The organism is Variovorax glacialis, assembly GCF_051216375.1.
In the GTDB taxonomy this organism is placed as follows: Bacteria; Pseudomonadota; Gammaproteobacteria; order Burkholderiales; family Burkholderiaceae_C; genus Variovorax.
On sequence record NZ_JBPJZT010000001.1, the window covers coordinates 831,672 to 888,705 of the forward strand.

The 57,034-nt window shown below is 63.7% G+C and carries 41 protein-coding genes (1 of these 41 running past the window's edge); 11 read left to right on the forward strand and 30 right to left on the reverse strand.

Features of this window, described 5'->3' with window-relative positions:
• Positions 1 to 1,291, forward strand: partial view of a serine/threonine-protein kinase gene (locus ACSFBL_RS04100; protein WP_435514464.1) — the 3' portion only. The gene continues 5 nt to the left of window position 1, outside the view; only the last 1,291 of its 1,296 coding nucleotides appear in the window; the start codon falls outside the window, past its left edge; the stop codon is at positions 1,289 to 1,291.
• Here ACSFBL_RS04100 and ACSFBL_RS04105 read toward each other — a convergent pair.
• From ACSFBL_RS04105 to ACSFBL_RS04130, 6 genes are all read right to left on the reverse strand, one after another.
• Positions 1,288 to 2,694 carry a serine/threonine protein kinase gene (locus ACSFBL_RS04105; RefSeq protein ID WP_435514465.1) on the reverse strand — a complete coding sequence of 469 codons (1,407 nt, stop codon included), beginning with the start codon at positions 2,692 to 2,694 and terminating at the stop codon, positions 1,288 to 1,290. The genes ACSFBL_RS04100 and ACSFBL_RS04105 overlap by 4 nt on opposite strands.
• Before the next feature lie 20 nt (positions 2,695 to 2,714).
• Positions 2,715 to 3,161, reverse strand: a complete 447-nt coding sequence (locus ACSFBL_RS04110) for a hypothetical protein (protein WP_435514466.1) — start codon at positions 3,159 to 3,161, stop codon at positions 2,715 to 2,717.
• A gap of 2 nt (positions 3,162 to 3,163) precedes the next feature.
• Positions 3,164 to 3,799, reverse strand: coding sequence for a hypothetical protein (locus ACSFBL_RS04115; RefSeq protein WP_435514467.1), 636 nt, complete (start codon positions 3,797 to 3,799; stop codon positions 3,164 to 3,166).
• Between the two features lie 81 nt (positions 3,800 to 3,880).
• Positions 3,881 to 4,666: an FHA domain-containing protein gene (locus ACSFBL_RS04120; RefSeq protein ID WP_435514468.1), complete on the reverse strand. Its 786-nt coding sequence runs from the start codon at positions 4,664 to 4,666 to the stop codon at positions 3,881 to 3,883.
• A 282-nt stretch (positions 4,667 to 4,948) separates the two neighbouring features.
• A complete protein-coding gene (locus ACSFBL_RS04125) occupies positions 4,949 to 6,307 on the reverse strand; it encodes a PP2C family protein-serine/threonine phosphatase (protein WP_435514469.1) in 1,359 nt (452 codons plus the stop codon).
• A gap of 141 nt (positions 6,308 to 6,448) precedes the next feature.
• Positions 6,449 to 8,005, reverse strand: a complete 1,557-nt coding sequence (locus ACSFBL_RS04130) for an FHA domain-containing protein (protein WP_435514470.1) — start codon at positions 8,003 to 8,005, stop codon at positions 6,449 to 6,451.
• 260 nt (positions 8,006 to 8,265) lie between these two features.
• Between ACSFBL_RS04130 and ACSFBL_RS04135 the strand changes: the two genes are divergently transcribed.
• From ACSFBL_RS04135 to ACSFBL_RS04150, 4 genes are all read left to right on the forward strand, one after another.
• Positions 8,266 to 9,318, forward strand: a complete 1,053-nt coding sequence (locus ACSFBL_RS04135; protein WP_435514471.1) for a hypothetical protein — start codon at positions 8,266 to 8,268, stop codon at positions 9,316 to 9,318.
• 144 nt (positions 9,319 to 9,462) lie between these two features.
• Positions 9,463 to 10,080 carry a glycoside hydrolase family 108 protein gene (locus ACSFBL_RS04140; protein ID WP_435514472.1) on the forward strand — a complete coding sequence of 206 codons (618 nt, stop codon included), beginning with the start codon at positions 9,463 to 9,465 and terminating at the stop codon, positions 10,078 to 10,080.
• Between the two features lie 11 nt (positions 10,081 to 10,091).
• The gene (locus tag ACSFBL_RS04145) at positions 10,092 to 11,711 is read left to right on the forward strand and encodes a trypsin-like peptidase domain-containing protein (RefSeq protein ID WP_435514473.1); all 1,620 of its coding nucleotides are present in this window, start codon (positions 10,092 to 10,094) and stop codon (positions 11,709 to 11,711) included.
• Between the two features lie 135 nt (positions 11,712 to 11,846).
• Positions 11,847 to 16,067, forward strand: coding sequence for a hypothetical protein (locus ACSFBL_RS04150; protein ID WP_435514474.1), 4,221 nt, complete (start codon positions 11,847 to 11,849; stop codon positions 16,065 to 16,067).
• A gap of 109 nt (positions 16,068 to 16,176) precedes the next feature.
• Here the strand turns inward: ACSFBL_RS04150 and ACSFBL_RS04155 are convergent, their stop codons facing one another.
• From ACSFBL_RS04155 to ACSFBL_RS04170, 4 genes are all read right to left on the reverse strand, one after another.
• Positions 16,177 to 19,785 (reverse strand): AHH domain-containing protein, encoded by a 3,609-nt coding sequence (locus ACSFBL_RS04155; protein WP_435514475.1) that lies wholly within the window; start codon positions 19,783 to 19,785, stop codon positions 16,177 to 16,179.
• A 54-nt stretch (positions 19,786 to 19,839) separates the two neighbouring features.
• Positions 19,840 to 20,382 (reverse strand): T6SS phospholipase effector Tle1-like catalytic domain-containing protein, encoded by a 543-nt coding sequence (locus tag ACSFBL_RS04160; protein ID WP_435514476.1) that lies wholly within the window; start codon positions 20,380 to 20,382, stop codon positions 19,840 to 19,842.
• 128 nt (positions 20,383 to 20,510) lie between these two features.
• Positions 20,511 to 20,966 (reverse strand): hypothetical protein, encoded by a 456-nt coding sequence (locus ACSFBL_RS04165; protein ID WP_435514477.1) that lies wholly within the window; start codon positions 20,964 to 20,966, stop codon positions 20,511 to 20,513.
• A 143-nt stretch (positions 20,967 to 21,109) separates the two neighbouring features.
• Complete coding sequence (locus ACSFBL_RS04170) at positions 21,110 to 22,264, reverse strand: epoxide hydrolase family protein (RefSeq protein ID WP_435514478.1); 1,155 nt, start codon at positions 22,262 to 22,264, stop codon at positions 21,110 to 21,112.
• A 155-nt stretch (positions 22,265 to 22,419) separates the two neighbouring features.
• On the opposite strand from ACSFBL_RS04170, the gene ACSFBL_RS04175 reads away from it, so the two are divergent.
• A complete protein-coding gene (locus tag ACSFBL_RS04175) occupies positions 22,420 to 25,935 on the forward strand; it encodes an AAA family ATPase (protein WP_435514479.1) in 3,516 nt (1,171 codons plus the stop codon).
• On the opposite strand, the gene ACSFBL_RS04180 is transcribed toward ACSFBL_RS04175, so the two are convergent.
• From ACSFBL_RS04180 to ACSFBL_RS04230, 11 genes are all read right to left on the reverse strand, one after another.
• Complete coding sequence (locus ACSFBL_RS04180) at positions 25,919 to 27,865, reverse strand: COG1470 family protein (RefSeq protein WP_435514480.1); 1,947 nt, start codon at positions 27,863 to 27,865, stop codon at positions 25,919 to 25,921. The genes ACSFBL_RS04175 and ACSFBL_RS04180 overlap by 17 nt on opposite strands.
• 70 nt (positions 27,866 to 27,935) lie before the next feature.
• The gene (locus ACSFBL_RS04185; protein WP_435514481.1) at positions 27,936 to 28,964 is read right to left on the reverse strand and encodes a polyprenyl synthetase family protein; all 1,029 of its coding nucleotides are present in this window, start codon (positions 28,962 to 28,964) and stop codon (positions 27,936 to 27,938) included.
• A gap of 12 nt (positions 28,965 to 28,976) precedes the next feature.
• On the reverse strand, positions 28,977 to 30,926 hold the full coding sequence (locus ACSFBL_RS04190; protein WP_435514482.1) for a hydroxysqualene dehydroxylase: 1,950 nt from the start codon (positions 30,924 to 30,926) through the stop codon (positions 28,977 to 28,979).
• A 53-nt stretch (positions 30,927 to 30,979) separates the two neighbouring features.
• Entirely contained in the window at positions 30,980 to 31,489 is a 510-nt protein-coding gene (locus ACSFBL_RS04195) for a hypothetical protein (protein ID WP_435514483.1), read from the reverse strand.
• Between the two features lie 16 nt (positions 31,490 to 31,505).
• Positions 31,506 to 32,417 carry an encapsulin gene (locus ACSFBL_RS04200; RefSeq protein ID WP_435514484.1) on the reverse strand — a complete coding sequence of 304 codons (912 nt, stop codon included), beginning with the start codon at positions 32,415 to 32,417 and terminating at the stop codon, positions 31,506 to 31,508.
• A gap of 174 nt (positions 32,418 to 32,591) precedes the next feature.
• Complete coding sequence (locus tag ACSFBL_RS04205; RefSeq protein WP_435514485.1) at positions 32,592 to 33,521, reverse strand: DUF3237 domain-containing protein; 930 nt, start codon at positions 33,519 to 33,521, stop codon at positions 32,592 to 32,594.
• Complete coding sequence (gene ispH / locus ACSFBL_RS04210) at positions 33,518 to 34,570, reverse strand: 4-hydroxy-3-methylbut-2-enyl diphosphate reductase (RefSeq protein WP_435514486.1); 1,053 nt, start codon at positions 34,568 to 34,570, stop codon at positions 33,518 to 33,520. The genes ACSFBL_RS04205 and ispH overlap by 4 nt, the downstream gene beginning before the upstream one ends.
• A gap of 107 nt (positions 34,571 to 34,677) precedes the next feature.
• On the reverse strand, positions 34,678 to 34,947 hold the full coding sequence (locus ACSFBL_RS04215) for a hypothetical protein (protein ID WP_435514487.1): 270 nt from the start codon (positions 34,945 to 34,947) through the stop codon (positions 34,678 to 34,680).
• A gap of 10 nt (positions 34,948 to 34,957) precedes the next feature.
• Positions 34,958 to 36,211 carry a hypothetical protein gene (locus ACSFBL_RS04220; RefSeq protein ID WP_435514488.1) on the reverse strand — a complete coding sequence of 418 codons (1,254 nt, stop codon included), beginning with the start codon at positions 36,209 to 36,211 and terminating at the stop codon, positions 34,958 to 34,960.
• A gap of 201 nt (positions 36,212 to 36,412) precedes the next feature.
• Complete coding sequence (locus ACSFBL_RS04225) at positions 36,413 to 37,378, reverse strand: hypothetical protein (protein ID WP_435514489.1); 966 nt, start codon at positions 37,376 to 37,378, stop codon at positions 36,413 to 36,415.
• Between the two features lie 224 nt (positions 37,379 to 37,602).
• Positions 37,603 to 37,866 carry a hypothetical protein gene (locus ACSFBL_RS04230; RefSeq protein ID WP_435514490.1) on the reverse strand — a complete coding sequence of 88 codons (264 nt, stop codon included), beginning with the start codon at positions 37,864 to 37,866 and terminating at the stop codon, positions 37,603 to 37,605.
• 124 nt (positions 37,867 to 37,990) lie between these two features.
• On the opposite strand from ACSFBL_RS04230, the gene ACSFBL_RS04235 reads away from it, so the two are divergent.
• Positions 37,991 to 39,748: an LTA synthase family protein gene (locus ACSFBL_RS04235; RefSeq protein ID WP_435514491.1), complete on the forward strand. Its 1,758-nt coding sequence runs from the start codon at positions 37,991 to 37,993 to the stop codon at positions 39,746 to 39,748.
• Positions 39,749 to 39,797: 49 nt separating this feature from the next.
• Here ACSFBL_RS04235 and ACSFBL_RS04240 read toward each other — a convergent pair whose 3' ends face one another.
• The 6 genes from ACSFBL_RS04240 to ACSFBL_RS04265 form a co-directional block, all read right to left on the reverse strand.
• Positions 39,798 to 40,892, reverse strand: coding sequence for an SGNH/GDSL hydrolase family protein (locus tag ACSFBL_RS04240; protein WP_435514492.1), 1,095 nt, complete (start codon positions 40,890 to 40,892; stop codon positions 39,798 to 39,800).
• Between the two features lie 169 nt (positions 40,893 to 41,061).
• Positions 41,062 to 41,301, reverse strand: a complete 240-nt coding sequence (locus tag ACSFBL_RS04245) for an alpha/beta fold hydrolase (protein ID WP_435514531.1) — start codon at positions 41,299 to 41,301, stop codon at positions 41,062 to 41,064.
• 192 nt (positions 41,302 to 41,493) lie between these two features.
• Positions 41,494 to 42,054 (reverse strand): RICIN domain-containing protein, encoded by a 561-nt coding sequence (locus tag ACSFBL_RS04250; RefSeq protein ID WP_435514493.1) that lies wholly within the window; start codon positions 42,052 to 42,054, stop codon positions 41,494 to 41,496.
• Positions 42,055 to 42,510: 456 nt separating this feature from the next.
• The gene (locus ACSFBL_RS04255) at positions 42,511 to 45,279 is read right to left on the reverse strand and encodes an Hsp70 family protein (RefSeq protein ID WP_435514494.1); all 2,769 of its coding nucleotides are present in this window, start codon (positions 45,277 to 45,279) and stop codon (positions 42,511 to 42,513) included.
• Between the two features lie 19 nt (positions 45,280 to 45,298).
• A complete protein-coding gene (locus tag ACSFBL_RS04260; protein WP_435514495.1) occupies positions 45,299 to 47,173 on the reverse strand; it encodes an Hsp70 family protein in 1,875 nt (624 codons plus the stop codon).
• Complete coding sequence (locus tag ACSFBL_RS04265) at positions 47,170 to 47,757, reverse strand: DUF2760 domain-containing protein (protein WP_435514496.1); 588 nt, start codon at positions 47,755 to 47,757, stop codon at positions 47,170 to 47,172. Before ACSFBL_RS04265 ends, ACSFBL_RS04260 begins: the two co-directional genes overlap by 4 nt.
• A gap of 295 nt (positions 47,758 to 48,052) precedes the next feature.
• On the opposite strand from ACSFBL_RS04265, the gene ACSFBL_RS04270 reads away from it, so the two are divergent.
• Positions 48,053 to 50,341, forward strand: a complete 2,289-nt coding sequence (locus tag ACSFBL_RS04270) for an LTA synthase family protein (RefSeq protein ID WP_435514497.1) — start codon at positions 48,053 to 48,055, stop codon at positions 50,339 to 50,341.
• A 292-nt stretch (positions 50,342 to 50,633) separates the two neighbouring features.
• Complete coding sequence (locus tag ACSFBL_RS04275; protein WP_435514498.1) at positions 50,634 to 52,244, forward strand: MASE4 domain-containing protein; 1,611 nt, start codon at positions 50,634 to 50,636, stop codon at positions 52,242 to 52,244.
• Here the strand turns inward: ACSFBL_RS04275 and ACSFBL_RS04280 are convergent.
• Both ACSFBL_RS04280 and ACSFBL_RS04285 read right to left on the reverse strand, forming a co-directional pair.
• Complete coding sequence (locus ACSFBL_RS04280) at positions 52,241 to 52,903, reverse strand: response regulator transcription factor (protein WP_435514499.1); 663 nt, start codon at positions 52,901 to 52,903, stop codon at positions 52,241 to 52,243. The genes ACSFBL_RS04275 and ACSFBL_RS04280 overlap by 4 nt on opposite strands.
• Positions 52,904 to 53,029: 126 nt before the next feature.
• On the reverse strand, positions 53,030 to 53,338 hold the full coding sequence (locus ACSFBL_RS04285; protein WP_435514500.1) for a hypothetical protein: 309 nt from the start codon (positions 53,336 to 53,338) through the stop codon (positions 53,030 to 53,032).
• A gap of 251 nt (positions 53,339 to 53,589) precedes the next feature.
• Between ACSFBL_RS04285 and ACSFBL_RS04290 the strand changes: the two genes are divergently transcribed.
• Both ACSFBL_RS04290 and ACSFBL_RS04295 read left to right on the forward strand, forming a co-directional pair.
• Positions 53,590 to 54,591: an SLAC1 anion channel family protein gene (locus ACSFBL_RS04290; RefSeq protein WP_435514501.1), complete on the forward strand. Its 1,002-nt coding sequence runs from the start codon at positions 53,590 to 53,592 to the stop codon at positions 54,589 to 54,591.
• Between the two features lie 404 nt (positions 54,592 to 54,995).
• Positions 54,996 to 55,616 carry a LuxR C-terminal-related transcriptional regulator gene (locus ACSFBL_RS04295; RefSeq protein WP_435514502.1) on the forward strand — a complete coding sequence of 207 codons (621 nt, stop codon included), beginning with the start codon at positions 54,996 to 54,998 and terminating at the stop codon, positions 55,614 to 55,616.
• Here ACSFBL_RS04295 and ACSFBL_RS04300 read toward each other — a convergent pair.
• A partial coding sequence (locus tag ACSFBL_RS04300; protein WP_435514503.1) for an ATP-binding protein occupies positions 55,600 to 57,034 on the reverse strand: 1,435 nt, incomplete at its 5' end. The two genes, ACSFBL_RS04295 and ACSFBL_RS04300, sit on opposite strands and share 17 nt — an antisense overlap.

Below are 57,034 nucleotides of genomic sequence, written 5' to 3' on the forward strand. Positions count from 1 at the left end.
CGACTTGACGGGGAGGGTGCTTCGCGAGCGCTACCGCATTGTCAGGAAGATCGGCGCCGGCGCGATGAGCGAGGTCTTTCTGGCCGTCGATCCGCATCACGCGGACAAGCGCTTCGCGCTCAAGGTCCTCCGCCAGGATCTGGTCCATCAGGCGGACCTGGGTCACCGGTTTCGCGAAGAGGGGCGCATGCTGGAGCGCCTCGATCACCCGGGCATCGTTCGCGTGTACGAGGTTTTCGAGACGGATGGCGCGTTGTGCATGGTGCTCGCCTTCGTGGACGGCCAGTCGCTGGAAGACCTGCTGCAGGCGCATGACGCACTCGACCCCTCGGTCGCGCTGCCGATCTTCAAGGTCGTTCTTTCGGCGCTCGACTATGCCCACCGCTCGCACGTGATCCATCGGGACGTGAAGCCGTCGAACATCCTCATCGATCGCACGGGACGCGCCTTGCTGTGCGACTTCGGCATTGCGAGACAGATCGGCCGGCGCGGCATGACGGCCTTCGGCATGACGCTCGGCACGCCGCAGTACATGAGCCCCGAGCAGATCCAGGCTCCGCAGCAGATCGACCATCGCTCGGACCTCTATTCGGCCGGGATCCTGCTCTACGAGATGCTCACCGGCAAGGTGCCGTTCGGCGATGCGTCGACGGAATCGGACTATGCGGTCCTGCAGCAGCATGTGCATACGGAGCCTCCCGACCCGAGGACCTTCAATCCGGCCATCGACGCCCGGATCTGCGCCGTCCTGCAAAAGGCCTTGCGCAAGGATCGGGGTCGCCGCTTCCAGGGCGGCTCGGAGTTCTGGCAGGCGATCGAATTGGCGGTCGGGGGCGTCGACCTGCCAAGAGCAGACGGGCCGGCATCACCACCGCCTCCGCCATCGCGGTCCGGGCGCAGGCGCTACAGCGTGTACCGGCATGCGGCCCGCGAAGACGAAGCGGTGAAGATCGGCTTCAGTTGGCCTGCGCTCTGCCTGGGCTTTTTCTGGATGTTCGCGAAGCGCCTCTCCGGGTACGCGCTGGCGTGGCTTGGCTGCCTCGTCGTGCTGGGAGCGATGTTCGCGGTGGTCACTCAGATGCCTCGCGACGTGCTCACCGACGCGCTCTACTTCATGCTGGCCCTCATCGTCGCCATTGTCTTGCTGGTGCCCGCGCTGAAAGGCAACAGTTGGCGAGAGAGTGACTTGCTTCGGCGCGGCTATGTCTTCGTCGGCGAGGTGAGCGCAACAACCGCCGAGGATGCGCTCGCAAGCGCGCCGCCTGTAGCGCCCCTTGGATCGGCGCGCTAGTTTGCCTGCGTGACGGCCGGGCAACGCGCCTGCAGATCGTCGGCGGAGACGAGCGTGCCCCGCTGTCGGAAGCCGGCTTCATCGGCCTTGATGGATCCGGCCAAGGCCTGGAACCCGGGGTCGGTGGACTGTCTCGTGATTGCCGCGGCGACCACCTCGGGCCCGGTCGCACTCAACTGCCGCATCGCCTCGCCGTACTTCGTTGCGTACTGGTTCATGTTGGTCTTCATGTCCGCCAGCCTGACGCGAAACTTCTCCACGCGGTCGGGATCCCCGGTCTTGCGCGCGAGTTCGAGGCCCGGCTCCCGGGCGCGGTATTCGTTCAGTTCGCGGCAAAACAGGTTGAGCGAGGTCTTCACGTTCGCGAGCGCCTCGCTGGCCGTGGTCGCTGCCAGGATCTGCGCGTCACGCTCATTCTGTTCCCGCTTGATCCTGGCTTCGCGATTGACCCCCTCGCGCCACTGAAGGAGAAAGAAAGTGCCAATGATCGCAATGACACAGGCGACGGCAAGCGAGGGGACGAGGATCTTGATGAACCGTCGCCACCGCAGGTAGTCGGCGATGGCTTTCCGGAAGTCGCCGCAGCCCTGGAACCGGAGCGCCGGGTCGCGTTGCAGGGCCGTCGCCACGATGCGCGCAATCGGCTCCGGCACATCGGGTCGGAACTTGCGCACATCCGGCGCGTCCTCATGAAGCTGGGGCAGCGCGGCGCCATGCTGCTCCGGATCGACGTTGAACGGCAGCCGGCCGCACAGCATCTCGAAGAAGAGCACGCCCGCCGAGAAGACGTCGGAGCGATGGTCGATCGCGTACGGACTGAGGACCTGTTCGGGGCTCATGTACTCCGCGGTGCCGGCGCCGACCACGCCGCTGTCGCGCGACTTTCCGCCAATGTCGCGCGAGATACCGAAGTCCGTGACCCGCGGGCGTGAATCTTCCGTCGCCACGATCACGTTGGCGGGCTTGACGTCACAGTGAAGAATGCCGATCTTGTGGGCGTGGTCGAGGCCACTGAGGATGCCCGTCATCAGTGGCAATGCGACCGGCAGCGCAAGTCCGCCGGGTGAATCGGCAATCATCTGCGCCAGCGTCTTGCCTTCGACGTAGCTCTGGATCAGGCAGTAGTGGTCTTTCCAGAGCAGGAAGTCGTACATGCCGACGACGTTGTCGTGTTCGAGCCGCGACTGCTTGGTGGCCTCGTCGCGAAGCATGGCGACGAACCGGGGCTGGTCCGAGAACTCCCGCCTCAGGACCTTGATTGCATACTTCTTGTCGGGAACGTTGAGGTTTTCGGCCAGGAAGACCTCGCCCATACCACCGCCGCCGAGCTTGCGGCGGATGACGAAGTGACCGCCGATCGTCTCTCCGCCCATCAGACTGCTGTCGGATTGCGATCTGGTCATTGCGCGTCGTCTGCGTGCCGTCAGCCCTTCAGCAGGATATCGAGCATGTTGCTCGTCTTGGCCTTGAGCTCTTCCAGGCGTCGGGCCTTCTCCTGCTGCGAGAGGCTGGTGTCTTGCTCGAGCGCCTGTGCCTGCCTGGTGCTGTCGGCCAGACGGCGTGCCCGCTCGCTCTTTCGCTGCCGGTCCTGCGGCGTCGCGGCAGGGGCGGAGTCGTTCACCTTGCTCATCTGGTCGAGCTTCGCCTTGAGCTGGCTGGCGCTGAACTGGCGGCTTTGCAGATCCATGCGCAACTGAGCGCTTTGCCTCGTCAGTTCGGCTTGCGTCTGTTCTTCCGACGTCAGGATGTTCTGCTTGGCATCCACGCGACCTTGCGTCGCATTGATGTCGGACTTGAGTTCGGCGATCGCGCACCCCCAGAGGCTTGCGGCGGCCGCAGTGGAGATCACCCAGGCGCTGATGCGAAGCATGGCTAGGTGACCCTGGCACGTTGGGCCGCGAGAAGATCGACTTGCCGTTGCGCTTCGGCAAGCAACTGCTCCTGCCTGGCAATCGACGCATCGAGATCGGCTGATCCGGGCTTGTTCTGGGCGCGGTAGGCCTTCACCTCCTTGAGCGCTTCGTTGCCCTTGGCCACTTGGGCGCTGGCGGCCTTGATCTCGTTGTCGCGTGCTTGCCGTTCCTGGGCCAGCCGCTCGTTGGAGATCTTCTTCTGCTGGATCTGCGCGACCAGGGCGTCGGTGCTTTGGGAGGTGGCGGCAACCTGCTTGCTCAAATCAGCGTTGAGCTGCTGACTGTCCTGGTTGAGGCCGCGCACATACTTGATGCGCGCATCGAGGTCGTTCTCGTGCCCGGCAAGCTGCTGCTTTCTTTTCTCCAGGTTGGATGCATAGCTGTAGCAGATGGCGGCGCCTCCGGCGCCCAGCACCACGCCCGCGGCGAGGCAGTCATGATCGGATCGCCCCGACGCCTTGCATAGAAGATAGGTCGCCGCTGCGGCGCCAGCGCCGCATTGCAGGCTCGCATTCTGGGGCGCGGTCTCGCAGCCGACCAGCGCGGCCAGGCTGATGAGAAGCCATCCTGATCGGGTCCATTCCTTGTTCATCATGATTGCTCCGGGCTTGGGAACCGCAATCACCGTGGACGCCGCGGTTGAAGGCGTGCGGGCCGAGTTCGCCATCGATGAGGCCTATCCCGGGCGCTCTTCGTTCGACCTGTCCCTGACGGGTTCCACCTCGCTTTGCGAAGGCATGTCGTCCGTCGACTGGAGCTTGCCCTGGCCAACGACAGGTGGACGGATCTTCTGGAAGGTAAACAGGGTCGCGCCCGCCTGGATCAATGCGCCATCGGGCAGGTCGATGCCCAGCGTGTCGATCTGGTCCCCGTTGACGTAGGTTCCGTTCGTGCTGTTGCAATCGCTGATGCGGTACTTCTCTCGCTGGCAAAGAATCAGGAAGTGGGCGCTCGAGAGCTTGTCGTCTTCCGGCACCATCACGTCGGAAGGACGATTCCCCTCCACGCTCACGGTCCCCGAACCCACATAGTTGCGGCCTTCGTGCAACTCGAACAACGTGCCAAGTGCCGACCAGCTGAAGGTCACGACAATGCCGGTCAGTCGCCGGCCGTGGCCCGGACGAACGGGCGCCTGGGACGACATCTCTTCGGGGTAGAGCACCTTCGTGGCGCCGCGCGGCGGGCGACTTCCTTCGGATGGAGGGGCGGCCGTGCCGAAGGATTCGCTCCGTTCACCGTCCGGCATGTCGACGCGGGTTTCGCGACGACCTCCCGATGCGCGCCTGCCTGGCGAAGAAGCGTCTGCAGCAGGCCCACCGAGGTCCTCGGGCGGGTTGATTCGCGTCGCGCCCGGCCCCGCGGTCGACGTGCGCGTGGCGCTCATCTGCGTACCGATCTGAGTTCTTTCGCCCGCGTTCTTTTCGGCTTCGCAGTAGGGACACTTGACCCAGTCGAGCGCCATCGGATGCCCCGCTTCGCAGCGTCTTGACGAGGTAGAAAGTGGCTTGGCCGACTGATTGCCGAACCCTCCCACCAAGCCACGCCACAATGACTTATCACTCATGACGGGATGACCTCCCTAACGAGAATGGAGACGTCGAACCACTCACCGAGATGTCGCGCCAAGCAGGCAAATCGTTGAATCGATATTCTGCCGCGAACCATGCAGTGTCAACCCCTGACGGATGGACTATCCGCGAGCTATGCCAACTCGACAGTGGCCTTCGGTGCTAGTTCATTTGCCTCATGGATTGTTGACTTCCGGTGACGCGTTCGCCGGCTTCTCGGGCGCCGAAGCGGGCGCGGCCGGCAGCGTTGGCACCGTTGGTTCTGGTGACGCGTTGGTTTGCTGCTTGCTTCCAGCGTTGGCTTCGACCGGACTTGCGGAAGACCCGTTAGCAGGGCTTGCATCGACCTTCTGTTGCACCGGAGGCGGAGGCGGGGGCGGCTTCGGCCTGGCAGTCGTTTCTTTCGGGCCTGGGCGTGGGGCGTTCGCGGGCTTGCCCTCCGAATGTGGCGGATCGCCCGATGGTTTCTGCGGCTTGATCTGGGGCACTGGGAAGGCACGCGGCGCTGGCGCCGCGGCGCCGGGCACATCGGCATCTTTCGAACCGCCAGGCGTGGTCGGGGTGCCCGAAGCGCCTGGGGCTGGTGGCCCCTGCGGCTGTGGCGGTCGCTGCGTCGAGTCCGGCGGTTCTTTCTGCACGGGCCCTGGTGAAGCACCCACGACCGCAGGCTCGAGGGGTTGACGCGTCGCAGCGTCGGCTCGCACGCGGTCCAGCTTGGGGAACAGCCATGCAGCCACGCCACCACCCGCCACGACGGCACCCAACGCCGCGGACGTCAGCGACACCCAGAGCGTGCCGCGTGATTGCGGCCCGAATCTCGCGAGCCACCCGCCGCGGCGCTTGTAGCCGATCAGTTGAACGGTGACGTTGTCTTCGCCGCCCTTCACGAGTGCGCATTCGATCAGTCGATCGGTCGCTTGCTGGGGCTCTTCGCCGGCGCGCAGCACATTCGCGATTTCCTCGTCGGACACATAGCCGCAGAGTCCGTCCGAACACAGGAGGATTCGATCGCCCGCGTCGACGGCCATCCAGTCGCTGACGTCGGCCTGCACTGACGGTTGGTGACCGATCGCCCTGTCGAGCACGCTGGCATCCGGATGCACGGCGGCCTGCTCCGGCGTGAGCAAGCCGCCATCCATCATGCGTTGAACGCGCGTATGGTCGCGCGTCAGTTGCCTGAGACCGGCACGGCGACGCCACAGGTACGCGCGGCTGTCGCCGACATGCGCGACCATGAAGCGCCTGTCGGAGGTAATCAGTGCGACCGCGGTTGCACCCATTTCGGAGGTCTCGGGGTCGTTGGGATTGCGACGCGAATGGACTTCCTCATTGGCAGCGGCAAAGGCCTCGCGCACGCCATCCGTGAATCGCAGCGAATCCGGCGGGATCCTTGCGAGCGATTCCTGCAGCGAGCGAACCGTCAACTCCGCCGCGAGTGCACCGCCGAGATGCCCGCCCATGCCGTCCGACACCACGTAGACATCGCCGAACGCCGTGGGCGTCCAGCCCATGCGATCTTCGTTCGCCTTGCGCACGTAGCCAGTCTCCGATCTGGCACCCCGTACCCAGGGCGATGCGGCGGCGCCCATCGGTTCACCGTTGCGTCGAGCGCGGCCGACCCGGCGCCGCGACGATGGAAGAGCGCGCTTCAAAGGAATGACCGTGCGGCATCATCATCAGCTGACGCGAGGCTCGAATGCTGAACGGCCCGCACTCTGGACCGTGTCCGGACTCAGTATCTCGAACGTGCTGCGCCCCAAGGTCACGACATCGCCGGGCGAGACGGATCGCGTCGCGCCAGTGAACGAGACACCGTTCAACTCGGAGCCATTGCGTGAGCCGAGGTCGGTGACATAGAGGGCGTTGGCTTCCGCCTTCAGGGCGAGGTGACGACCGGAGATAAAGTCGTCGCCGTTGAGAATCAGGTCGTTCTCGGGTGCGGCGCCGATTCGGGTGGGTGACGCAGTGACCAGATATCGCACGCCTTGGGCCACGCCCGTCAGGCCGTTCACTATCGCGATGGTTCGGCGCTCACCGGGTAGCGGCCAGCGATAGGCGATGAGCGTCGGGCGCCGCGGCACGTTGCCGCCGGGCGGAGGTACCGCGGTGGCCGCCATCGAATCGCCGATGTGCGTCGGCGCGAGTGGCACTTGCGGGCCCATCTCCGGCGCGGCGGGTTCGTCTTCTCTGCGTCTGCGCAAGAAGACGAACACGACAAGAAGCACCAGCAGGAGCAAGAGAAGGCCGATGCCGATCTTGACGGCCATCGGTGCATGCGCAATGGATTCTCGAATCGACGCAAACCACGACGCGGGCGGTGGAGGGGGAGCGGGCGTGTTTGCAGTGGTGCTTGAGACACCGGCAGGTGCGACCGCGGCCACTTCGGCCTTGAGCGGAACCGAAACGGCCGGACCGCCCTTCGGGCGGAACAGCAGCGCCGGCGCCTCGGCCCTGCGCCCGTCCGGGGCGGCCGCATAGTCGAAGGTGACGTCGTACAGCGGTTGGGGCACGGCCTGATTGATGAACTTGCCGAGCGCATCGGCCAGTTCGTTGCGGTTGTTGGCGACCGCGAAGCGCCCGCCCGTGGCCCCGGCGAGCGTCGACATCACGCCGGACGCCGAGGCGGCCAGTGCGCCGAACCCCACGGCGTCGATGGCCACGGCCGGCCGCGCGCTTGCTCGTTCGATGAGGGCTTCGCGGGAGAGACTGCTTCCTTCGTCGTTTCCATCGGACACGACGAGCAGCCGCTTCCACGTGGCGTCGGAGCTGCGCAACTCCGCCAGGCCGCCGGCGACGGCGTCGTTCAATCGGGTCCTGCCTTCTCGTTCGAGCGTGATGCGACCGATGGCATCGGCCACCATCGCGGGGTCGCTCGACAGGCCGAGCAGGTGGCTCGACTGCGTGCCGAATGCCACGATGGCGACCTTCATGGGCAGTCGCGTTTCGCCGCTGCGCGGGACCAGCGCCTTCTGAAGCGCTTCACGCATCGCCTTGATGGCCGCGGGACCCATCGACCCGCTGCGATCGACGCAGATGAGAAGGGCGGCCGAATTGGCCTCCGGCGGTGCCTTGTCCAGCTTCGTCGCCGGTATTTCGCTCGCGCCATCGAGGCGCATGGCGAACTCGCTCGCCTGCGGGGCCGAAGAGGCATCGACCCTTGTGCGGGCGACGACCTTGCCCGGACTTGCCTGCGTGGCAGACACCACCTCGGTCTGTGCGGAAGCGCTCGCCATTCCGACTGCAATCAGAGCGATGCAAAGCGCGACGCGAATGCTTGTTCGAGACATTGCACCCTCTCGTGAACGCGATGGGCAGGCAGTTGCTGGACGTGGGTCGCGGTCCGGCATCGCAAGCCACGTCGAGCCTTCGCGCGGGGCGTTGGTCAAGGCGTGATTCGAGAGCCGTCGCGAGAAGTTATAGCCCCTTGACAGTCGACTGTCGAGCTAACCAAAGGCACCGTCGGCTCGGACGTCATCAATGTTTTGGAGCCCTCATGACGCTGTATGCGCCGGCTTTCGAGCGCGGCAATGGCGCTGAAGCAGTAGAGCTTCTTGTGGATGTGCAGGCCCGTGATCTCGGGTACGTTCAGCGTGGTCATGAAGCTGCGCAACGCGTCCGACAGAGCGCAGGTGGCTGGTCGCCTGGACGCTCGAGGAGGCTGGAAATGTTCAACAGCACAGTGCTGGAAGTTGCCATCGGGTTGGTGTTCTGCTTCGCATCCGTCAGCTTGATTGCGAGCCAGATCAACGAGGCCATCTCTTCGTTTCTCGGTCTGCGTGCCAGAGGGCTGCTTCAGGGCATCAAGGCGTTGTTGAACGACAAGCAATTCAGCTCGCTGGCGCTGTCGATCTATCGACACTCCCTGGCGAATCCGTTGGGCTCCTTGATGATCTCGAGCGAGAAGGACTTGAAGTCCAAGCCGTCGTACATGGAGCCCTTGCATTTCGCCCAGGCACTGCTGGACAGCGTCCAGACCAATGCAGTGGGCGCAGGAAAAAACGGCCTGGATCTGGCGATCGCGATCGATCACGTCAGCGATCCGCAGATCAGAGGCATGCTGGCGGCGATGTATCGAAGGGCGAACGGACAGCGCGAAGCGATCGAAACGCAGTTGTCGGCATGGTTCGATTCGGGAATGGAGCGCGTGGCGGGAACCTACAAGCGGCGCACCCAGGCGGTGTCCTTCGTCATCGGCCTGGCCGTTGCCGCGGCACTCAACATCGATAGCGTGGGCCTTTTCAGCTCGATCTGGGCGCGCCCTGCCTATGCGGCGCAGATCTCGGCGAGCGCGGGCGCTGGCGGGCCAGCGCTTTCATCGACAGTCAAGTCGATGGCACAACTCCCGGTCGGATGGACGACGGAGAGCTTGAGCGCTTTTGATCTGCAGCAGGCGAAGACCTGGCAGCAGGTGGCTGGCTGGCTGCTGACGGCGCTGTCCGTGCTGTTCGGGGCGCCGTTCTGGTTCGACGCATTGCAGAAGCTGGTGCAACTGCGCGGCACAGGGAAGAAGCCTGGTGAAGACGATAAAGACGACAAGGATGGTTGATTCGCAATTGGAACCGGGTCAATTGGACGGAACTGTCGCCGACCCCTTTCGATGTACTCTGTTTGCGGGATGCCAAGAGGAGGGCGGCGGAGCACAATCGGACGCGATCGCAAGTGTTCAGACTGCCAGCATCGGAGCTTCACCATGCCATCTGCCTCATTCGAAGACTCTCTGCCCTTCATCCTTCGATGGGAAGGCGGCTATGTCAATCATCCGGCCGATCCCGGTGGCGCGACCAACCGCGGCGTGACCCAGAAGGTGTACGACGCCTGGCGCAGACAGCAAGGGCAGTCGGCGCAGGACGTGCGCCAGTTGTCCGACGACGAGATGCGCGACATCTACGAATCCAACTATTGGCGGCCCGCGCGCTGCGACACGCTGGAGCGCAAGCTCGACGTCGCGCACTTCGACACCGCGGTCAACATGGGCGTCGGACGTGCCGTCCGCTTCCTGCAGGCGGCCATGGGGTGTGCAGTCGATGGAGGCTTTGGCGACGGCACATTGCAGGCGGTGCAGCAGTGCAACGACCTCGCCAAGGCGCTTGTGGACTACTGCAACGAACGCGAGTCCTTCTACGATCGACTGGTCATTTCCAACCCGAAGCTGGCCGTTTTCCAGAAGGGTTGGCTCAATCGCCTGAACGCGCTGCGAAAGGAAGTCGGCTTGCCCGGATTCGAGGCCGACGTGCCATTGGACTACGGCGACACCGACTACATCGAGCGCATCCCGGACATCGGCCAAGACCCGGACTACGACTTCTGACGTCGAGCATCGTGGATCCGGCGACGCTGCAACAACGTGCAGACCTTGCGCTGGGGCTGCTGCGCGGCATGTGCGACGAGACGGACCTTGCAGCCGCCAAGCCCCTGGTCGAGGCGTTGCGCAATGGACGGGACTACCCCCGCATGCTGCAGCTTGCCGAGGCGGTGCATCGGCTCGACCCGGGCGATCCGAAGAATCGGCGGCTCCTGGCGCAGGCACTGATCGAAAGCGGACTCGCGACGGTCGCGATCGACGTGCTGCAAGCCCTGACAGCCAGCCTCCCGAGCTCGCACCCCGAGCGCGCGGAAACGCAAGGACTGCTCGGCCGGGCCTGGAAGCAGATCTTCTTCGATACCGCCGACAAGTCGACACCGGCTGCGCAGACCGCGCTGGTGTCAGCGATCGATGCCTACCGCGAAATCTATCAACGGGACGAGCAGAAGACCTGGCACGGTGTCAATCTGCTGGCGCTCATCTATCGTGCGCGTCGCATGGGACTTGCCGTCGCGCCCGACCTGCAGGTGAAACCCCTGGCCCGGAAACTGGTAGCGACCCTGGAAGCGACGCCCGACGCGCAGCGCGACGAGTGGTTCCTGCCGACATTGGCCGAGGCATCGCTGGGCCTGGGCGACTGGGACGCCGTGGAGAGTCGCGTGCACGCGTACGTTGCGTTGCCGGACGCGAAGGCCTTCCTGGTCGCGAGCACCTTGCGTCAGTTTTCGGAGGTGTGGGATCTGGAGCGCGGGGACGATCCCCGCGGCCGCTCTCTCGTCGCCGTCCTTCGCAGCCGGCTGCTCGCACTGCCCGCAGCCCAGATCGAGTTGAGCGCGGGCAGGGTCCGGGAACTTCAGGCCGTCGAAGTGCCCAGCGGTGCGCAACTGGAGGCGGTGCTCGGAAAAGAAGGGCCGCAAACCTACGAGTGGTGGCTCACGGGCCTGAAGCGCGCGCGTTCGGTGGCCGCCGTGAAGCGTCGGCTCGGTCGTCGCGTCGGGACCGGCTTCCTGGTTCGCGCCGGCGATCTGGGCATGGCGCCTCAGGACGAACTGATGGTGCTCACCAACTACCACGTGGTGAACCAGGCCGGTCAAGGTCCGGGCATTGCGCCGGGCGACGCGCAGGTCGTGTTCGAGGCTGCCGATGGAAGCCCGGTGTTCGACGTCAAGGAGATCGTCTGGTCCGCCCCGTCGAACCAGCAGGACGCGAGCCTGCTGCGCCTGCAAGCACCGGTCACGGGCATCGAGCCGATGCCGATCTCGCCCGGGCTCCCCGATTGGCCGCTGCCGCCCGCATCGCGAGCGCCGCGGGTCTACGTGATCGGCCACCCGGGCGGCGGTGATCTCTCGTTCTCCTTCCAGGACAACGAACTGCTGGGTCACGAAGGTCCACCGTCGGGAAGGCCACCGGTGCCGGGTGTCTGCCGCGTCCACTACCGTGCGCCCACGGAAGGCGGCAGCTCCGGCAGTCCGGTCTTCAACGACAGCGCCTGGGCCGTGATCGCCCTGCATCACATGGGCGGCGAACTCGGCATGCCGCACCTCAATGGTGAGGCGGGCAGCTACGCGGCGAACGAGGGGATCTCGATGCAGTGCATCGCCCAGGCGATCAGCAAGAGTCGGCAAGGGAACGCCTGAGGGCCGAAATCCATCGGTCTGAGCCGACGGGGCTCAGGAAAGCGCAAGCCGTCGCTACCCTCGCATTTCATTGTAGAAATGCAAGGGCGAGACTACGATTTGTCTGTCCCGCGACGTCATGAATCGGAGCAGACGATGACGAGTGCGTGCCGAGCATTTCCTGGCGCAGCCGCGCGCGTGCGCGTCAAGCAGAAGACGCCGGGGCAACGCGCGGCCAACATCGGTGCCAGGAGCCCGGCGGTCGCCTCTGCAATGGGATCGGCATCGGCAGTGCCGTCATTGGCGCATCGCGTTCTGCTCCTGCAGCGAACCTTGGGAAACCGCAGCGTCGCGCGTCTCGTGCAGTCCAGGCGGCTGAACGTCCGGCCCGGCCTCGGGAGCGCCCTGCAACTCAAGGTCGCGCCGGAACCGGGGCACGAACAGCCCAGACCGAGTGCCGTCAGCAAACCCCAACCGACAGTGTCACCGGTGCGGCCGGCCGAGCCCCAGACCGAAACCCAGGCCGCGACCGCGACGACGCCCGTCAAGCCAAGGGCCGCCGCCCCAACCACTACCGGCGCGACAGCGGGCCAGGCCGCCGAGGAGACTGTTTTCGATTCGTCTGCACCCCAGGCGCCTGCCGCGGCCGCCAAACCGCCGGCCGCGCCCGAGGAGGATCCCGCCTTTCGATCGGTGGTGCAGCAACTGAAGAACCAGTCGGCGCGCGAGAAGACGCCCCATCGAACGCCGCAGAAGAAACAGGCCGACACCCTGCAGGCGGCGAAGCTGAGCGCCGAAGACGCCAGCAAGCAGGAAGCCTACGGCAGCCATCTCGGCCGGCTCGAATCGGCGCAACCGCAGGACCTCACGGTCGACCAGTTCATGGGGCAGTTCAAGGCCGCGACCACTGGGCTGGCCGACAGCCTTCCGAAAAGCAAGGATGATCAGGATTCGGAAGTCTCCGGAGTCCAGCGCGGCATCGCCAGCGCCAACGTGAAGACGGCCGTCGTCCGCCAAGCCAGCGCCCATTCCAGCGCACTGCGCACGGAAGCGGCCAAGGACGCCGCGAGCTATCGGCAGGCTCGCGAGCCCGAAACGAAACCGGAACTGGTGGCCGATCCTGCCGGCACCACGCCAGCGATCGGGCAGGCCGGCGTCGCCGCGCCCAAGCCGAAGGCGGACGAGCAGATTTCCCTGGACGACAAGAGCCGCTCCCTGGACGATGCACTGCTCAATCACACCATCGGCGGCCAGCGCGTCGACATCGACGAAGCCTCGCTGGCGCTGCCCGTCTCCGGAGAACCGAGTTTCGACGAGGCCGGCGCAGCCAAGCGCAAGGCTCAGGACGAGATTCGGAAGGCCCAGCCGCGCTACCGGGAAGATGAAAGAAAGCTGATCGGCCAGACGCAGCAGGACATGCGTGCCCTCGTGAATGGCGGCCTGCAACTGCAGCACGGTGCACGCAAGCGGAGTTTCGATGCGGTGCTGGAGGCGCAGAAGACGCACAAGGAAAGCCTCGAACGCAAGAAGCGAGCGGTCTTCAGCGAGATCGAAGGGATCTACACGGACACGAAGGCCAAGGTCAACGGCGAGTTGGCCAAGCTGGAGGGCATCGATGAAACCTTCGCGGGCATCCTGACCAAGGCGCAGGACTACTTCGACGGATTCGTCAAGAACGATCTCGAGTACATCTACACGCCGGGCGTCTTCGACTACAGCGACTGGAAGGACAAGCACGAAGGCGAGATCAAGGAAGAGTATGAAAAGCGCGCACGCGACCGCGATGGCCGGCAGACTCCCTACATGGGCATGGACCCGGCCTATCTCGAAGCGTTGAAGACGGTCCGCGACCGGTCGGCGGCCTCGCTCTTCCGGACGGCGCGCAGCATCTTCGTCAGCGACGTGAACTCGCAGGTCGAGGAGAAGATCGCCAAGCCGGTCGTGACTGCCCTGAACGCGGCCCGCAAGCATGTTCGAGACGGCAAGGCGCGGGTCGACACGGCGTACGCAGGACTCGATCCGAAGGAGCAGGAAGAAGCCAGGAACGTGCTCGATGCAGTCACGGGCAAGTTCGATCAACTCGATGAAAACGTCCAGGACAAGCAGCGTGAAGTCGTCGGCGACATGGCTCGCACCTACAACCAGAGCCTCGGCAAGCTCGAGGCCCGGTTCGAGGAAATCAAGAAGGACGTGCTCACCAGTTGGTTCGAGAAGGCCTGGAACAAGGTCAAGGCCGTCGTCAACGCGATCATCGAGTTCGCGACCCGGATCCTGGAACTCCTGGGACGCCTGGCCCATCTGGTCGGCGACATCGTCTCAAGCCCTCGCGCCTTCTTCAGCAACCTGATCAGCGGGATCGGCCAGGGCTTCTCGGCCTTCATCGAAGGCATCGGACAGTTCCTCGCGACGGCGTTCTTCGACTGGCTGCGCGGTTCGAGCGGCTTGCCCGTCCAGATTCCCAAGGATCTGGGGCCGCAAGGCATCTTCAGTCTTTTCACGCAATTGCTGAGCCTGAGCAAGGAAACCGTCTTCGAGCGAATGGAGGTCGTGTACGGCAAGGTCGTTGCGGGCGCCTTCCGGCGCGGCGAGGTGCTGCTCGACAAGGGCCTGGAGATCTTCGACATCGTCAGGAAGGAAGGCCTGAGCGGGCTCTGGGGCGAGATCAGGAATTCCCTGGGCAGCATCCTGGAAGAGACCCTGGACATGATCAAGGAGAACGTCCTCTATGCCGCGATCAAGAAAGTCATCCTGGAAGTCGGCAAGATGCTCGTGCCGGGCGGCGGCTTCATCGCGATCGCCGAGAAGATCGTCCGCCTGCTGAAGTTCATCGTCGAGGCGCGCGACAAGATCCTGGACCTGATCGAGTCCTTCGTGGATTCCGTCGAGATGGCCGTCAAGGGCAACGTGGGCGGCATCGTCAAGCACATCACGGGGGCGCTCACGAAGTTCATCACGATCGCCCTCGACTTCCTGGTCGGCGTCTTCGGGTTGGGAGACCTCAAGGACAAGGTGACGCGCTTCATCGACCGGATCCGGCAGCCCGTCATTCGCGGCATCGACTGGGTGCTCGACAAGTTCAAGCCTTTGGTCATGAAGGGCCGGAAGCTGCTTGAAAAAGGAATGTCCAAGGCGAAGGCGGCGGGCAAGGCCGTGGTGCAGGTCGGCGTTCCGAAGGACCCGAATGAAAGGCTCCGGCTTGCCGCCCGCGCTTCGGTAGCCGCCGCCCGAAGACTGAGCGGAAAGGTGACGCGCGCGTTGCTGAATCCGGTGCTGGCCGCGGTCAGGCTCCGATACGGCCTGACGTCAATACAGCCCTACGAGAAAAACGGGACGTGGTGGATCACTGCCACGATCAATCCGAAGATCGAACAAAGCCTCGAAGTTCCTGCAGCGACGGGCACGGAGAGGGCGGCCTCGCCGGGCACCGAATGGTGGAAAAAACGGACCGACTTCAATGCTGTGGACGGCAGTTCGCACACGCTTTACTTCAAGGGGCAAAGCCGCCAAGGGGAACTGATGGTCGAATCATCACCCATGCCGGTGTTTGCCTTCCTCTCGAAGATCATCGGAATGATCGATGGCGATGCGACCCATAGCCTCGAACACCTGCGGCGGGTGCATAAGGCTGCCTTCGACATGGCAAAGGCGGTTCGCAAGGACATGCTTGAGCTGCAAAAAGAGGACAACCCGCGCACAGCCAGCGACGTCGCCGCGCTGAACAAGGACATGAACCGTCTGGCCGATGCGATTCAGCCCCTGATTGACGTTCTATTCCCTGGCACGAAACACCCGGCCGGGCTGGTCGAGGGCGCGTACATCCGGCTCTTCAGGCGCGACAAGATCGCCGTCGTCAAGGGTTTTGAAACGTACCAGGGCATCGAGATGTTCCGCTACGACACCCTCACCGAGCGGTCCTACAGCGGGGCGCCAGAGCGCGGTGCGTCCGGGTCGGGGACGTTCCGCATCTCGAACTTGGGCAAGGACTTCGAGCTGACAGTGCTGGAGGCGCGCTATGTCTATCTGGGTGCCAACCCGAGCCTGGACAGCGTAGAGGGCAGGGAGCTGTTCCTCAAGGTTGCGAGGAAGATGCAGAAGCAGAACAAGCTGCGGTTCGCCGACGCCAGGGAGGACATTCACAGCGTAGTGATCCTGCACGGCGGCGGCGAATACCGACTCGATCAATGCCATCTGAGCCATATCGTCGATGCGCAAGCGTGGTGGAACGCCAATGGCAGAGTGACCGCGCCGAGGTCGGGCGTCGTGCTCGAATTTATGAACGATCCGGACAACTACGAACTGGAACCCGCCACGTCCAACCTGGCCCGCGGTGGCGCGCTGTCCGGTCCGGAGACGCGTTACCGGCCGCCCGTGCGGTGAGCGCGATGCGTCGCGTTTGGGGCAGGTATTCGGGTATCTGTGGTTCTTCAAAGACAACGCTTCAGGGACGCTTACGGCGAACCTTTGAATGAGGTACTTCAGCAGCTTTCTAGGGCTTGCATGAGCCGCGATTGAAGGGAATCCAAACTTCCTTTGGGGGATCGTAGAGCTTGATTTTTTTGCTTCGAATGCCGGATTCGATGTCTCTCATGACGCTGCCAATGGCCTTGTTGGCCGCCTCGCGTGCAGCGTCGTCTGTATCCGACGCCAAGCGGATCGCCTGGGGCAACCCATTCCACGCACGTTCCATCAGTTGCTTGACGTCCAGATGATAGGACTCGGAGTGTCGCGACCGGTGGCCGCCTACCCACATCGTATTGCGGTGGTCGCTATACAAGTCGACCTTCGACAGCTTTCGCAAATCGTGCCTGTTGTGGGCGTAAGTACTGTTCTCCCATGGAATCTTGTGATGGCATTGGATGCTGTAGTCGGCGTCCGACTTGTACAGCCTCCAGGACTTGTTCTGGGATGCGAAGCCGAGTGACCCGCTTGACTTGATGGAGCAGTCTTCGTCAACGGTGTACTTGAAGTTCCTGCTTTTGATATCGATCGAATCGATGGAGATCGGCCACCCTTCGCTTTTGCCACCGACCAGAACCAGCTTCGTACCCTTCTTGAGGACCGCGTCATCGGCCGCCAGCACTTCGACTCCGGTGACTCTTAAGCACACGACCAGGTCGTCGGCAGCCGACTTGAGCGCGTCGCTCGCCTTGGTATCGTTCGGGGTCGTATCGAGGATTGACTGAGACACCCTGACCTTTGCATATGCCGATCTGGCCCGATGGAGCGCACCGATGCGCGCTGCGTCCTCGGATTTCAGAACGTCTGTTTCCAGTTCGCCGTTGGGTTCGAGCAAATCCTCCATGAAGGTTTCGTTGCTTGCCACCGCAAGGCGTGCGGAGTGGCCAGTTCCAACGAAATACAGCGTGTGCGGCTTGCCTTGGGCAGTGAAGTCCTTTCGCAGCCCGAACCAGTCCTCCAGCGCCGCAACACCCGCCTTGATCCCCCCAAGCACCGCCTCGATCCCGGCCTTCGCCTTGTCGATCAACCACAGGATCGCGTCGTCGACCTTCTCCCTGAGCTTGTCGATGATGTTTCGGATCGCGGCGCCGATACCACCCAGGCCGACCTGGTCGGCGAGGAAGCCGATCACGACCGGCATGGCCTTGTCCATGATCTTCTCGAACTGACCGCCGACCTTCGAGACGTTGCCGCTCGCGATGTCGAGCACGTTGTCCAGCGTGTCGCTGGCCATCTGCAGGATGCGCCCGGCCCAGCGCTTGGCGGTCAACATCGCCTTGTAGATGCGGCGCGCCACGTCGATCACCTCGGACAGCCCACCCGACGCCGCCGCGGCAGCCGAAAGCATCGCAAGTTCGGCGGCGACCTTGCCGACGATCCATTCGACGGCGCCAGTCAGGATCGACGTGCCGAAGTCCTTCGCCTTCGCCAGCAAGCCCTGGCTGTTCTCGGCGGGCGACTTGGAGGTGTTGATCACGCCGGTGATCCAGTCCCAGGCCTTGGCGAAGCGCCCGATCCAGCCCTGCACCTTGTCGACCAGCTTCGGATCGATGCGCTTCTTCAACAGATCGGTGACGTGGCCCATCGACAGGCCCAGCACTTCGACGACGAATCCGAAGAGCGCCTTGGGGTCGCTCCAGCTCTGCGGCGGATGGATGTCCTTGTCTGCCAGCTCGCCGAACAGCCAGCCTTCGATGCCGTGCGCGAGGTGGGTGCCGATGTTGTCCCACAGCAGCTTGAAGCCATGGCCGAGCGAACGCACCGTGTTCTTGATGAATTCCAGTGGCTTCTTCGACACCACGTCCCACGCGGCCATCGCCTTGGCAGCCACTTTGCCGAGCATGTCTTCGGGGATGTTGAGCACCCGCAGCACGAGGTTGAAGCTTGCCTTGACCGCGCCAACGAGGTCGCGGTCGACGAACACCTTGCGCACGATGCCCATCACCTGCGTCTTGGTCTTCTGCCAGGCGTCGTTGTCGCGCGCCAGATCCGCGAACAATTCGATCTGGCGCAGGATGATCGGCACGACGAAGTCGACGACCGGATCCCGGATGCAGGCGGGAATCCAGTTCCACACCTTGCCGGCCAGGAACATCGGAAGGCCCCACACGTTGGAGGCCACGCCGGCGAGTTTCGACAGGAAGTCCGCGAGGCCCTGAAGGAAGTGCTCCAGCTGGCCGATCGCCGATCCGAGCCAGGTCGCGGCACCGCCGAGCTTCTGGCTGGCCCAGCCGGCCACCGCGGTGATTTCGCTCGCGATCCATTGCACCGCGGATGCAGCGACACGCAGCACCGAATTGCCAATTGCGCCTGCGGCGCCATTCAGACCCGAAGCGACTTTGTCCAATGCGCCGGTCATCGAGCGGGCCAGACCGATCACGGCGCCGCTGGAGCGCCGCAGGCCGTCGATCAGGGGCGGGATGAGCGATTTCTCGACATAGCTGCGCGCCTCGACGATCGACTTGCCATTGGCCAAGTGCGATGCGAGCCAGCCAATGCCCTTGCCGACCTGTGTCACCAGGCTGCCAACCGTCGAGATCGGGCCGGTCAAGGTATCCGCCACTGCAGCCAGCCCCGCACGCACCACGGCGACCTGTTTGCCGAACGGCTCCAGCAAGGCCTTGACGCCGCTCCAGGCGGCTGAGAGCTTGCCTTGCGCCCATTGCAGGATGCCGTTCTCGCCGTCGGGGCCGTCGCCGATGCCCAACTTGTTCTTCAGCCAGGTCCACGCGTCCTGGCCGAGCGAACGCAGCGGCTCGCTGAGCTGCCAGATCCAGCTCGCGAGCTGCTTGACCTGCTCCCACTGCTGCCCCGCGTAGTCCTTGAACCACTCCCAGATGGGCGACCCGATCTTGTCCCAGGCCGCACTGAGAAACCCCTGCACCTTGGCCACGACCGGTTGCAGCTTCTCGACGATCGGCGTGATGATCTTTTCGGCGGTCTTCTCGATCTGGTCGGCAGCCTTGCTGATGGGGCTGCAATCGTTGGTCGCGATCTTGGCCGCCGCGTCCTGGAGCACGCCGACCAAGGGCGTGAACTGCGCCGATAACTTCGCGCCGACCCCGGTGATCGCACGGACCGGACTCATGAAGCTGTCGAACACCGCATCCGCCGCCGCGGAGGCGCGCTCCTTGAGCCAGTCGAGCACGCCTTGCGGCCCCTTGCGCAGGATCGGTGTCAGCTGCGGCGCGATCTGATTCGCAACCTTCCACGCAGCCGCTTCGCCGACGGCGGCAAGGGCGTCTGCCGCGCCCCGTTGGACGATCGGCCCGGGCCCTGGAAGCGAAGGCGACGGCGTTCGCGAGATGGTGAGCGGCGCAGTGGCCGGGGCATCCGTGACCGAGGCAGGTCGCTGTTGCGAATCGTGCGAATCGTGCGCAACGTGCGGCGCTTGCGCTTGCGCTTTGCTCGCTCGGTGCGTGTCAACCCAATGCTGGACGGCGTTGTTGCCATGGGTCCGTTGCAGTTGCCGGACCAGCGCGATTCGCAAGGGGGCGCTGGTGGGATAGCGCGGTAGCCTGACCGCCGGGGCCATTCGGTGGGTCGGCGGCCTCTCCCGCGCGAACGCATCCAGGAGGTCCTGTCCGGGCAGGCGGATCGATGCCGTGGTGGTCGACCTGTCGAGCTGAGTCGACATGGGCGCGTGCGCTACGTGCGCGGCTTGCGCCCGCGCCGTCATCGCGCCGCCCCCTCAGCAGTCGACGCACGTCTCCGGCAAACAGCGACCCCTGGCTTGCGAGCCTGTGTGCACGATCGCGTCTCGCATGCCATCGGGCTCCTCCAGGCTTGCACGAACGAATGCGGGAGATTCGCCGGCGCGTGGGAAGACTGCGAGCGACAGCGGTCCGACAGGATAGTTGAGGGGGAACGAGCAATGCAAGGGGGTGGGACCGCTACGCTCCGCCATCAAGGGGACGAACTGCAATGGACATGGACGGGCCATCGTGGCCTTGAAGCGCCCGACAATGTCAAAGTAGTCCGAGAGGAACGCGTAGGCGTCCCGAATGTCGTTCTCGAGGTAGGCCCCGAACGCCAGGCCCAACCCGCGGGTGATTCGTCGTCGAAAGGGTGTGAGCGCGCCCGGCGGTTCCATCGTGCCGATTCCCGGATGGTAGTAAGTCCACTGTCCAGGCTGGTCGTGTACCAGGGTCGAGTAAAGCTTGACGACGTTGGTATTGTCCGCAGCGAACTCGTTTGCAGTGCCGTCGCAGCAGATCACGATGTTCTCGCTCATGTGCGTCTGATGGTCCGAACAGTCGGGTGGCAGGGACTGTCGCACGAGAGGCGCGACGTCGGGTCACCAATCGGTAGGAGCCAAGGAGGGAGAGTGTGGCAGCGAGAGTGCTGCAGCCTGGCTCGGGGCTAGCTCTGCGCCTGCGAGCATTTCACCCTCATCTCCGCGCAGAACTTGAGGATGCGCTCGAGGATGAGCGACGAAACGTTCTGCTGGTCACCCGTGTGCGCCGAAGTGATCAGGATTTGAGATACCTTGTTCGATAGCGGGTTGACCTGCAGCCCCGCGATCTGGACGTTGTTGGTGAACTGGATGGTGCGCCTTTGCTGGTCCTGTTCGGTGATTCGCAACTGCGGTTGGGCACCAAGGTTGCGCAAGGCAACGGCATAGACCTTCTCTGCAGGGACCTCGACCACCACCGCCGCCGTGTCATACGCAACACCTCCGTTGCCCTGCTGTTGCGACATCTGCTCGATGCGACCGATCGCGTGACGGGCGATGAAAGCGATCTGCGCATCGACCTGTGGGGTCGATGCGAGCGCGACGAGCCATACGATCCAAGCCTTGGGATGTGCGACAAGCATCTGCAACTCCATTCTGGTTGGAGACTGGCGCCAGGCGCGTTCGCGATTGGAGCGCGGATCTCGACTTTGACCGACAGCGTCGGATTCTGGCAACTGATACCCGCTATGTCCATCTTCGAGTCCGCAAGGCGCCGCCGAGGTTCTCAATCCGCGCGCAACGGACGGTAGAAGGCGCGGATCTCGGCCGCCAGCGCGTCGGGCTCTTCCATCGCCGCGAAATGGCCGCCGGCCGGCATCACGCTCCAGCGGCGGATGTCGGTGAAAGTGCGTTCGGCGAGCAAGCGCGGCGGCCGAACGATCTCCTTGGGGAACTCGCAATAGCCCATCGGCACGTTGACGGTCTGGCCGTCCGGGATCGGCCACGGCCCGTGGTGCCGTGCGTAGTACGGCCAGAACGATGAACCGATGGCGCCCGTGAACCAGTAAAGCGAGACGTTGGCAAGGATCTCGTCCTTCGAGAACGCGGATTCGATGTCGCCGTTGCAGTCGGACCAGGCGCGCATCTTCTCGACGATCCATGCGGCGAGCCCCACGGGTGAGTCGGTCAATGCGAAGGCCAGCGTCTGGGGCCGCGTGCCCTGTTGGGTGCTGTAGCCGGTCTCCTCGCCGAGCCAGCGCTCGAGATCGATTCGATACTGCCGTCCCGCCGCGTCATTGCCAATCAAGGCGGAGGGATCGCGCCGCAGCGGCAACAGATTGAGGTGCACACCGATCGTCTTTTCCGGATGCACGAGCCCCAACCGTGCCGATACCGATGCCCCCCAGTCCCCGCCCTGCGTCGCGAAACGACGGTAGCCAAGGGTGTCGCTCATGAGGGATGCGAAGGTGTCCGCGATCTGCTCGACCGAGAAGCGCGGCTGCCCGGGCGCGAAAGACAGGCCGTAGCCAGGCAGGCTGGGCGCCACGACCGTGAACGCATCGGCCGGGTCCTCGCCGAAACGCGCCGGGTCTGTCAAGCGTGGAATCAGCTCCATGAACTCGAACACCGAGCCCGGCCAGCCATGCGACAGGAGGAGCGGCATCGGACGGGGGCCGACGCCTTGCACATGCAGATAACGCAGGTCGATGCCAGCCAGCGGCACGCTGAACAGCGGCCAGGCGTTCAGCCGCGCCTCCTGGGCACGCCAGTCGAATTCGTGAGCCCAGTAGGCGATGAGCCCGCGCATCCAGGCAAGGTCTGTCCCATAGGCCCAGGGTTCGCCCGGCGCCTGATCGGGCAGACGCGTGCGCGCCAGCCGCTCGCGCAGATCGGCGACAGCTGCTTCGGGTACATGCAGGCGGAAAGGGGAAGGGGTCATGGCATCTCCGCGTTTGCTCTGCGCATGGTCATGTTCCGGATCCAGGGGCCCGATGGTGTTCGGCAATTCGCAGTATTTCGTCCAGCGGGCGCTGATTGCGGTGATTTAGGCAACTGCAACGGTGTCAAGTTGTATCCTTATCGCTCTGTACGTCTTTGATCCGGCAAGACATACTACGTATTCATTACTCGGACGAGCCGGGATTGCGACGCGCCTCGCCTCCCACAGCGAGAAGTCTTCCCCAAGAGGATTTGGGCATGAACGGAGGGACCGTGACCGGTATTCAGCGGTGGCTTGAAAAAATCGGCCTGGAAAAGTACGCGGCCGTATTTGAAGAGCACGAGATCACCCTCGAGATGCTCCCTGGCCTCAAGACGCCGGATGTCGAACTGCTTGCGCTCCCGAGCGGCTCGCGGGATCGCCTGCTGGCAGCCATCCACGCACTCAATGGGGCACCCCAGGCAGAGCTGTCCGCGCCGCCTTCCGCCGCGCCGCAGGCGCAGCCGCCCGGTGCCCAAAACGCCGAACGACGCCAGATCACGGTGATGTTTTGTGACCTGGTGGGGTCCACCGAGCTGGCAGAGCGCCTCGACCCCGAGGAGTTGCGCGACGTGATGGTGGCCTACCGCCAAGTCAGCAGCGATGCGGTAGGGCGCTACGAAGGATACGTCGCGCAGTTTCGCGGCGATGCAATGATGGCCTACTTCGGGTGGCCCAGCGCCCACGAGGACGACGCAGAGCGCAGTGTGCGCGCTGCGCTGGAGATCGTTCAAGAGGTAAAGACGGTGCTTGCGGATGCGCCGCTGGGCGTTCACGTCGGGGTGGCCACCGGAACGGTGGTGGTGGGTGCGGTTTCGCGAGCGGATGACGCGGAGACGCAACTTGCGGTCGGTGGGGCACCCAACCTCGCGGCGCGGCTGCAGGGGCTTGCCGGCCCCGACGAAGTGGTGATCGCCCCCAGTACGCGGCGCCTGGTAGGCGATGCCTTCGAGTTGGCTGATCGGGGTACGCATGAACTCAAGGGCATCGCAGGGCGGGTGCAGGCGTGGCAAGTGCTCCGGGTGGGCGACGCAGAGAGCCGGTTCGAAGCCAGCCGAGGCGAACACCTCACGCCGCTGGTGGGGCGCGCGCCAGAGATCAAGCTGTTGCTCGATCGGCGGCAGCTCGCCAGCACGAACAAAGGGCAGGTGGTGTTGCTCTCCGGAGAGCCCGGCATCGGCAAGAGCCGTCTGCTGAGCGAGCTGCGCAAGCGCATCGAGGCAGACGGTGTGCAGGCGGTGCGCTTTCAGTGCTCGCCCTATCACGTCAACAGTGCTTTCTGGCCCAGCTTCGACTACTTCGAGCGAACACTGAAATTCGAACGTGACGAGGCGCCGGAGTCCAGGCTGGACAAACTGGAGGCGCTCATCGTCGGTGAACTTGGCCTGCCGCTGAGCGACTTGCCCTTCATCGCCTCGATACTGTCCATTCCGTGCGAAGCGCGATATGGCCCCCTCGCCCTGACGCCGCAGAAGCACAAGGACGAGACCTTGCGTGCCTTGGTGGATTTCGCCGAGGCGGCCGCACGCAAGCGCCCCAGCGTCCTGATGTTCGAGGATGCGCACTGGGCCGATGCCACCACCCTCGAGGTGCTTGATCTGCTGATCGACCGCGTGAAGGACATCCCGCTGCTGATGGTTCTTACACATCGGCCGGAGTTCAAGAATCGCTGGGCAAGCCACGAGCACGTCGAAGTCATCCGCCTCAAGAAGCTCACCCCTTCGCAAAGCCACGACATGGTCTCGCAGTTGACTGGCGACAAGGCATTGCCCAAGGACCTTGTCGAGAAGATCCTGATCAGGACCGAAGGAGTCCCGTTGTTCGTCGAGGAGCTGACCAAGTCGATCCTGGAGTCGGGCGAACTCAAGGTCGCGGGCGGCCACTACGACTATCTCGGCTCTTCCCGCAACATCACGATTCCGACCACCCTGCGCGATTCGCTGATGGCGCGCCTGGATCGACACATGCCGCTGAAAGAGATCGCGCAAATCGGCGCGGCGATCGGGCGGGAGTTCAGCTATGAACTCATCTCCGCCGTCGTGCCGCGCCCGAAGGCCGAGTTGGCGGGCATGTTGGCGCGTCTGACCGCTTCGGGGCTGGCCTTTCGAAAAGGGACACCGCCGGAGGCCACCTATACCTTCAAGCACGCCCTGGTGCAGGAAGCTGCCTACGATTCCCTCCTCAAGCGCAGGCGACAGCAGCTCCATACCGAGATTGCGCGCACGATCGAGGAGCGCATCCCGACCATCAAGGAAACCGAGCCCGAAGTGCTGGCCCATCACTACACGCGGGCCGAGTTGTTCGAACAGGGCGCGGCCTATTGGTTGAAGGCGGGCCTGAACGCGCTCGGCCGGATGGCGGTGACGGAAGCCATCGCACACCTGGAAGCCGGCTTGCGCGTGATCGCGTTGCTGCCGGCCTCGGAAGCACGTGACAGGATGGAACTGGAGTGCCGGGTCTTGCTGAGCACGGCCTGGGAAGCCTATGGGGGCTGGCCGGCGCCGCAGCTTGCGGCCGTGCTCAAGCCTGCGCTGCCGCTGGCGAGGGCTGGCCGACAACCCAAGCTTCTGGCACGTACCTTGTGGGGGTTGTGGGTGAATCTGATGTCCGTGGGGCCCGTGGCGGAATCGCTGGTCTGGGCGCAGGAGCTTCTGCGCGCGGGCGAGGAGACCGGAGACGAGGAGTTGCTGCTGGTGGGACACATGGCCGTCATGGTGACCAACTTCTGGCTGGGTCATCCGCTGGTGGTGGAGCGGCACGCGCGCGCGATCATCGAGCGCTATGTCCGGGAGCGGCACGGCCACATCGTGAAGTCGATGAACCACGATCCCAAGACGCTGGCGGGAATTTACCTGGCGCAGGTGCTTTGGATGTTGGGCTACCCCGACAAGGCTGTGGCGATCGTGGAAGAGCGCGATGCTCACGCACGCGCCATCGGCCATCCGTTCGATTCCAGCTTCGTCCTGACGCTGGGCGCCTGGGTCTTTCACTATCGGGGCGAGCCCGAGAAACAATACGCGCGCAACGAGGCCGTGCAAAAGCTGGCGCACGACGCCGGCTTGCCTTTCATCTCGGGAATTCTTGCGCCCTTGCTCAGCACAGGCATCAGCCTTGCCCAGCAAGGGCGATTGCAGGAGGGTATCGAACAGATGCGCAAGGGTATCCAGGCCTGGGAAGCGACCGGCGCGAGAACTGTCAGTCCCTACGTCAGGGCGCGACTCGGCGAGGCGCTTGCGCTAGGGGGCGATGTCGTCGGCGGCCTCTCGCAGGTGGATGCGATGCTCGAGCAGATCGCGCGCCCCGGCTGGGCGGAGCGCGGCCATCTGCCGGAAATCCTGCGCCTCAAGGGATGGATGCTTTCGCTCAAGGGCGATGTCGAAGGCGCCGAGCGCAACTACCTCGCCTCGCTCGAATGGGCGCGCACGCAGCAGGCCAGGTCCTGGGAGTTGCGCACGGCCATCCATCTGGCGCGCCTGTGGAAAGCGCAAGGCAAGCGCAGGGAAGCGCACGAGCTTCTTGCGCCGATCTACAACTGGTTCACCGAGGGCTTCAGCACCAAAGACTTGATCGAGGCCAAGGCACTGCTTGCCGAGCTTTCCGACGCCAGGAGCGGCTCTAAGGGATTCCGGTGACCACACCTCGAACGTTGGGGATGTACCCCAGCACCTTCGGCTCGAACCCCCAGCGGATCATCATGTTTCCCTCTTCGGAGCTGGCGTCGAAGAGCACCGTGTCCGGCTTCACCGGCTGAAACCGCGGCGTGACGTCCGTGCGCCACTGCCACAGCGAGATCGGTCCGTTGCCGATGCGTGCAACGCCGGGGTAGACGTATTCCGTCCCGCTGGGAAGCTCGCGAAGTGGGATCCCCGCGGTCGCGGCCGCTTTGGCCAGTTCGCCGCGGTAGGCCGTGACATCGCCATCCGGCGTGAACCTGATCCGGGCCACGGCCTGACCGGTGCCATTTCTGATCGAGAACGTGCGCTGCGGCCCTTCGTGCGTCAGCTCGATGGTTCCGGGGCGCTTGTCGGTTCCCATCCGTTCGCGTCCGACTTCGACCGCAACCCGGGTCGAATCGAGAAGCCGGACGAAATAGAGCTGCGCCTTGTTCTCGTAGATGCACCGGGTCGGATCGAAACGGCCGTCGAACATCGAGAGCGCGCTCGATGCGCCATTCGCGTCGGCCCGGATGCATGCCTCGGACGCGGGGGTCTCGTTGCTGACGGCTGCAACGATCACGAACATGGCGTTGTACGGCTGGAGCGACGTATCCGAGAGCTGATGCGACCAGAATTGCACGATCGCGCTCTCCCGGCCGTCGTCGTGCCGCAGGGTCATGGGCTTGTAGCCGCTCCCCGCCAGGGCTTCGCGCACCGCGGCGACGTTGGCGCAACCACCGTGGAGCTGCACCATCTCGCCGTTGTAGTACTGCACTTCGCTCAGCACCACCGAGCCGCTTGCGGTCGTATGCGTCCTCCCCGTGATGGGGTACCTGTCGAAGATCGGCTCGAACCGCTGGTTGGCGACCCCGCTCGGCAGCGGCACGAACGCTGCCAGCGTCAGCTTGCTCCTGGCTTCGCGCGTGAGTTGGGGCTCGAACCTGGCAAGCACCTCCTTGAGGTCTTCCGGACGGCGCGCGATCTGCAGCAGGCGGATCGCGTCCGAGTTTCCGAGCTCTCCGTCCTCGGTCAGTCTGGCGGCCTCGCGCATGACGGTGTTGTCGATGCTGCCGGGCGCGGTCGGGAACGGCGACAGATAGCTCGGCGTGCCTGCGGGCGTCACCGCGGTGCGCGGGGGCGACTGCGGCCGCACCGCCTCGGGCGCGACCCCGTTGCCGGTGACGTCGATCGCGACGAGGGCCCGCAGGTAGTCCAGGCCCCTGACGACGAGGAGCCCCGAATAGCAGCCCGGCGCGACTTCGGCCGGGATGACCGCCGTGATCACCAGCTCCTTCTGCTCCTGCGGTTCCAGGGCCATCTCCAGGGGCGAGCACTCGAGGAGCGAGCCCGGTATCCGGCCACCCCGGCTGCCGATCAGGTCTGTGGCCGTGGGCATCAGACGCACCGGCCGGCCTTCGCTGTTGCGCAGGGTCATCGAGATGGTGACCCGCTCACCGGGCCTGGCGCTCATGCGGGGCTTCACCGTGGCCAGCGGCGGCTCTGCACCGGCGGTTGGAAGCTGGCGTCCCGAGGGGCTTCCCGCTGCACCGCCTTGCAGGTTCGGCCAGAGTGCCGCGAGGTTGTCGACGAAGTCGTGCATCTGGCGCAGCACTGGGGGACCGAAGTTCGCGTAGCCCTGCGGTGCGGCGCCGCTGCGAGCCGCGAGGACGCCGCGGGACATCTCTTCGTCGAGGACCGAAGCCGCCTGCGACACGATGGATGCGACCGGTTCGCCGACGGGGCCGGCTTCGCTCTTGTCCGCGTTCGGTAGCGTCCTGCCGATTTGCCCGAGCATCGGGAGCAGCGCCGAAGGGTCGACCGATCCGGAGTTGGGGAACGGGGACAGCCGCCGCAGATAAGCACCGGCCTGGTCGAGCGCCTGGCTCGCGCCGGGCAGACCGTTCACGCTCAATGCTTCAGGGGATCGCCGATCTTCTTGCACATGCCCTCCGTTCGAATTGCATCCGGTCCACGGGTCAGACGTCCCTGCTCACCATATAGGAGATGACCTGGTTCAGGAAGCGCTTCTCGTCCGAGTCCGGGAGATCGCCGAACGCCTGGGTGAACTCGTAGAGCGCGGCGCCGGCGAGCTGCTTCGTCACCCTCCGCGCGTGGTCGAGGCTGCCTCGGGCGCGCATCGTGTCCAGGATCCAGCGTGTGTCCTGCGGCGACCGGTTCGTACGTGGCTGCCCGAGATAGGTGGTCACGCGGCGGGCCTCGCGCGTGTCCAGTTGGCGCAGAAGGTGGATCAGCATCAACGTCCGCTTGCCTTCGAGCAGGTCGCCGCCGATCTCCTTTCCGTAGCGCTCCTCGTCGCCCGTGAGATTGAGAAGATCGTCCTGGATCTGGAATGCAGTGCCGAGGAAGTTTCCGAAACGGTTGAAGCGATTCAGGTCGACGCCGTCCATCGTGCCGATGAGCGCGCCGATGCGGCAGGGATGAATGAAGCTGTACCAGCACGTCTTCTTGAGGACCATCCGCAGGTAGTCCTCGTCGGTGATGTCGCAGCGGTTGTCGCGCACCCAGCCAAGCTCCATGGCCTGGCCCTCGAGCGACTGCTGCATCATGTGTTCGAACTCGTCGTAGACCCGCCAGGTCAAGGTCGGGCCCAGGGCTGGCAGGTTTTCTCGGAGGATGCGCACGCTGAGCGCCGTCAGCATGTCGCCCGCATTGATCGCGATCGGCACGCCGTGCTCGGCGTGCAGCGTCGGAAGCCCGCGGCGCAGTTCGCTGTCGTCCTCCACGTCGTCGTGCACAAGGAACGCGTTGTGCAGCATCTCGATCGCGGTGGCGGATGCGACTGCGTCAGCAGGGTCGCCGCCGAACGCCTTGCACGTGGCGATGCACAGCGCCGGACGAATGCTCTTGCCGGTGCGCAGCAGGTACGACGTTACGGGCTCGTAGAGATAGCGCTGCGGCTCCCGCTTCGGCACGGCCGACAGCAGGCCCGCAAGGGTCGTCTCGCGGTAACCCGATAGCCGGTCGTGGAAAGTGTCGAGCGTCATATCTGCACGGCCTCAGTTCGGGAGGATCTCGACCCTGCCGGAGGTGCTGCCGTGGCTGGATGCCGGGGCGACCCCTTGCCCCGATCCCTGCGCCTCGACGAGCCGGAGCGCAAGCAGGCGGACCATCCGCTCGACCACTGCGGTCGCCTCGCGCCTCAGGTCCGATGTCATGGCCGGCTGTGCGTCGCGGTCGAGCAGCGACAGGACGGATTGATAGGACGGGGGCGTGTCAGCCCCGTACGCGCTCGACAGTCCGCCCTCCTCGGAGCCCTGCTCCAGGGCTTGTATCGACTTGTCCACCAGCGCCTGGAACGAAAGTCCGAGGCGCACGAGCGTGTCGTCCCACGGCAGGCCCTGCGTGAAGCGGATGAGATCGAGCTCACGCCAGGGCGCGAAGATCTCGGGCTCGTGCAAGTCCCACACGCCACAGCGGGCAGCACTGGAACCGGCCGTGTCGAGGATCGCATTGACCGCCCGGCGAGCCGCCTCGTTGGCCGCCTCCATCGTCGCGAGGTCGGTGTAGGTCCGCACGTAGTCGGAGGCCAGGAACAGGTTGGGTATCTTCGAGGCCGCTTCCGGCCGCAGCTTCCATGTGTCGATGAGATTGACCAGCAAGGGCTCCTCGTTCGCGGTCGTGTCCTTGTGGCGGCTCAGACTGGGGTCCAGGCTGAAGCTGTGGAGTTGCTCATCCCTCAGCTGGGCAACGTCGCCATAGTTCACGCTGCGCTTGATCTGCGTCCAGACCTCGGCCTTGATCTCCTCGGGCGTGCAGTCCTTTGCGGCCTTGCCGTTCAGGCCCGGCTCCGACCATTCCGAGATGTCGACGGAGATGATGCCCTTCACCGTTCCGTCGCCGTACTCCGAGAGATTCAGGCGACGCCAGAACTGCGGCTGGGATATCGACGTCAGCGCCCACGGCGAATCGACGTAGATGCTGTGGCCGTGGGAAAGCGGGACGTCCTCCGTCAGGTAGATCTGGATGCCGTTCATCCATTCCGTGATGTCGTCGAGCGTGAACAGACTGCCCAAGGCCGGGTCGGCCTGGATCATTGCGGGCGTGATCAGCTCGATCACGTCCTCGACCGGCAGCGCGAAGACGAAGAAGTCGCCCTCGACCGTCACCGTCGAGTCGCCTTTCCTGACGGTAGCCGACCGGACGCGCTCCCCATCGAAGGACACCGCGACCGCCTTCGAGTCGAGGTGATAGGCGACGCCGAGCGACGTCAGATGGCGGCGCCACGGGTCGATCCAGACATCGTTGGTCGGCCCGTTCAGCACCCGGTCGGTGCTCGGACCGGGCGTGATGATGTCGAAGAGCAGCTGGACGAAGATGTCGCCAATGGTCTTCGTGCTGGCGGTGCGCGCCTTCGCGGCGACCAGGGAGCGCGTGATCCCGTGACCGAGCAGCTTCTGATAGGCAGGCGAGCGATGCTCCGCGCCGATGAAGTCCCACCACCCGATCTTCTCGTACTGCTCGTTGCGGCGCTCGCGGCACGACGTGACGATCTGCCAGACCTTAGACCCGAAGAACCGCAAGTCATCGTGGGTCAGGTTGAGATCGCCGTTGAGGAAGTGGCTGACGTCGCCCAATGCGGCGCGCACGTCGGTGATGGTGCGGGGCGACCGCGCGATCACATCGATCGGGAAACGTCCGTCACGGTTCAGCTGGCAGCGCGTCGTGTCGACCAGGTTGTCGATCACGCGGCCACCCGATCCATATGGGATCCGGGACATCGTGTCGGTGACATGGCGGTAGAAGCGGGGGAAGAACCGGAAGCCGTGTTCGCCCGGCAGGTCCTTCCGCCCGTCCTTTCCCGATCCCGGCACCGGAAAGCTGCGGGCCTTGCCGCCCGGAATGGAAAGAAGCTCGTAGACCTCGACGTCGAAATTGCGCTCGACGAGCTCATGCGCGGCGCTGAGACCCGCGATGCCACCGCCGAGGATGATGACCTTGGGGTTCACGGGTCAGTTCGTTCGCTCAATCTTCCGTGTTCCAGCGACCTTTAGGCCTGCGACTACCTTTTCGGGCCCGCAGCCGATTGGACAATCCCTTGCGCGGTGGCGGCCGCAGTCGCCAAGACCCGCTCCGCATCCAGCTTGGCGATCTCTGCCTCCTGCTGCGCCCTTTCTGCAGTGATGCCCGCGTTCACTGCCTCCTCTGCCTTAGACACGCTTTTCGCTTTAGCGACAGCTTCCTCTGCAGCTTTTCCGGAAGCGTCAGCGCTTGTGCAAGCAAGCGACACTTGCGTTTTCCAAGCGGTCAATGCCATCGTCAATGCTTCCGGCGAACTCGCTGTCTTGGTGTTTCTATGCGCTAAGTCCGCCGCCTTGGCTGCCTCGCCCGCAGCCTTTGCGGCGTCTGCGGCTTCTCTCGCGAGCCTTAAGACTGAATGGTAAACATCTTCCCCCGGGACGGCCGAAGCGTGCGCTGAATCGCCCTTTGGTTTCGGCTCGAACGCCTTCTTCACTGCGTCAAGGTCCTCCGAATTCATGTTTGAGTTCGGTTTCGTGTCGTCTTTACCCATCGCAGCCTCCGTGTGCTCAAGGTCTCAGCGACCTCAGCCTGGCGCCCTCAAGCGCAATCGTGTTTTGATCGGTGATCCTGAATCCAGAGACGGGCGGCTTGGAGTCGTCCCTGATCCTCAGTGCGAACCGCGTGTACACCCGGAACAGAAACTTCGCATTGACCTCACGCTGAAGGAACTGCACCGTCGGCGGTGTTCCGACTACGATGTCGACCACGTTGGCACCCAGAGAAACAACGATACCCGTCCCTGGCTCGATCTTTCCCGAACGCAGTAGCGGCCCGCCCCTTAGCATCGGTGTCACTCGGTCCGCAGGCAATACCAAGCTCTGCGATGGGTCGTGAACCGCTTCATAGAGGGTGTCGCCGAGTACGCAGGCGAAGGGCGCAGGGTTCGAGTTCCTTTCTAGGGTGTTCATCGCCTTCACCACGGCAGGTATGACGAGTTGGCCCCGAGAAACGTTTGGTGGCAAAGCCGGCCCCAGGAGGTCAAAGCCTGCTCTTGCCGGAAGGTCGGCCAGCCCTTTTTGTGGGCCGACTTGGTTGCTCACGTAGCTCGAGTTTTCATTCATGAAACCCCGCCCGTAGCCTGCGAACACGACGAGGTCTTGCTCCAGCGCGAGGATATTGGCCGCGCGACGAAATGCGAGCAACGCATTCGAGAGCGTTTCATCCGCGATCTGCTCACTCGATAGCTCGACGTTCACGGTCAGGTTCACGAGCTTGAGATTGACAGCGTTGTGATCCCTGTCGAGACTGATCGTCGTGCCGACCTCGATGAGGCGCTCATTGCGCACGACCTCGGCGCTGCCGGCAAGCGGTCCATACATCGGTAAAAACGCGCTCGCCACGCTGGCCTTGCCGAAGGCCTCAGTGACGGCGTTGTTGACGTTCTGCCACTGAGCATCCGTCCAATTCAATTCAGCCACTCGAGCCTCCCTCGCGGATGCGGAATGCCGAAACACTGGGCCATCTTCGATCCCTTCGGATAGCCGCGGAATTATGCGCCGCCGCCTGAGTCGCGGCAATCAAAGGAAGAAGATTCAACCGTACGACACCTCCTCAACATTGAGGAGATGCGGACGACGCCACTCGCCTCCGACTCAATGAATGTCTCCGATCAAGGGCGATGCACTGACGCGCGGCAGGCCTGACGAGGCGAGCGGCTGACCCGCGCGGATGGCATAGATGTCCAGGCGAACGGTCAGGTCCGCCATGGTCGCACGACCTACTGCCATGCACTGCAATCGGTTGAGCCAGAGCCAATCGGGATGCGATGTGATGAATTGCGGTGCCAGCACCAACGGCGGTACCGGGTCGAAATCGTTGCGCACCGCGCGCTCGTATCCATCCGGCCCCAGTTCGAAGATGCCGTAGTAACGCGACAAGAGCAGGGCGCCGTCATCCGTCTCGTAGCTGATGCGTGACTCGGCAACACCGACTCCGTCGTGGCGCAGGACCATCCAGTCGCCGCCGCGAACCTTGCCGTTGATCTTGGGCCCGCGGATCTCGCCAGACTTGATGTAGTAGGTGATGTGCATCCCGTCGGGGCCCGGCCCGAACGACTCGGGCGGATCGATGAGCTGCACGGTGAATGCACCAAGGAACTCCGAGGCCCACTGATAGCGCGGCTCGCCCGTCGGAAGCGGATGCGCGGTGTCTGGACCCGTCGGCGTCGCGGGCGCCCGAATCCCACGCGTCGAGCGAACAGGCAGCGTCTGAACGACGAGCCCCGCGCGCGTCACGACCGGCGAATACTCTGCCGTCTCGCCCGGCGCCACTGGGGGCAGCTTGACTCGAAAGCGCTGCGCGCCGGTGGCGGGGTCGATCCCATCCGGCCATGCCCGGACCGAAAGGCTTTCAAGGCCGTTCGACCTGCGCCCCACGGTCAGCTGATTGCTGGGATGCGCCGGGAACACCGTGAACAAAAGGTCCAGCGGTGAGTCCGCGCTGACTTGCGAAGGCAGCGCCTCGAACGCCAGCGGCAGCTCGGTGAAAGCAAGCGACTTGGGGAAGACCGTGTTCGAAGTCATCGCTGCTCTTTCGAGCGCATGACGCGCTGATCGCGACCTGCGCGCGGACTGGCGCCAATGATGTCTGGAACAACGGGTGGTCGCAGCATCGCGGTAGCGCCGCGGCGATCCCGCATTTCGACCAAAGCCGTCGGCAGTTTGAAGACCATGTCCTCCGGCGTGCCGAGCGGGCGAATCGTGACGTCCGCACGGCACTGGCGAACACGAGCGATCGCTTCGGTCACCAGCAGCTCGGGGGCCGAGGCGCCTGACGTCAGTCCCAGGTTCTCCAGGTCGGCCAGCCACACAGGATCGATCTCCGCGGCGCATTCGATCAGATGCGCGGCCACGCCGGCTTCTTTTGCCACTTCGACCATGCGCAGCGAGTTGGAGCTGTGCGGCGCTCCGATCACCAGCACCAGCTCGCTGACGCGACACAGCATGCGCACCGCATCCTGGCGGTTCTGCGTGGCGTAGCAGATGTCGCTTTGGTGGGGCGCCCTCAACGCGGGAAAGCGCTCGCGCAGCACACCCACGACACGCTGCACCGCATCGACCGCCAGTGTGGTCTGCGTGACATAGGCGACCTCCCGAGGGTCGCGTGCCTGAACGCGGCGAGCCTCCTGCTCATCCTGAACGACCTGAATCCCACCGCCTGAAGGATTGGCGTAATGGCCCAGCGTGCCATCGACTTCGACATGGCCGCGGTGACCTATCAGGAACACGGTGCGTCCGGCTCGGGCGTGCGCGATGACTTCCAGGTGCACCTTGCTGACCAGCGGGCAGGTCGCATCGAAGAGCCGCAGTCGCCGGGCCCTGGCATCTTCGAACACCTGAGGCGGCGCACCGTGGGCACTGACCACTGCCAGTGCGCCCGCGGGGATCTGCACCACTTCGTCGACGAACACTGCGCCGAGCGCGCGCAGGCGCTCCACCACGCTGCGGTTGTGCACGATCTCATGACGTACATACACGGACTCGGCACTCAACGCGAGCAACTCTTCGACCATTCTGACCGCGCGCTCGACACCGGCACAGAAGCCGCGCGGATCGGCAAGCCAGAGGTTCATGGAATCTCCCGAGGTGGGGCCGTGTCGAGCGCAAGTATGGGCGACGGATCGGCCGTGAGCAAGGCAGTGGTTGGCATCGGCACACCCCACCGTTTGACTCGGTCTTCTCAAATTGCGCCCGAACCCAGCCGGCGCAGCGCGTCGATCGAAGGGGAGAAGAAGTACTCGCCGCCCGTCGTGGTGACGAAATGATTGACCGATCCGGCTGCTGAACCTGGGGAGAATTGGAATGGCCCGCTGGCACTCTGGGCGATGATCGGATCTTCACCCGGAACCCCGCCCACGGCACCTGGCGGAAAGTTGGGATTGTTGACCCAAGCGCGTTGAACGAACTCGAATTGATCCTCGATGCTTCGCTGATAGCATTGAAAAACCAATCCCCTTGCATCATCGGCACCCCCCCCCCGTCGAAGCGCCGAACGATCCGCCAAACGGGATTCCGCGTCGTAGCAGTCGGTGCGTCTGGGTATTGCTTTCGCTGTTCGCCTGACCGGCCGGAGTGACCTCATCTCGTGGATAAGTCTTGCGAATGTGCGATGCGAGCGGACACAGGGCGCCGTCTGCGTCGTCCCCGAACTCGAAGTTGTTGTTGAGAGTGTCGCTGTCGGCAAGTCCCGGCTGAAAGACCTCCGGATCGGTGGGAAAAGGCACGAACGGCGTCGGTTGAAACGCGCGCGCCTCGACCGGACAACCACTCTTGTAGCGACCGACCAGCTTGGCACCCATGAGGTCGGGATGCAATCCATGGGCGGCTGCAAGAGCCGCCACGTGGCTTTGAAAGGCCGGGACATCCTGGGCCAAGCGGCGAAAGACCAGATAGGAGCCGTCGACCGTCCACTCGGGCCCGGAGGTGCTGATCGGCCCGGGAATGCGGTTCGGCCCGTCATGGCCGGGCTCCGCGACCGGATCTTGCGCGGGATAGCCAAGGACGAACTCGCCGGGCCAAAGAAGATCCTGTCCTGGGTGGCCTTGGTCGGGATTTCCGATCGGGTCATCGGGAATCGTGACGCCGCGGATGCCGGGTTGGGACACACCGTCCTTGAACCCGAAATGCTCGTGCCCCGCTTGATGTGGCATGTCCATGCGGGTTCGGCCCTGGATTTCCAGGAGGCTGTCAACGCCGTTGACAAATGCACCGGTCGCGCGAATGTGAGCGAGTCGCCTTGCGAGCCTCGCTTCGCTATCCGCCGCGACAACCAGGAGCGCGTGTACATCCGGCGAACCGAATGGCGTCACCCATTGGCTCGGATCACTGGAATCGACATCGCCCAGAAGGACGTTGCGAGCAGCCATCCCTTCTCGGAATGCGTCCGGAAACGCTGTCAGATCAGCAGCAGCGACCCCAAGGAATTCCAGCCCCGAGAATGAGATAGATAGATTGGTCCATGCAGATTCAATGAAGTTCTCGGGCGATCTACCCTCCGCCGTGATCGCCTTGAACTGCGCGTTGAATCGCAGCACCTGCTCGCTGCTCGAGGCTGCGACGCCAAACTCGTTGTCTTCGTCACCCATCTCGCTCAGCCACGCTCTTCCAGTCTCGGGACTCAAGAACTTCAGAAGTACAAAGGTTTGAAAATCCTTGTTGAATCCCCCAAGGATATTGCCCTGAATGTTGTCGAGTTCGAGGTTTCGAGTTGTCATAGTGCTCCCTGCCAATGTCCGTTGGTGTCGCCCCGATCTGCGACGTAAGGAGAGACTACGTCCAACGGTTCTCGGCCTGCGCCCTCAATGTTGGGTAGCCGGCGGCCTCGTGGCGAAAGCCTTGACGATGCGAACCCTGCGGTCCGGCTTCAGGGTCCGCTGGTGCTCCAGGAGGGCAGGGCGGCGTCAATGGATGGACGACTAGCCCGAGACGCGCCGAAGTACACTTTTCGCAAAACGCGCCGGCGCCGTGAGACGCTTGACGCCCGAATACAGAGCTTCATCATGGGTGCGCGGGTTCGATTTGGAGAGCGCCCGAATGACTCGATTCTTGGTGTCGTCAATCAAGTGGGATTCTCCCGGCGGTCGCGGTTGCACGCCTAGCTTGCGCAGAAAAAAGTTGACTTGATGGACCCGGGCGCGGTAGTCGGTCTCGGGCAGCGTGTAGTAGAACGACAGACTTACCGATACCTCCTTGCCGTTCTTGACGAGATGCGGGTCCAGCGGAGGATGATGGACCCCGATACCCGGGAGAAGCTGGTAGGTGGTGCCGATGTCCTCGATCTCGTCGCGATAGTGGCCTGCGATGGGGTTGTGTCTGTAGAAGTCTTCGACCTCGGACGCGGTCACCGCCAGGCGGCTTGGATAGAGCGTCACGTACTTTTCGCCGCGGATCTGCAATAGAAAATTGGTCTCGTGGTCGAAGTGATACGGGGCAACCAAGCCGGGCGAGTTCATGAAGACCGACATGCTGCCCCAGGTCATGCATTTGCGAATCGGGAAGCCCGCCAGTTCTTCGACGTGCGCCAACAGGTCCTGGTAAAGCTCCTCAAAGGCGGTATCCATCTCATTGACGTAGTGAATCGCGAGCCATCTGTGCGTGCTGCCGACGGTCTCAATGGCGTTTCGGAGCCTTCGCCGGAGTTCGGGTATTCCTAGCTTGAGTTCGTCGGGCTGGAAGTAGCGCGCGTAGTTCGCGCGATCGAATACTTTTTCGGACAGAGCGCCTAATCGAGACAGCTCGAAAAGCGGGTCATGCGCCAATCCGTGACGAAATGAGAAAGAGGATTTGTCGAGCGCCTGCCATGGCGCTCGGTCTGCAAGGTCAATCAATCCCGCCAAAGGGGCTGCGCCGGATACGGTCGCGCCAATCGATTGCACGTCCATGCTTGCCTCTGTTGTAATACGTTTGTCATATATGCTACATGTAACGAAGGCGTGGGACTACACGGGGTCGCGGCATCGGATGACGGGTTTGCACCCTTGACATGGTGCTTTTCCATTGATCTTCGATGAGTCGGCAAGGTAGGACTCCCCACCCTGCCAGTCACTCCTGACGCCTCGGGAAACCGTCGGACGAACCAATGCAGCGCACTCGATTCAATCTGCGATCAGCGGCTCAGAGTCCCTGGCTTGTTGCCTGGTTGGTGGTCGCGCCGCTTGCCTTGTGCCTCATTGGCGCGAAGATGATGAAGGTCGACGTCGCCATGGCGGCCATCGTCTTTGCCAGTCCACTGAGCGTCCGCGTGCTGCGACTCGCCGCGATGATCGCCGTCGCCTGGCTGGTGCAACGCCTGATGTTTCGGCGGCACCCGATGGCCGGGGTCGCCATCTTCGTCGGCTTGTTTGTCGCTTCGGTCCTCGACGCTGCGCATGAAGCCCGATCAGACGGTGGCCAGCATCATGAGGGATTGGGCTCACAACCTCTACACGGAGCCGGTGATCTTCGCGACCATCGTCTGGCGCGAGCTGGCGACCGTCTCGCTGATCGCACTCGTGATGGGCGCGCTGCTGCGATTTGCGTCGGAGGGTGCGTTTCGCCGCTTGTACACGTTCTTCCAGATCGTCATCGTCGTGCTGTGCACGCTCGTTGGCGTGGACCTGGTCTATGAGGTCGCGATCGGGCAGCCGCCCAATTTCGCGGTGCTGCTGTTCAGCCTGGCGCATCCGCAGGACCTTGCTCCCCTCGTTGGCGCCGAAGTCACGCCGGGCAGAGTCATCGCGCTGACGCTCTGCATCCTCTTGCCGATAGCCTGGGCTTGGTATCTGCGAGACCTCGGCACCTCAGGCCGGGAGAAACCTGCGCTTCGCACCAGCCGCGGCTTGGCGTTCGCGCTCGCAGGAACCGCTGCGCTGCTGCTGCCTGTCATTCCGGTTGGCAGCGTGCCACTGGAGCGATATGCCGAAGGCTCGCTGATTGCCCTGTCGAAAACTGCAATATCGGCGCCTTACGCAGAAGCCGAGAATGTGGCGCAAAAGGCGTTCGACAAAGAGAACCGCCCGCGTTGGTACAGCGCCGGCATGAAGTTCCAGTCCACAGGCGAACCGAAGAAGATCAAGAATGTCGTGATCGTGATGATGGAGTCGGTGCGAGCGGTGTCAACCTCGATTCATCACCCGGAACTGGGAACCACGCCGTTTCTCGCGAGCCTCAGCCGGGACAGCCTGATGGTGCCGGACATGAGCGCCGTGGTGCCACGCACCTCCAGCGCGTGGATAGCGATCCTCGGTGGACAGTACCCGCTGACCAATGAAGGGAGCGCGCGATGGAGCGCGGAAAACACAAAGTTGCCGCGCGTCCGCGGACTGCCGGCGGCACTGCGCGAAGTCGGATATGCCACTTCATTTTTCACGCCGACGCATTTGCATCTGCTCAACGAGAACCAGATGGTCGACGCCCTGGGTTTCGAAACGGTCGTGGATGACGACGACCTCAGCAAGCTGCGGTCCCTCCACGCCAACTACATGGGCGGTGCCGACGAGGTGATGGTCGAGCCCATCCTCGCGTGGACGCGCGCGCAGAAGGCAGCCAAGCGGCCATTCATGACAGCCATCATGACGAGCGTGGGCCACCATCCGTACACCACGCCGGAGACCTGGAAAAAGGTGCCTTTTCCGAACGCTTCCAACCCGACGCTCGAGGCCTACTACAACTGCTTGCTGTACATCGATGATGTCCTCGCGAAACTCATGGCCGGCTACAAGGAGCTCGGCGTGCTGGACGACACCGTCTTCATGTTTCTCGGCGACCACGGGCAATTCTTCGGCGAGCACGGCATCAATCAGGCGTTCAATGCGCTCTATCAGGAAGGCGTGCAGATCCCGATGCTCATCTACGCGCCGGGCGACCCATCGATCAAGGGCGTGGTCAAGGGACCGCGCCAGCAAATCGACATTCTGCCGACCGTCGCGGAATTGCTGGGCTATCAGGTGCAGCACGCCAGACTGCCTGGCGTTTCGCTGCTGCAGCCAGTCGATGCGAATCGCGAGATGTATTTCTCCGCGAGCATTGAATCCGCATACCTCGCTCTTCGGCGCGGCGAAAAGAAGTACATCTACAGTTTCGACCGCGCGCCGATCATGGCGTTCGACCTGGCGGCCGATCCCGCCGAAGAGAAGGCGCTGCCCAATCCCACGGCGGCCGAGTCCGACCAGCTGAAGCAAGCGTTGCTGGAGTGGAAGATCCAGACTGAAATGTCGATGTACGCTCGTCCGGAGAACAGCGCCATGCCCGACGGCAGATGGGTCAGGCGGTGACCGCGCGCAAAAGTGACTTTGGCGCGCCCGGCGCTTCGTCGAGGCATTGCTAGCCGGCGAGAAAGCGGGCCACATCGCCGTCGCTGATGGGCTTCAAGGGAAGAGCGAACGCCTCCCGCAGGCGCTCGACAATTTGTTGCGCCCAGATTGCGTTGGCGACGGCGCCCCAGTGTCCGTCCCGTAGCACGGTGTGTTCTGGCTCATCGCCCGTGGTGTTGGTGACGCGGATTCCGGAGCCGATGGTCAATGCCTTGTAGGCAGGTTCTCCGTCGGGCCCTCGTTGGCCCCAACGCTGCACGAACCAGGCGTCGATGTCCGCAAACGCGATCCGCTGCGGATCGGCATCGGCAATCTTGCGCAACTCGGCATTGGCGTTGGCCAACGCCTTCCTGATGTTGGTCATCGCAAAGGCAGTGCGGTACTTGTCCAGATTGCCCGGATCGTCAGCCTGGTTGACCAGCCCTACTAGCAAGATGCGGGTCCATGGATGCGAGGCGTGGATCAGCGAGATCGCGGCGCTGATCTGTTGCTTGCAGTAATCGATTGTTCGATGAAGCTCTGGCGCCAAGGGGTCGCGTGATTGAAGGTCGAGCAAGCCGCTCCAATCGTTGGCGCCAATGTAGATGACCACCACGCCGCGGCGCCAGCGCTCTGGCTCGCGGTCCATCAGCGAGACCAGGCGCGGCGCTTGCCGAAATCGCTGGCCGAGCCGGTCACCCATCAGATTCTTGCAAGCGGCTCCTGAGTTGGCGAAGTCATAGAGGTAGTCCTCCTTTCTCGGCGCACGCGAGACCGTCAGACCGAGCAATTCGCGCGCCCACGCGATCACACCGGGCTGCCCCCACAGCACCCAAGGACCGAGGTCGAGCTCGTCGCCGCGCATTTGCGCCAGCACTTCAGTCCATTGAAACGTGCGCGCGTGAAATGCGCCTCCCCGCTCGCGAGTGCCAGGCGGGAAGGCCGTTCGGTCTTGATAGGAATGGCTGGTCGAATCACCGAGCACCGCCAGGGGAATGGCATCTGCGGCTGCGCTGGCCGGCGTGACGTCGCCCCAGGATACCGTCAGCAAGAAACCGAGCGCCATCACAGCTGCGATCATGAAGCGGCTGCATCGCCAGAAGCTCGAGAGGTCACGGTTCTTCATGTGGAACATCTCCGCACCGGTCTGGACCGGCTGCCGTGGCGACGTCCTGCTGATCACCGTCCAGTATTACTCGTTGGGTCGTCGCTGTCCTGATTCTCAACGATAGGTGTCGGATTCGACGATCAACACATTCGAAATGGCCTCCAGTCGAGCGCGCGCAGCAGCCTGTCTACTTGGCCGCGACCTTCACATTCGAGGCAGCCTTTTCGATCAACTCGGCGACCACCTCGGGCTTCGACACATAGACCGCGTGGCTGCCCCCGGTTTCCACGACGGTCGCACCCGCGCGCCTGGACATGAGGCGTTGCGCCAGCGGTGGAATCATCTTGTCGTCGGTAGCCACCAGGTACCAGCTCGGCTTCGATTTCCACGCGCCCTTGTCGGGCGCAAACGCGGCGATGTAGACCAGGCCCGCGACCTCGTCGTTGTTTCATCGCGCGTAGAAAATCAAGACCTGCGTCCCGGCATGGGGCGGAGTAGGGACTCCTGACTCGGCATGCGGCGATGGGCTTCTGGGCGGATTGCGATTGGACCGAACCCCGAGTATGGTTCGCCAGAAAATCACCAGGTCACAGGCTGAGAACCGCCCGACTCCTTGCCCCTACAGCTTCTGCCTGATCGTCCAGCGGCGCGACATATCGGTATCGCAATTGAACTGAAGAGCCGTCACGTTGTTGGCGGTACTCACGCCTCCGGCAATCGTCAGGCATTTGTTCGTCTGCACGTTCCTGATCTGGTAGACGCCGCTGCCGGTCACGTCGCTGATCCTCCAGGTGCGCGACGGATGGGTGTCGCAGTTGAACTGAAGAGCGGCCACATTGTTGTCCGTGCTCACGCCTCCGGCGATCGTCAGGCACTTCCCCGTCTGCACGTTCTTGATCTGGTAGATCTTGTCGCCGGTCGTCGCTCTCAGCGTCCAGCGGCGTGACGGATCGCTGTCGCAATCGAACTGCGCGGCTTCGATGTTGTTTTCAGTGCTCACTCCCCCGGCGATCGTCAGGCACTTGCCGGTCTTCGCGTTGACGAGCATCAGCTCGCCGGCGATTTGCGCGCGCGCGGGCTGCGACAGCGCGCCCGCGAAGACTACGATGAAAACAGTGACGCACGCCATGAGCGGGATACGACGCGTGGTCTGATTCTCCTGTGAGTTGCAGCTCTTCATTTCATCTTCCTTTAACGCTTTGCGCGGGTTAAGGGCAGGGCGCGCACACGCTGCCTTGCTGGGCATGCGTTGGGAACTGCGAGCAAGTGTCCCACCGACTCGACGATGCCCAGTATGCGTTGATGGCAGGGTGTTCGGCATCCACCAGGTTGAGGAAGCCGCTGCGCTTTGCGTCTCTCCACCATTCGGCTCTGATGCGAATCTTGGCTTCCGGCAGGATGACGCCGCATGGGTGACACGGCCCCACGCCAGAACGACGTTGCTGCCCCTCAAACGGCCGGGGTATCGCGACGCTGGCTTTGATTCACTGGCAGCTTGCCTCTTGAATGCAGCGCGTGCGCTCGGAAGTAACTTCCCGCGCATCGACGTACGCCTCCAGGGCCACTGTGTCGGCGAGCGCGATACCGACGGGCACAACGACAAGTCAAGGCAAAAGGGATCTCTGTTCGTCGGCACTCAGCCGATCAACTTCAAGCCCGGCGGCAACGCTTCGCCGAACATGCCGCGCTCTCCGGCTTCGTCGAGCGGAACGACTTCGCGCACGCGAGCGATCCACGCCGACGGAGCCCGATGGGCTTCGAGCCGCGAGATGACTCGTTCGAGCGCTTCGGGCGGCAGGTCGCGAGCGCGATCACCGCAGAGGCGGGCCAGACTGGCAGCGGCTGCAGCAGCCCCTTCAATGCGCCTCCAGTCCAGCGCAAGCAGTGCTTCGAGCCAGGCGGCGGCGCGACCTGCCGGCACCACGCCGTGCGCACTGCCGTAGAGGGGAGCGCGCGCGCCGATGCGACCGATGGCCCACAGCGTCCACGTGTCGCGTGCCTGCGGATCGCTACCGCGCTGCTGCAGGCGCTCGACGAGCCAGTCGCCGATCTCGACCTTGTGTTCGACCGGTATGCGTTCGAGCGAAGCGCCCATGCGCACCATGTCGTCCCAACTCCCCTTGACGAGCCGCGACGGTCGTTCGTGGACACCCATCTCCTCGCCCTGCAGGTTCATCGCGAAATCCTCGAGCAGGCGTTGCTGTGCAGCTTCCTCCAGGCCGCCGGCGACACGGCGCCACAGCGTCCACCATTCGGTGTTGACCTGGCGCTCGTGGCCATGCTGGACCCCCAGCTCGAACAGCGGCCACAGCTGCTCGATGCGCCAGGGGTCGAGTGCATCCCCGAAACCCGGCCGCAGGCACCAGCCCGCCAGGCTCAGCCATAGGCGCTCGTGGTCGGGCGAGCGATGGCGGCCACGCGCTCGCTGCCACAGCGCGTCGAACAGCGGACGCAGCAGCGCGGTCGACCACCGCTCGCGATTGCCGAGCAGGGCCTCAAGCTGCGTGCGCAACTGCTTGACGGCCTTGGGTCCCACTTGGCGGTCGCGCGCGCCGAAAACCCGCTCGATGTGCTCGACGGCTTCGCCAAAGCGGGGCGGAAGGCCGGCCCCCGCGGCTGCCGCGCCAGCCGGATCCACACGCAATTGGAATTCGAGCTTCCAGCGTTGCGTCGGCTTCTCGGCGGAGATGCAGTGCATTTCGAGCGTGCCAACCTCGGTCAGCATCGCCGTGAGTTGCACCGGGATATTGCGTCGCGCAGTGCCGCGGTCGGCCCGCACCACGGTGGCCACGGGTGGCAGCGGCTGCACATCGCGTTCGTCGAGGTCGACCAGGTCACCAGCCAGCGGCGTGGGCTGCCCTCCGGTATCGCCGGTGACCGCTACGAGATGGAAGCGTACCGGTTCGCCGATGCGCAGGTCGAAGCTGCGTTCCTCAAGCCGAATCTCGCGGCCTTCTTCGCTGCCGCGCGGCAGGACGCAGACGGCTCGCCCGTTGCCGTCGTCGAGCGGCAGGAAGTAGCTGCGTGCCGAACCGGCGCTGATCTTCGGCGCCAAGCCGCGTCGCGCCAGCGCATAGGCGACCGCGCCGCGCGCGACCGCGACGTCCGGGTTGGTGTTGTGCAGCGCTTGCAGCGGCGCGCCGCGCCATGCGCCAAGCGTCGCGTGCAGGCGCGCGGCGATCGCCTCGGCGCGAAACACGCCGCCATTGAGCAGGAGCGCGTCGGGCCAGCCGGCCTCCGCGTTCTGTCGCAGAAAACCGGCGATGTGGCGCGTCACTGCCGGGTCGCTCGCGTAGGGCAAGCCGAATGCGACCAAGCCGCTGGCGCGCTCGCGCTTTGGCAGTTCACTGGCGGTCACCTGCGGGAAAAACCCGTCGACCACGATGCGCTCGACTTCGTCGCGGCCCAGCGCCACCGAACGGGCGCCGCCGATCAGGCGCGAACCCGCGCCTAGCAGGGTCACCTGCGCGCTGGCCGGTGGGTCGGCAGCAAGCAGCAATTCCTTGGCGAAGCGGCAGCGTTCCACCAGTTGCGACAACTGGCCCGCCGACAGGCGATTCGCGGCCTCGCCCGCCGCTGCGTGCAGGCGGGATTCGGCCAGATGCGCGAGCGCCAGGTCCATGTTGTCGCCGCCGAGCATCAGGTGGCGACCGACCGCGATGCGTTCGAGTCGTGGTTCGAGGCCATCCCAGTCGACGCGCACCAGGCTCAAGTCGGTCGTGCCGCCACCGACATCGCAGACCAGCACCAGCCGCGTGCTCGCCAATGCCTTCGCAAGGCCATTGCGGTGACGGAACAGCCAGTCGTACAGCGCAGCCTGGGGTTCCTCAAGAAGGCGCAACTGGGGCAATCCGGCGTCGCGCGCGGCCTCGACGGTCAGTGCGCGTGCCACATCGTCGAACGAGGCCGGCACGGTCAGCACCAATTCCTGGTTTTCGAGCAGGGCTTGTGGATAGCGGTAGTTCCAGGCCGCGCGCAGATGCGCGAGGTAGCTCGCGCTCGCGCTCACCGGAGAAACCTTTGGCACGTCGGCCGCCGCACCCCAAGGCAAGATGGGCGCCATCCGGTCGACCGCGGCATGCGAAAGCCAGCTCTTCGCGCTGACCACCAGCCGCCCGGGCACCTGGGCGCCGAGCTGGCGCGCGAGGCTTCCGATCACGGCCATGTCGCCATCGCCGGCCGTCATCCACGGAAGTACCAGATCGCCCGGCACCAGCTCGCCCGGCAACGGGTGGTAGCGCATCGACGGCAGCAGCGGTCGCGCCGCCACTTCGCCGGGCGCGACCAGTTGTTCAACGTCGAACAGGCGGATGGCGTCCTCCGCGACCTGGCCGTTCGCTGCCGCATAGGCGACCACCGTGTGCGTGGTGCCAAGGTCGATGCCGACCGTGTAGGTCGCAGTCATGCTGATGCCAGAGACAGGCTCAAACCCCCGCGGCGTCTTGCGGGCGTTCGCCGCGCACGTCGAATTCGATCTTCCACCGCTCGCCGCCGCTGCGCGGCACAGCTTCGAGTTCCAGAGTGCCGGCCTCGGTGACGCGGGCATGCAGGCGCACCGGCACTACTTCGCCGGGGCTGCGCCCCTCGGGTGGCAGCGTGGCGGAGATCGGCGCGAGTTCCTGCAGCTCGTCGGGTGTCCAGGCGTCGAGCAGCGTGCCCACGCCGTCATTGCGCCGCACCGACGAAGCGAAGAAGCGGAAGTGAACCGGTTCGCCGATCACCAGCCCGAGTTCGAGCGCCGGCAGTTCGGCTTCAGTACCTTCTTCCATGCCGAACGGGGCCAGGCACAGGGCCTGTACGGGCGGCTCGATGCCGGGTACCGCAGGCATCGACGATTCGACACCGACGTAGTACGCGAAGGCAGTGCCACCGCGAATGCGGACGCCGTGACCATGCCGAACGTAGCCATAGTAGGCGGCGCCTCGGGCTACCGCGAGGTCGAGGTCGGCACCGCTCAACAGCCGCGCTGGCTCGCCCCCTTCGGCGGCGAGCCAGCCGTTGATTGTTGCCAGCGTTCGATCGGCGAGCAATGGCGACTTGAAGACGCCGCCGTTGAACAGCACTGCCGTCGGGTGCAGGAAGCTCGCGCCCTCCACGCCGTGACCGGCACCAGCGCCCAAAAACCCTTCCAGTTCGGCGACCGCGCCGAGTTGCCGGCCGAGGAACGCCGCCAGGTGGCGAGTGGCGGCCGCGTCTTGCGCGTAGGGCAGCCCCAACTGCGACAAGCCCGCACGCACGCGGCTGACGGGTCGCGCCGAGGCTTCGACCTGGGGAAAGAAACCCTCCACGATCGTCGCGCCGACCTCATCGCGCGTCAGCTCGGTGCGGATCGAGCCGCCGATCAATTTGCTGCCGCGGCTGGGCACGACGATGGGTTGCGCAGCTGCTGCGGCATCTCCGAGCAGTTTTTCCTTCGCGCTGCGGCAGGCGTAGGTCAGCGCGCGCAGTTGCCAGGCGTCCAGCGTGGTGCCGGCCGTGGCCAGCTTGCGGGCGACGACATGGGCGAGCGTCAAGTCCATGTTGTCGCCGCCGAGCAGGATATGGTCGCCCACCGCGACGCGGTGCAGTTCGAGGTTGCCGTCGCGCTCGAGCACGGCGATCAGCGAGAAGTCGCTGGTGCCGCCGCCGACGTCGACCACCAGGATGATGTCGCCCGGCTTGACCTGCTTGCGCCACCCGGCGGCGGTGGCCTCGATCCAGCTGTACAACGCGGCTTGCGGTTCTTCGAGCAGCGTCAGGGAGCCGCAGCCGGCCGCTTTGGCGGCTTCGACCGTCAATTCGCGCGCGGCCGGGTCGAACGATGCCGGGATCGTCACAGTGACATCCTGCTCGCCGAAAGGCGCTTCGGGATGTGCATGGTCCCAGGCGTTGCGCAGATGTTCGAGGTAGCGAATCGAGGCGTCGAGCGGCGACACCCGCGCCACTTCTGGCGGCGCATCGTTCGGCAGGATTGCGGCGCGCCGGTCGACGCCGGGGTGGCAAAGCCAGCTCTTTGCGCTCGAGACGAGCCGGATCGGCGTCGTCGCGCCGCGACTGCGGGCCAGTTCGCCGACGGCCTGCTGGCCGTCCGCCGACCAAGGCAGCGCCATGTCGCCCGCGGCCATCTCGTCGGCGTGCGGCAGGTACAGGAACGACGGCAGCAGCGCCAGCGATTCGACCGCGCCTGGAGCAGTCAGCTGTGGGATCGGCAGTATTTCGTGAACCGTCGCCTCGCCGTCGCCGGCTGCGATGTCGATGTACGTGAGTGCGCTGTGGGTGGTGCCCAGGTCGATGCCGATCGCGAAGCGCGGGTCGCTCATAGTTCCACCTCCGCCGGCGCCACCACATGCACATCGTGGCGCTCGGACAGCTTGGGCAGCCGCACTTCAGTGACGCGCCAGCCCCGGTGCCTGAGGTTGCCGGTAAAGGGCGGCTGACCCACCACGTTGCCGGTCAGGCGCACTGCGGCGGCATCGAAGCCGGCCTGCAGCGTGACATGGCCGCCTTCGGCCTCGTCCCGCACCGGCACGATGCTGAAGTGCTCGCGCAAGACCTTGGCGCAGCCTTCGTGCACCACGCGAGCCGCCGCGCCGATCTGCGCGTCGGCATAGCCGCCAAGATCTTCACCCACGAAGTCGATCAGCCGCGCGTCACGTTGCAGCAGCGCAAGCAGCTGCAGCGCGGCATCTGGACTCGCTTCCTTCAGAAGCGGGGGCGTTTCAGGCACCGAGGCAGTCGCTGCCGGAATCGGTGGCGATGCTGCACCATGGCGCAATGCGGCATACCGCGCAGCCAGATCGGCGTCTGCCAACAAGCCGAAGAAGGCGCCGAGTGCGAGTGGAATGCGACGCAGCAGCGAGGGCTTCGCGCTGTCATCGGAGGAGGGGAGTTGCGGATGGTTCATTGATTGCTCCAGGTCGGCCAGCCGCGCGCGTGCAGCCGTCGCGCGACAGTGATCAAGGCTCGGAGTCGCTGGTGAGGCAGGGCCGAACCGCTGGCAAATCAAGGGCCGAACCGGCGTCAACAATGTCGCGTGCCGCGGTGCAGCATTGTAGGGAACGCCATCGTGATCGCAGGCGCAGCACCGAAGTCATTTCCCTGCCGCGCGAACAACCGTGGCGACAGTTCGGCGCTCTGGCACGCGAAGCGGCGCACTGCGCAAGGAACCTCAACGCCGGTGCCTCGACGGAGGGTTGCAGGTGATTGCAGCCACCAATGCCTCTGGCGCAGCCCACGCGGTCGCACTGCGCACGCACCACGCGCATGCATCATGTTCGTCACACGAGCGTCGCCGTTGCCTTGACCGGCCGCATGACGAAGCTGGTCTTGCAGTCCTGGATGACCTGATCGCCGCGATCCTTCAGAATCAGAATAGCGGCCCCCGCGATGAGGTTGGCGTGCCCTTGGTAATGAACGCGATCTTCGCCGTGCCGATGGACGGTGCAGGATGGGGCGCGTGGCTTGAATGGCTTTGGTGGTTCAGCACCGTTCGCTTCCTCGCCGCGGCGCTGCTCGGCGTCGCAATCCAAAGGACTTTCCTGCCAAGGTATCGATGGACTGCTGCATTGATCGGTGCCGGCGTCGTCGTCGCGCTTGCGCTGGGTTTTCCCGTCCCCAAACCCGACGATGGCTTGCTCAACACGATCGGCGTCTGGCTTTACACCACGAAGCTTCAATTGATCGGTCTGGCAGCATGCCTGTGGCGTGATCTCGTCTCGCTGGCTATCGTGACCTTCACTTTCGGCCTCGTGCTCAACTTCGCCAGAGGACATGCGCAGCGTGGCGCGGTGGTCGCGCTGCAATCTCTGGTCGTGCTGCTGTGCGGTGTCGTGGGGATCGACTGGGCCTACCAGTTCGCCACCGGCCAGCCCGCCAGTTTTCGCATCCTGTGGTTCGCCGTCCTCAACATGGACGACGTCGCGCCGCTCATCGCGCCCGAGGCAACGGTCATGCGGGCGCTGGCGGTTTCAGGCGGCGTCGTCTTCGCTGTGGTGTGGTTCTGGGCGCAACGCGGCCTTGCCACGACGCCTCTTCAAGCTTCGTATCGTTCGTACGCGGGCGGCCTGGTTGCGCTGGCGTTCTCGCTCGCCGTGCTGCTTCCGGCACCTGCGCACGGCATCTTGGCCCTCCTGCGGCACTCGGAAGGCACTCTGATCGTCCTGGCGAAGACTGCCGTCTCTACGCCAATGGATGAAGTCCGGACGAAAGTGGCTCAGGAGTTCGAGCGGGCGGGCAAGCCCCGCTGGCACAGCGCCCAGATGGTTGTTCGGGAAACCGCCCGAACGAAACGCAGAAACGTGGTGATCATCATGCTGGAGTCCATGCGCGCGGAGTCGACGACCGTGCACAACCCCGGGCTCGAAACAACCCCCTTCTTGGCGCAGTTGGCTCGAAAAAGCATGGTTGTAGAGGACATGTCGGCCGTGATTCCCCGCACCGCCGCCGCTTGGATCGCGGTGCTCGGCGGCCAGTACCCGCTGGCCAACGAGGGCACGCAGAGATGGGCGCTTGAAAACCGGAAGCACGCCCGAATACGCACGCTTCCTTCGATACTGAGAGAAGCGGGCTATGCCACGAGTTTCTTTACACCCACCACACTGCATTTCCAGAGCGACCTCGACGTCGTCGACACCTTCCATCTGCAGTACCTCCGAACCGAACAGGAGCTGAGCAACTCCGAAACCGAGCGGGTGACCTACTTCGGCATCGCGGACGAATGGATGGTCCAGCCCATTCTTGACTGGACGGCAGCTCAGGTCGATGCGAAGCGCCCCTTCTTCACGGCAATCATGACGAATGTGGGGCACCACAACTTCGAGACCCCCTCTACCTGGAAGCGGATCAGGTTCGAGGGTGTATCAAACCACACCCTGGAGTCCTATTACAACTGCCTGCGTTACATCGATGGTGTGCTCTCTACCCTCATGGAAGGCTATCGGCAACTCGGCGTGCTCGACGACACGGTGTTCGTGTTCGTAGGCGATCATGGACAGATGTTCGATGAACATGGCACCCGGCAAATTCTCAACGCGGTCTATCAGGAAGGGCTGCATGTTCCGACCCTCATCTACGCCCCTGGGCTCCTGAAGGCGGGGCCGGTCCGCGGTCCTCGCCAGCAAATCGACATTGTCCCCACCCTCGTGGAGTTGCTGGGTCTTCGGATCGAAAATGCGCGACTGCCCGGTGAGTCCCTGCTGCATCCGGTCGATCCGACGCGCCGCCTCTACTTCACGAGCAGCATCGACTGGTCGTTCTTGGCAGCCAGGCACGGGAACAGGAAATACATCTACAGCTTCGACCGAGATCCGATCGAGGTGTATGACCTGGATGCCGACCCCAAGGAGCAGGCTGCATTGCGCGATGTCGATCCCAAGGAGCTCGCCGAGGTGAGAGAGGAAGTGCTGGATTGGCGCATGAACTCAGAGCTGGCAATGCTCGCACGCCCTTCCGATGAGAACGACATCTCGGCGCCATGGTTGCGCAGATGATTGAAAGGTGAAGCGAGAGGGTATGTGCGCGCGCTGGCGGTGCTAGCGCGACTTCCGCGCGTGAGCGGCCCCTTGGTGACGATACCGGCCTCGGGCTTGAGTCAACAAGTCGTCGAGGCGTACGATTCCGCAACCCATGGCCCAAATCGCGCTGGGCCACGGAAACGTTCCGCCTAAGGTGGCGAGCAGGCAGATGTTCGTGCATGTCCGTATACCGCATCGCAAGCCTTCGATCTCAGGCTTGTGAATCGGACGCCTGGGCTTGGCCCGGCTGCAATTGGGAAACTCCGAAATGCTGAAAGACCGAAGCCGCAGCTCAGACGAACAGCCTCTCGTCCTCTCAAACTTGTCACCGGGCCCGGCGCAGAAAAAGCTGGCTCTCGCTCTCGTCGTCGGCTTCCTGATCGTGTTTGCCCTGATCACCTTTGGTCCCCTCAAGGCAGTGCAACTTAGGCGCGTCGACGCTTTCATCCCCGCCTACTTGACGGCGATGTTTGTGTCCGAGTTGATAGCAGCAATTCTTTTGTACGCCCAGTTTTCTATTCTGCGATCGCCTGCGATTCTTGCTATCGGAAGTGGATATCTCTTCACGGCACTCGTATTGATCCCGTTCGTCCTCGTGTACCCGGGGGTATTTGTGCCGGGGCGAGGCCTTTTTGGCGGCCCTCAAAGCACATCATGGGTGTGGTTCTTTTGGCACATCGGTTTTCCGTTGTTCACGGTTGCCTATGCACTTCTAAAGAGGGACGCGATTCCAAGTGAGGGGTTCTGGGGCCGCGCGGCGCGCGAACAGATCTTCCTGAGTGCGTCGTTGACAGCAGCCGCGATCTACGCGGTGGCGCTCCTTTGCCTGGAAGGTGAAGCGTTACTGCCCCAGGTGGCGCTGCCCGATTCGCTTCGCTTTACGTCTCTGTGGCCTATCCTGATTGGGGTACCCGTAGCGTTGGCCAACGTCTGGGCACTTATCCTTCTATGGCGCCGACGGCACTCGGTGCTCGATCTTTGGTTGATCGTTGTGACTTGCTTGCACGTGTTTGAGGCATCCCTAGCCTACTATCCTAATCCGGTTCGATTTAGTGTCGGATCGTATGCGGTCCGCATTATCGGATTCTTGGCCAGCGGCCTGGTTTTGACGGTTCTGCTGTACGAAACGACTGCGCTGTACGGAGCAATTCTCGATGCATTCCTGCGTCAGCGTCGCGAACGAGAGGCGCGGCGAATGACTGGCGATATGGTCGCTGCTGCGATCGCGCACGAGGTCAAACAGCCGATGACAGCCATGGTCATGACAGCGGGTGCGGGCCTTCGTTTACTCGACCGTGCACCACCCAATCTGCATAGGGCGAAAGAAGCGTTCGAGTTGGTTGTCCGGGATGGCCACCGTGTTGCGGCGATGATCGACAGCATCCGCGCGAACTTTAGAAGTCAGACAACGGCTTCGCTAGATGTCAATGAGCTCGTCCAGCGAGCGCTAGCGCTGGAACGCGAAGATCTGCAGAAACACCGGATACTGGTCCGGACGGAGTCGAACACCAAGATCCCCCGAGTTCAGGGAAATCGAATCGAGTTGCAGCAAGTGCTTCTCAACTTGATCGCAAATGCCGTTGCGGCGATGGCAGCCAAGCAAGATGCTCCCAGGATCCTATCCGTCGATTCAGAAGAACACGAAGGCGCGGGCGTAGTGATATCGGTTGCGGACACCGGGACCGGAATCAGCGCGCAAGATATCGATCGAATCTTCCACCCGCGGTTCACGACCAAAGCTGACGGCATGGGTATGGGTCTGCCTATCTGCCTCGCGATCGTGGAGGCCCACAATGGCCGCTTGTGGGTCACTCCAAACACACCTCGGGGCACTGTGTTTCAATTCACCCTGCCCGTAGTTCAGCCAATAGCGATCTAGTTCTCGACTGCATCAGGTGGCCCTTTCAGCGACTGCCGGGACAGCGTCAACGGTATTTGAAGTGTCCCCGCCATCCTTACGAGATTGGGAAGGGAGTTGGCACCCATCTTTTTCATGATGTTGCCTCGATGAATCTGCAGGGTGACCTCGCTGATCCCCAACTCGGCGGCGGCCTGCTTGTTGAGGAGGCCGCCGATGATCAAAGGTAACACCTCACGCTCGCGGGGACTCAACCGTGAAAGACGTTCCTTCAGGTCGGCCAGTGCTGACTGTTTGAGCCTGGCGTTACGATTTTCCACAAGGGCTGCGTTGATCGCGCGAATCAACTCAGCCTCCTTCAATGGCTTTGTCAGAAAGTCCACTGCGCCATTCCTCATCGCACGCACCGAGGAGGGGATGTCTGGATAAGCGGTGATGAACACGATGTGGGGGCTGCTCGGATCAAGAAGCCCTTGGAGTTCCAAGCCGTTGATGTCCGGAAGGTGGACGTCTAGAACCAGGCAAGCCGGGATATCGGGCCTTGAATGCACGACGTACTCCGCTGCCGACCCGAACGTGATGACGGGCAGGTCGTAGGTGGACAGAAGCATCGACAAAGCTTCGCGGATGCGTGGGTCGTCGTCCACAACAAAAACGATCTGATCTCCAGGATCCGCCATTTCGCTATCGTATCTCTTGCGTCGCTTCTGAGCCGTATGCGGGCTCGGAGGTGGCGATGCAGGGTCTGCAACAGAACGTAAGACGCAGCCGACTCGACTTTGGATGGGCTCGGTTGAATCACGTGGTCAGCGTCCGGTCGGACAGAGGATGTTACGTGGCGTATCGCCCCTGACATAGTCGAGTTCCTCCGATTCGGTTGCTGCGCGCATGGTCACCAGACTGGCGCGATCTCCGTAGAGGTCCCTCAAAGTGGCCTCCATGACGAGCCGTGCGTCCTCTTCGATGCGTAAGGCTTTGAACCACCGTCGCGCCCGGCCGTCGTAGAGAAAGTCCACGACCCAAACCCTCGACGTCTTGAAGAATTCGGCCATTTCTTTGCTTGCAGGTTTGTCGACCAATCGTCTTGGTACCCGGGACAGGCTGGGGCTTTCCATGCAGATGCGGTTGCTGCTGTCGATGGCAGTCCAAAGCCTATTTTGCGCTCCCCTCCGAGTTGCCCGCATCCCACTGTCGCGGGGTGGCGGTCTGGTCCGAAGGGGCCTTGCCTGCGCGCCACCTGCCTCATCGGGCCGATACCCGGTTGCTTTCTTGGTGGGTTGCCCTTGCCGACGAGCAAATCCAGACTGGATGATCTGCAATGGTCGCCGTGACCTGCCTTGACGCAGATCGTTCTGAAGAGGGGCTCATGAACTCACCCACGAACATCGGCTTGATTTCCGACAAGCCGGCCGGTTACTTCGAGTATCTGCCCGCGGGTCTGTTCGGGTCTGTCATGGGCCTGACAGGATTGAGCCTCGTCTGGGGCGCCCTGCATTTGCGTTATGGTGCACCGGCGTGGATTGCCGGTCTACTGGCAGTGATCGCAGCGGTGGACTTCGCCGTTGTCTGCGTCGCCTATGGGATCAAGATGGCGACGGCCCCGGAGGCCGCGCGGGAGGAATTTCGCCATCCGATCGCCGTCAACATGTTCGCAACCTTCTGGGTCAGCCTGCTGCTGTTGCCTCTGGTCATCGCGCCGCAGAGCCTGCTGCTCGCGCAAGCGCTCTGGGCAGTCGGCGCGTTGGGAATGATGGTTTTTTCGGTGTACATCGTCAGTCGGTGGCTTGGCACTCAGCATCAGATGTCCCACGCAACGCCGGCGTGGATTCTTCCGGTAGTGGGCTTGTTGGACATGCCGCTTGCCGTGCCGTACCTATCGTTGCCTCAAGCACATGCCTTCATGCTGGTCGGCACGGCGGTTGGCCTCTTCTTCACCATTCCGCTGTTTACGCTCATCTTTTCACGTCTCATATTCGAGCCACCGATGCCGCCGGCATTGCAGCCGTCGTTGATGATCCTTGTGGCGCCCTTTGCTGTTGGTATGTCGACCTACGTGGCGACGACCGGTCAGATGGACCTGTTCGGGCGCTCGCTCTACGTCTTGACCATCTTCATGCTTGTCGTACTGCTGGGGCGACTTCGCCATCTTGGCCAGTGCTGCCCGTTTCGGGTCGCCTGGTGGGCCGTTAGCTTTCCGATGGCTGCGTCGGCAATTGCGGCGCTCAAGGTTGCTCAGGCTGAACCGGGACTCGTGACCGACAGCCTCGCGCTTCTGCTGGCGGCGTTGTCGACCCTCGTAATCCTCTGGCTGCTGGGAAGGACAGGCCTCGGAATCATTCGAGGAGAACTGCAGACGCTCAGTACCTGAGAGGCCGGTAGCGCAGGGGCGATCGCCGAGGAAGTCGCCGCGATTCGCCAAAACCGGCGTCCGCGCGGCAGGCCAGAGGCAGCGCTTACCGGATCGCGGCTGTCCGAGGGTGCCAGCCGTCCTCCGATAGGCGACGCTCTGGATCATGCGTTGATCTGGCGGATGAGAGAGCTCGATCTCTCCAGAGGTCGCACCGAAGCGCGCGCTCTCTTGGCCCGCGACCAAGAACTGCGCGGGCGGCACGGCTCGCCGGCCCCTCCGATAACACAATGTTGGTATAGCCGTCGAACAGGCGAGCGACTATCTTTACATCCCGTACCGCGACGGGCGATCTGATTCCTCCGTCTACGGGCAATGTTCTTTCGGTCGGCCTTGAGGGAAGTTCCTCGTTCTGGAAATCAAAAATGAGCTACTCAGTTCTGGTCGTCGACGACCACCCAATCCTTCGTCGTGGCATTGCCAGCGTGATCGAACAAGAGCCTCGACTTGATCTTGCTGGCGAATCCAGCACAGGCGGCGAGGGGGCGTTGTTGTTCTCACGGCTGCGGCCCGACGTTGTCCTGATGAACCTGTCGTCGGGCGAAGCCGCAGACGTGGAGGGCATCGAGAGGATTCGCGCCCTGGATTCGAGCGCGTACATCATCAACCTGACCCGATGCGACCATGGCGAGGACATTCACGACGTTCTCAGGGCAGGCGCACGCGGCTATATCAGGATGGACACCTCGGTCGCAGAACTGGTGACCTGCATCCTGCGAGTGGCCGAGGGGGGAAGATACCTGACGCCGGCCGCCGCGGCCAAGCTGGCGGAAACGGTCTGGTCTGACGCGCTCTCTCGAAGGGAACTGGACATCCTGAAACTGGTCTCGACCGGAAAGAGCAACCGCGACATCGGAAGGGCTGCGGGCATCACGGAAGAGACCGTGAAATCTCATGTCAACAGGATCTTGTCCAAGCTCGGCGTCGCGAGCAGAACTGAAGCCGTGAGTGTGGCTGTGCGCCGGGGCGTCATCCGGTTTGCGTGACATCCACTTCGGCTGCATCCGGGGAAGAAACAGGCAACGTGAACTGAAACCGGCTGCCGGACGGTGTGAGCGAGAAGGCAAGCAGCTGACCGTTGTGCGATTCGACGATCGATCTGCAGATCGATAGACCCATGCCCATCCCCTCGGGCTTTGTCGTAAAGAACGGCTCGAACAACCGCTTTGAAGAAACCTCATCCAGGCCGACGCCCGAGTCCTCTACCTCGACGGTGACGCCATCCAGCGTGCGGGATGTCCGGATGCGAAGCACCTTGTGCCAATCCGCCACGGCCACCATAGACTCGAGCGCATTCTTTACCAGGTTGACGACTACCTGTTGGAGTTGCACCCGGTTCCCGTTAACGGCGGGCAGACCGGCGGCCAATGCGGTTTCGAGGGCAACCGCGTTCTGCCGAAGCTCGCCCCGAACCAGGTCAACGACCTCTTGCACGAGGTCGTTGACATCGAGCCGGTCGATCTCCGGCGTGGACTTTCGCAACATGGCGCGGATGCCCCTGATGACGTCGCCCGTATACCGTCCATCCCTAACGATCCGCTCCACGGTTGCCATGGCCGTCGGGACGTCGAGCTGCGGTTTGGACATGAGCAGCAAGCAGGTCTCGGCGCTGGTCACGATCGAAGCCAGCGGTTGATTGACCTCATGGGCTATGGACGCAGCGAGTTCGCCCATCGTTGTCAACCGCGTCACGTGCGCAAGTTCCAATTCCGATTCGCGCAACGCATCCTCCCGGCGCTTCCGCTCGCTGACGTTCATCGTGGTTCCGATGTATTCGCGCAGGCTGCCCTTGTCATCAAAAATGGCCTGTCCGCGCGTGTGGACGTGCTTGACCTTCCCCGAGGCCGAAACAATCCGGAACTCATGCGAAAAAGAGCGGCCCTCTGCCACCGCCGGCTCGGCAATCCTCCGCCATTCCGCAAGATCGTCGGGATGAATCATCCCGACGAACTCGTCGTAGTTTGGCGGCGGTCCTTGCTTGGGATCCCGATCGAAGATCCGGTAGTTCTGCTCCGACCAGATCAGCTTGCCGGTGCCCAGATCACGGCTCCAGCTTCCCGTGTCACTCAACTTCTGGCCTTCCGCGAGAAAGGCCTCGCTGCGCCGGAGATCCGAATAGAGATAGGCGTTCTCGAGTGAGATGACGGCCTGTGCGGCCAGGAATTCGAGAATGTGGACGCGCTCGGGCGTGAATGCCTTGAGCAGCAAGTTATTCTCCAGGTAAAGCGCGCCGATCAGCTGGGCCTGCTTCAGCACGGGGAGACAAATCAGCGACTTGGGGCGAACTCCCCGAACGACACCCAAACTCCCCCACTTATCGACACGTAAATTCCTCCGTCCCGGCCATCGAGCCGTGACGGTATAGGGCGGCGCCGGCAACTGCCGGCAGTTGTCCTCCGGGCAG

Coding starts and splice junctions, on each gene's coding strand:
- ACSFBL_RS04105 (WP_435514465.1), bottom strand. CDS start 2,694: ATGACCAGATCGCAATCCGACAGCAGTCTGATGGGCGGAGAGACGATC.
- ACSFBL_RS04110 (WP_435514466.1), bottom strand. CDS start 3,161: ATGCTTCGCATCAGCGCCTGGGTGATCTCCACTGCGGCCGCCGCAAGC.
- ACSFBL_RS04115 (WP_435514467.1), bottom strand. CDS start 3,799: ATGATGAACAAGGAATGGACCCGATCAGGATGGCTTCTCATCAGCCTG.
- ACSFBL_RS04120 (WP_435514468.1), bottom strand. CDS start 4,666: ATGGCGCTCGACTGGGTCAAGTGTCCCTACTGCGAAGCCGAAAAGAAC.
- ACSFBL_RS04130 (WP_435514470.1), bottom strand. CDS start 8,005: ATGGCGAGCGCTTCCGCACAGACCGAGGTGGTGTCTGCCACGCAGGCA.
- ACSFBL_RS04135 (WP_435514471.1), top strand. CDS start 8,266: ATGACGCTGTATGCGCCGGCTTTCGAGCGCGGCAATGGCGCTGAAGCA.
- ACSFBL_RS04140 (WP_435514472.1), top strand. CDS start 9,463: ATGCCATCTGCCTCATTCGAAGACTCTCTGCCCTTCATCCTTCGATGG.
- ACSFBL_RS04150 (WP_435514474.1), top strand. CDS start 11,847: ATGACGAGTGCGTGCCGAGCATTTCCTGGCGCAGCCGCGCGCGTGCGC.
- ACSFBL_RS04155 (WP_435514475.1), bottom strand. CDS start 19,785: ATGTCGACTCAGCTCGACAGGTCGACCACCACGGCATCGATCCGCCTG.
- ACSFBL_RS04160 (WP_435514476.1), bottom strand. CDS start 20,382: ATGAGCGAGAACATCGTGATCTGCTGCGACGGCACTGCAAACGAGTTC.
- ACSFBL_RS04165 (WP_435514477.1), bottom strand. CDS start 20,966: ATGCTTGTCGCACATCCCAAGGCTTGGATCGTATGGCTCGTCGCGCTC.
- ACSFBL_RS04170 (WP_435514478.1), bottom strand. CDS start 22,264: ATGACCCCTTCCCCTTTCCGCCTGCATGTACCCGAAGCAGCTGTCGCC.
- ACSFBL_RS04185 (WP_435514481.1), bottom strand. CDS start 28,964: ATGACGCTCGACACTTTCCACGACCGGCTATCGGGTTACCGCGAGACG.
- ACSFBL_RS04195 (WP_435514483.1), bottom strand. CDS start 31,489: ATGGGTAAAGACGACACGAAACCGAACTCAAACATGAATTCGGAGGAC.
- ACSFBL_RS04205 (WP_435514485.1), bottom strand. CDS start 33,521: ATGACTTCGAACACGGTCTTCCCCAAGTCGCTTGCTTTCACCGAGCTG.
- ispH (WP_435514486.1), bottom strand. CDS start 34,570: ATGAACCTCTGGCTTGCCGATCCGCGCGGCTTCTGTGCCGGTGTCGAG.
- ACSFBL_RS04220 (WP_435514488.1), bottom strand. CDS start 36,211: ATGACAACTCGAAACCTCGAACTCGACAACATTCAGGGCAATATCCTT.
- ACSFBL_RS04225 (WP_435514489.1), bottom strand. CDS start 37,378: ATGGACGTGCAATCGATTGGCGCGACCGTATCCGGCGCAGCCCCTTTG.
- ACSFBL_RS04230 (WP_435514490.1), bottom strand. CDS start 37,866: ATGCGCAGCGTCGAGGACCGAAGCGACAAACAAGCCGACGAAGATGGC.
- ACSFBL_RS04235 (WP_435514491.1), top strand. CDS start 37,991: ATGGGCGCGCTGCTGCGATTTGCGTCGGAGGGTGCGTTTCGCCGCTTG.
- ACSFBL_RS04240 (WP_435514492.1), bottom strand. CDS start 40,892: ATGAAGAACCGTGACCTCTCGAGCTTCTGGCGATGCAGCCGCTTCATG.
- ACSFBL_RS04250 (WP_435514493.1), bottom strand. CDS start 42,054: ATGAAGAGCTGCAACTCACAGGAGAATCAGACCACGCGTCGTATCCCG.
- ACSFBL_RS04255 (WP_435514494.1), bottom strand. CDS start 45,279: ATGACTGCGACCTACACGGTCGGCATCGACCTTGGCACCACGCACACG.
- ACSFBL_RS04260 (WP_435514495.1), bottom strand. CDS start 47,173: ATGAGCGACCCGCGCTTCGCGATCGGCATCGACCTGGGCACCACCCAC.
- ACSFBL_RS04265 (WP_435514496.1), bottom strand. CDS start 47,757: ATGAACCATCCGCAACTCCCCTCCTCCGATGACAGCGCGAAGCCCTCG.
- ACSFBL_RS04275 (WP_435514498.1), top strand. CDS start 50,634: ATGCTGAAAGACCGAAGCCGCAGCTCAGACGAACAGCCTCTCGTCCTC.
- ACSFBL_RS04280 (WP_435514499.1), bottom strand. CDS start 52,903: ATGGCGGATCCTGGAGATCAGATCGTTTTTGTTGTGGACGACGACCCA.
- ACSFBL_RS04285 (WP_435514500.1), bottom strand. CDS start 53,338: ATGGAAAGCCCCAGCCTGTCCCGGGTACCAAGACGATTGGTCGACAAA.
- ACSFBL_RS04290 (WP_435514501.1), top strand. CDS start 53,590: ATGAACTCACCCACGAACATCGGCTTGATTTCCGACAAGCCGGCCGGT.
- ACSFBL_RS04295 (WP_435514502.1), top strand. CDS start 54,996: ATGAGCTACTCAGTTCTGGTCGTCGACGACCACCCAATCCTTCGTCGT.